The sequence below is a fragment of the Clostridium sp. YIM B02551 genome, assembly GCF_022324735.1.
Taxonomy (GTDB): Bacteria; Bacillota; Clostridia; order Clostridiales; family Clostridiaceae; genus Clostridium_T; species Clostridium_T paridis.
In genome coordinates this window covers 115,344-156,580 of the sequence record NZ_JAKGTF010000012.1, presented here as the reverse complement: position 1 = coordinate 156,580, position 41,237 = coordinate 115,344, and the positions used below count along the sequence as shown (strand labels likewise).

The 41,237-nt window shown below is 30.5% G+C and carries 40 protein-coding genes; 6 read left to right on the top strand and 34 right to left on the bottom strand.

Going from position 1 to position 41,237, the window contains the following annotated elements; genetic code table 11:
• Window positions 1-96: 96 nt before the first annotated feature.
• From L1S47_RS15420 to L1S47_RS15400, 5 genes are all read right to left on the bottom strand, one after another.
• Complete coding sequence (locus L1S47_RS15420) at window positions 97-681, bottom strand: undecaprenyl-diphosphatase (protein ID WP_238884421.1); 585 nt, start codon at window positions 679-681, stop codon at window positions 97-99.
• A gap of 15 nt (window positions 682-696) precedes the next feature.
• On the bottom strand, window positions 697-1,269 hold the full coding sequence (locus tag L1S47_RS15415) for a phosphatase PAP2 family protein (RefSeq protein WP_238884419.1): 573 nt from the start codon (window positions 1,267-1,269) through the stop codon (window positions 697-699).
• Between the two features lie 58 nt (window positions 1,270-1,327).
• On the bottom strand, window positions 1,328-1,999 hold the full coding sequence (locus L1S47_RS15410; protein WP_238884417.1) for a VTT domain-containing protein: 672 nt from the start codon (window positions 1,997-1,999) through the stop codon (window positions 1,328-1,330).
• Window positions 2,000-2,170: 171 nt separating this feature from the next.
• Window positions 2,171-2,584 (bottom strand): EamA family transporter, encoded by a 414-nt coding sequence (locus L1S47_RS15405; RefSeq protein ID WP_238884416.1) that lies wholly within the window; start codon window positions 2,582-2,584, stop codon window positions 2,171-2,173.
• A 44-nt stretch (window positions 2,585-2,628) separates the two neighbouring features.
• Window positions 2,629-4,005, bottom strand: coding sequence for an MFS transporter (locus L1S47_RS15400; protein ID WP_373689094.1), 1,377 nt, complete (start codon window positions 4,003-4,005; stop codon window positions 2,629-2,631).
• A gap of 210 nt (window positions 4,006-4,215) precedes the next feature.
• On the opposite strand from L1S47_RS15400, the gene L1S47_RS15395 reads away from it, so the two are divergent.
• The gene (locus tag L1S47_RS15395) at window positions 4,216-5,349 is read left to right on the top strand and encodes a glycosyltransferase (RefSeq protein WP_238884412.1); all 1,134 of its coding nucleotides are present in this window, start codon (window positions 4,216-4,218) and stop codon (window positions 5,347-5,349) included.
• A gap of 63 nt (window positions 5,350-5,412) precedes the next feature.
• On the opposite strand, the gene L1S47_RS15390 is transcribed toward L1S47_RS15395, so the two are convergent.
• The 7 genes from L1S47_RS15390 to L1S47_RS15360 form a co-directional block, all read right to left on the bottom strand.
• On the bottom strand, window positions 5,413-6,792 hold the full coding sequence (locus L1S47_RS15390; RefSeq protein ID WP_238884411.1) for a cell wall metabolism sensor histidine kinase WalK: 1,380 nt from the start codon (window positions 6,790-6,792) through the stop codon (window positions 5,413-5,415).
• A 2-nt stretch (window positions 6,793-6,794) separates the two neighbouring features.
• On the bottom strand, window positions 6,795-7,475 hold the full coding sequence (locus L1S47_RS15385) for a response regulator transcription factor (RefSeq protein WP_238884410.1): 681 nt from the start codon (window positions 7,473-7,475) through the stop codon (window positions 6,795-6,797).
• 69 nt (window positions 7,476-7,544) lie between these two features.
• Window positions 7,545-7,946 carry a PepSY domain-containing protein gene (locus L1S47_RS15380; protein WP_238884408.1) on the bottom strand — a complete coding sequence of 134 codons (402 nt, stop codon included), beginning with the start codon at window positions 7,944-7,946 and terminating at the stop codon, window positions 7,545-7,547.
• A 129-nt stretch (window positions 7,947-8,075) separates the two neighbouring features.
• Window positions 8,076-8,669 (bottom strand): class I SAM-dependent methyltransferase, encoded by a 594-nt coding sequence (locus tag L1S47_RS15375; protein WP_238884406.1) that lies wholly within the window; start codon window positions 8,667-8,669, stop codon window positions 8,076-8,078.
• 104 nt (window positions 8,670-8,773) lie between these two features.
• Window positions 8,774-9,187, bottom strand: coding sequence for an Rrf2 family transcriptional regulator (locus L1S47_RS15370; RefSeq protein ID WP_238884404.1), 414 nt, complete (start codon window positions 9,185-9,187; stop codon window positions 8,774-8,776).
• A gap of 155 nt (window positions 9,188-9,342) precedes the next feature.
• Window positions 9,343-10,281: a carbohydrate kinase gene (locus tag L1S47_RS15365; protein WP_238884403.1), complete on the bottom strand. Its 939-nt coding sequence runs from the start codon at window positions 10,279-10,281 to the stop codon at window positions 9,343-9,345.
• Entirely contained in the window at window positions 10,274-11,713 is a 1,440-nt protein-coding gene (locus tag L1S47_RS15360) for a sucrose-6-phosphate hydrolase (protein ID WP_238884401.1), read from the bottom strand. The genes L1S47_RS15365 and L1S47_RS15360 overlap by 8 nt, the downstream gene beginning before the upstream one ends.
• A 177-nt stretch (window positions 11,714-11,890) precedes the next feature.
• Between L1S47_RS15360 and L1S47_RS15355 the strand changes: the two genes are divergently transcribed.
• A complete protein-coding gene (locus L1S47_RS15355) occupies window positions 11,891-12,298 on the top strand; it encodes a DUF3888 domain-containing protein (RefSeq protein WP_238884399.1) in 408 nt (135 codons plus the stop codon).
• 70 nt (window positions 12,299-12,368) lie between these two features.
• On the opposite strand, the gene L1S47_RS15350 is transcribed toward L1S47_RS15355, so the two are convergent.
• Entirely contained in the window at window positions 12,369-12,866 is a 498-nt protein-coding gene (locus L1S47_RS15350) for a hypothetical protein (protein WP_238884398.1), read from the bottom strand.
• 246 nt (window positions 12,867-13,112) lie between these two features.
• On the bottom strand, window positions 13,113-13,331 hold the full coding sequence (locus L1S47_RS15345; RefSeq protein WP_238884396.1) for a hypothetical protein: 219 nt from the start codon (window positions 13,329-13,331) through the stop codon (window positions 13,113-13,115).
• A 118-nt stretch (window positions 13,332-13,449) separates the two neighbouring features.
• Between L1S47_RS15345 and L1S47_RS15340 the strand changes: the two genes are divergently transcribed.
• Window positions 13,450-15,147: a methyl-accepting chemotaxis protein gene (locus L1S47_RS15340; protein WP_238884395.1), complete on the top strand. Its 1,698-nt coding sequence runs from the start codon at window positions 13,450-13,452 to the stop codon at window positions 15,145-15,147.
• A gap of 115 nt (window positions 15,148-15,262) precedes the next feature.
• Here the strand turns inward: L1S47_RS15340 and L1S47_RS15335 are convergent, their stop codons facing one another.
• The 3 genes from L1S47_RS15335 to lgt form a co-directional block, all read right to left on the bottom strand.
• Complete coding sequence (locus L1S47_RS15335; protein WP_238884390.1) at window positions 15,263-15,574, bottom strand: hypothetical protein; 312 nt, start codon at window positions 15,572-15,574, stop codon at window positions 15,263-15,265.
• Window positions 15,575-16,092: 518 nt separating this feature from the next.
• Window positions 16,093-17,148, bottom strand: coding sequence for a YncE family protein (locus L1S47_RS15330; protein WP_238884388.1), 1,056 nt, complete (start codon window positions 17,146-17,148; stop codon window positions 16,093-16,095).
• Between the two features lie 193 nt (window positions 17,149-17,341).
• On the bottom strand, window positions 17,342-18,172 hold the full coding sequence (gene lgt, locus L1S47_RS15325; RefSeq protein WP_238884386.1) for a prolipoprotein diacylglyceryl transferase: 831 nt from the start codon (window positions 18,170-18,172) through the stop codon (window positions 17,342-17,344).
• Between the two features lie 204 nt (window positions 18,173-18,376).
• Between lgt and L1S47_RS15320 the strand changes: the two genes are divergently transcribed.
• Window positions 18,377-20,170, top strand: coding sequence for a sulfite exporter TauE/SafE family protein (locus tag L1S47_RS15320; protein ID WP_238884384.1), 1,794 nt, complete (start codon window positions 18,377-18,379; stop codon window positions 20,168-20,170).
• A gap of 138 nt (window positions 20,171-20,308) precedes the next feature.
• The gene (locus L1S47_RS15315; RefSeq protein ID WP_238884379.1) at window positions 20,309-20,683 is read left to right on the top strand and encodes a hypothetical protein; all 375 of its coding nucleotides are present in this window, start codon (window positions 20,309-20,311) and stop codon (window positions 20,681-20,683) included.
• Between the two features lie 409 nt (window positions 20,684-21,092).
• On the opposite strand, the gene L1S47_RS15310 is transcribed toward L1S47_RS15315, so the two are convergent.
• On the bottom strand, window positions 21,093-21,779 hold the full coding sequence (locus tag L1S47_RS15310; RefSeq protein ID WP_238884378.1) for a response regulator transcription factor: 687 nt from the start codon (window positions 21,777-21,779) through the stop codon (window positions 21,093-21,095).
• Between the two features lie 80 nt (window positions 21,780-21,859).
• Complete coding sequence (locus L1S47_RS15305) at window positions 21,860-22,015, bottom strand: hypothetical protein (RefSeq protein WP_238884377.1); 156 nt, start codon at window positions 22,013-22,015, stop codon at window positions 21,860-21,862.
• A 257-nt stretch (window positions 22,016-22,272) separates the two neighbouring features.
• Here L1S47_RS15305 and L1S47_RS15300 point away from each other — a divergent pair, with 257 nt between their 5' ends.
• The gene (locus L1S47_RS15300; RefSeq protein WP_238884369.1) at window positions 22,273-23,064 is read left to right on the top strand and encodes a multicopper oxidase family protein; all 792 of its coding nucleotides are present in this window, start codon (window positions 22,273-22,275) and stop codon (window positions 23,062-23,064) included.
• A 123-nt stretch (window positions 23,065-23,187) separates the two neighbouring features.
• Here L1S47_RS15300 and L1S47_RS15295 read toward each other — a convergent pair whose 3' ends face one another.
• From L1S47_RS15295 to ilvN, 15 genes are all read right to left on the bottom strand, one after another.
• Window positions 23,188-23,313, bottom strand: a complete 126-nt coding sequence (locus L1S47_RS15295; protein WP_238884367.1) for a FeoB-associated Cys-rich membrane protein — start codon at window positions 23,311-23,313, stop codon at window positions 23,188-23,190.
• Window positions 23,314-23,471: 158 nt separating this feature from the next.
• On the bottom strand, window positions 23,472-23,627 hold the full coding sequence (locus L1S47_RS15290) for a hypothetical protein (protein ID WP_238884365.1): 156 nt from the start codon (window positions 23,625-23,627) through the stop codon (window positions 23,472-23,474).
• Between the two features lie 88 nt (window positions 23,628-23,715).
• Window positions 23,716-25,542: a glutamine--fructose-6-phosphate transaminase (isomerizing) gene (gene glmS / locus L1S47_RS15285; RefSeq protein ID WP_238884364.1), complete on the bottom strand. Its 1,827-nt coding sequence runs from the start codon at window positions 25,540-25,542 to the stop codon at window positions 23,716-23,718.
• A gap of 601 nt (window positions 25,543-26,143) precedes the next feature.
• Window positions 26,144-27,304 (bottom strand): mannitol-1-phosphate 5-dehydrogenase, encoded by a 1,161-nt coding sequence (locus tag L1S47_RS15280; RefSeq protein WP_238884362.1) that lies wholly within the window; start codon window positions 27,302-27,304, stop codon window positions 26,144-26,146.
• A gap of 1 nt (window position 27,305) precedes the next feature.
• Window positions 27,306-27,749, bottom strand: a complete 444-nt coding sequence (locus L1S47_RS15275; protein ID WP_238884360.1) for a PTS sugar transporter subunit IIA — start codon at window positions 27,747-27,749, stop codon at window positions 27,306-27,308.
• Complete coding sequence (locus L1S47_RS15270; protein ID WP_238884359.1) at window positions 27,750-29,804, bottom strand: BglG family transcription antiterminator; 2,055 nt, start codon at window positions 29,802-29,804, stop codon at window positions 27,750-27,752.
• Window positions 29,805-29,842: 38 nt separating this feature from the next.
• On the bottom strand, window positions 29,843-31,246 hold the full coding sequence (locus L1S47_RS15265) for a PTS mannitol transporter subunit IICB (RefSeq protein WP_202769295.1): 1,404 nt from the start codon (window positions 31,244-31,246) through the stop codon (window positions 29,843-29,845).
• A gap of 438 nt (window positions 31,247-31,684) precedes the next feature.
• Window positions 31,685-32,692 (bottom strand): ketol-acid reductoisomerase, encoded by a 1,008-nt coding sequence (gene ilvC / locus L1S47_RS15260; RefSeq protein WP_202769298.1) that lies wholly within the window; start codon window positions 32,690-32,692, stop codon window positions 31,685-31,687.
• 19 nt (window positions 32,693-32,711) lie between these two features.
• Window positions 32,712-34,382, bottom strand: a complete 1,671-nt coding sequence (gene ilvB, locus L1S47_RS15255) for a biosynthetic-type acetolactate synthase large subunit (protein ID WP_238884358.1) — start codon at window positions 34,380-34,382, stop codon at window positions 32,712-32,714.
• Between the two features lie 40 nt (window positions 34,383-34,422).
• Complete coding sequence (gene ilvD, locus L1S47_RS15250; RefSeq protein WP_238884357.1) at window positions 34,423-36,081, bottom strand: dihydroxy-acid dehydratase; 1,659 nt, start codon at window positions 36,079-36,081, stop codon at window positions 34,423-34,425.
• Window positions 36,082-36,089: 8 nt separating this feature from the next.
• On the bottom strand, window positions 36,090-37,172 hold the full coding sequence (leuB, locus tag L1S47_RS15245; protein WP_238884356.1) for a 3-isopropylmalate dehydrogenase: 1,083 nt from the start codon (window positions 37,170-37,172) through the stop codon (window positions 36,090-36,092).
• 26 nt (window positions 37,173-37,198) lie between these two features.
• Window positions 37,199-37,687, bottom strand: a complete 489-nt coding sequence (gene leuD / locus L1S47_RS15240) for a 3-isopropylmalate dehydratase small subunit (RefSeq protein WP_238884355.1) — start codon at window positions 37,685-37,687, stop codon at window positions 37,199-37,201.
• A 13-nt stretch (window positions 37,688-37,700) separates the two neighbouring features.
• Window positions 37,701-38,963 carry a 3-isopropylmalate dehydratase large subunit gene (gene leuC, locus L1S47_RS15235; RefSeq protein ID WP_238884354.1) on the bottom strand — a complete coding sequence of 421 codons (1,263 nt, stop codon included), beginning with the start codon at window positions 38,961-38,963 and terminating at the stop codon, window positions 37,701-37,703.
• Window positions 38,964-38,978: 15 nt separating this feature from the next.
• Window positions 38,979-40,571, bottom strand: coding sequence for a citramalate synthase (cimA, locus tag L1S47_RS15230; RefSeq protein ID WP_238884353.1), 1,593 nt, complete (start codon window positions 40,569-40,571; stop codon window positions 38,979-38,981).
• A gap of 36 nt (window positions 40,572-40,607) precedes the next feature.
• Window positions 40,608-41,123: an acetolactate synthase small subunit gene (gene ilvN, locus L1S47_RS15225; RefSeq protein ID WP_238884352.1), complete on the bottom strand. Its 516-nt coding sequence runs from the start codon at window positions 41,121-41,123 to the stop codon at window positions 40,608-40,610.
• Between the last annotated feature and the right edge of the window lie 114 nt (window positions 41,124-41,237).

Sequence of the window (41,237 nt, the reverse complement as noted above, 5' to 3'; positions counted from 1 at the left end):
TTATTCTATTATACATAAAAGTACCCCATAGAATAGGCTTTTTTAAATTGTCTATTCTATAGGGTACATTTTAGAAAGTGTGTGGCTTTATATATTTTAATTATTATATGATTTTTTTGATTTAACCTTCATTAATATCCTACTTTCAATTCTTTCATATACACTTGCAACTATATCTTTTAGCTTAATGCTATAAATATAATTTGTTATGAAAACAATAATATAGGCTCCTATAATATCAAGCGGATAATGATGTCCAACATACACTCTTGAAAATCCTACAATTACAGAAAGAATAGTTAAAATTATACTCAATAATTTGTTATAATTTTTAAGCCCTAATGCTATACTCATTGTCCCAGTTGCATGGTCACTTGGAAATGATGCATCAGCTGTATGTGGGAATAGTAAATTCACTTTATTATGTACAAAAGGCCTATCAACATAATAGATACTTCCAATAATAAAGCTTAGCACTAAATTAATTAAGGTTAAAACAATTGTATTTAAAGCAACTTTCCTATATTCTGCCTTATTGTTTATCATACCTAATATAAATATTATTGCGGTTACTGCCATAAATATATATGGCATATCTTTTGAAAAGAAAATCATTATTTTATCAATAATCGTATTTTTATTTGCTAGATCATTTATTAGTCTAAAAAATTCTAAATTCATCTTTAATTATCCTTTCTATACTATGCTTTTGTACAAAATAGCAATCTTATCAACATATCCACTTTGTATCATTATAAAAATTAATTTTGAACACATTATTCCTATTAAAATTCCTGCTATAACATCTGTTGGATAATGCACAAAAAGATATAACCTTGATAAGGCTATTAAAAATGCTATCCCAACAAATATCAGTTTATACTCGCTAAAATATATAGATAATACTCCTGCTACTGCAAATGAAGATAAAGTATGCCCAGATGGGAAAGAATAAGTTAGTGGCTTTGCTATTAGATGTTCGCTGCCATTATAATTACAAGGCCTACTCCTTCTTACTATATGTTTTACTATTCCTTCTCCTATTAATGTGCTAACAATTAATGTTAGTATTACTATGCTTCCGATTAATCTATAGGGCTTATTTACTATTAAAAGTGCTGCTATCATAATCCATATGATTCCTAAGTTCCCCATACTAGTTACAATTGGCATTAATCTATCTAAATATTTATTTTTCAAATACTTTCTGATAATGTATAGACCATAATTATCGAATGTATTTATTTTTCTTAATACATTAAAATACATCTAATCACCTCTCTTACATAGTAACTGTGTATTTTCTCCTACTAAAACCTTGAAATAATTAAGTTTCTGAAATGATATCATTCTCGTTGTCATCTCCATTTTTCCTTTCTTTAATAACTGTAATTCCCGCTGGAATAAGAGAGATTATAATAATAGCTATTAAGACATATGAAAAGTGTTCTTTAATAAATGGTAAGTTTCCAAAAAAGAATCCTCCACCTAAAAATAAAGTTACCCATAACCCTCCACCTGCCATATTGTAAGGGATAAACTTTGAATAGTTCATCTTTCCTATACCTGCTACAAAAGGTGCAAAGGTTCTAATTATGGGTATAAACCTCGCTATTACTATAGCCATTGAACCATGTTCCTGATAAAACTTCTGTGCTTTTATTAAGTGAGCTTTATTTATAAATTTTAAATCTTCTTTTTCTAGTATTTTGTGTCCTATTTTTTTACCTATATGATAATTAACTAAGTCTCCAAGCACCGCAGCTAAATATATTATCATCCAAAGAATAAATATATTCATTCCTCCCATTGCTGCTATTGCTCCAGCAGCGAAAAGCATTGAATCTCCTGGCAAGAATGGTGTCACAACTACTCCTGTTTCTAAAAATATAATTAAGAATAAAATACCATAAGTCAATATTCCATATTGATTAACTATTTGACTTAGAAACTTATCAATATGTAATATTACTTCTATAAAATTTCCTAAAACACTCATATTTTCTCCTCTCATGATTAACTAACTTTAACATCGATTTATGTTTTAGATTATGGACTCTATAAATTAAAATCAGATTAAAATAACATTAGATTCTTCTTTGAATTTATGAGGCTCAATAATAAAAGCACCTAGACAATAAAGTCTAAGTGCTCTCATTTTAATAGTAACTTAAAATACCATTACAAATATTCCTGCAGTTATTAGTAAACTTGCTACTACTGTTTTCACCGTAAATTGTTCTCCTAATATTATAAAAGATAAAATCAATGTAAGTATAATACTAGATTTATCAATAAGTGCAACTTCCGATACTTTACCTATAGATATTGCCTTATAATAAAATACCCAGGATAATCCTGTAGCTAATCCAGATAAAATCAGAAAAATCCAATTTTTCTTAGATAAACTTCCCAGCCCATTTTGTGATCCCGTTGCAAATACTATCCCCCAGGCTAAAACTATAATTACAACAGTTCTAATTGCTGTTGCTAAATTCGAATCAACACCTTTTATACCTACTTTTGCAAGAATTGAAGTTAATGCTGCAAATACTGCTGATAATATGGCAAATAGTTCCCACATATTCTCCTCACTCCTATCCCATTTTTGTTTTTATAAAGAAAATCCTATAATATATCCGCTCGTTTCTTTAAAATAGATTTAACCTCCATTATATCCCGTTCATTAGTTTTGGACATTTTTATATATAATAAAGATGATGGAATTAAAAACAATTGAAAGATTATTAATGTAATTATATAATTAGTCGGTTCTCCAGTATGTGATGAAATACTAGCTAACATAACTCCTACTCCAGTATTACCAATTGTTCTGCCAAATCCATTTGCTAAATTAGCAATACTAAATGCTGCTCCCCTATATTCAGGAAGATTTACATCTGTTATTATGGCAAGCCAATTTGGTGTATTAGCTGATTGTGCCGCACTTGCTAGAAAAGATAAAACAAATATTGCTCCTATCCAAGGGTTGGTAAATACTTGCTTTATCAAATCCTCCAATATTAATATTGGATCAGTTGTATTATGAAGAACTAAATTTTTCATTGGAATTAAAAACATTACAATATAAAGTGGCATCATCAAAAATACAAATCTAGCTGTTAATAATGCCCTACCTCTACTTTTTTTTCTCTGAGCCAAATCTCCTAGGTACCCAAAATAAGTTGAAGTAAGCCCACCTATTTGAAACAATGCAAAAAGATAGCCTGCTGCTATGATTGCTGTTTTGGTAGTATACCCTTCATGTAATATCTTTGAAATATATAGTGTTGGTAGCCATATCAAGGTACCCGTTGTTATGTTCATAAAAAATGCTTGTACAAAAAGTAATATATTGCTTTTATGTGAGGCAATAGTCTTTAGATTCTCAAATTTAATACTGTAATTGTATCCCTGCCCTTTTTTAATAAGCTCTTGTAACTCTGGTTCAGCTTCCCCAAGACTTGGTTCTCTTACAAAAACATATAAAATCACTAGAAATAGTCCTATAATACTTACTATTTCAAAAGGTTTTCTCCAATCTGATGAAGCAGCAACTAATGATGCCATTACTGCCCCCAAAATTCCACCAAACCCTTGAGACATTCCCCAAAGGCTTAACATCATTCCACGAAATTTATATGGAATATAATCAGTTAAAACACTGAACCCGATTGAAGCTATACACCCTAAGCCAATTCCAGTAAAAACTTGATATATAAATAATTCTAAATAACTATTGGCACGAGATGTTAAAAATACTGAAACAACCCAGAAAATAGTTCCTATAATAATAAGTATTTTTCTATTATATTTACCTGCAAGATATCCCCAATATATAGATGAAATTGCTGTTATTAATATATTTACTCCAGATACAATTCCAAGTGAAGATACCTGTATATTTAAATCCTTTGCTATAGATGAAAAGAGGGGCGGAAATAATCCAATTATTATGTTGTCAAATGCAGCTAATGCCACAAACACAAATATAGTATAAATCATTTTAATATCTTTTGATTTCAAAAGTTCACTAACTCCTTTTAATAATAAATTCTAGCATATTTAATTCTCTGTTAATTATTGTACTACATAGCACCTATAGTAATATTTATATTTTTTATATTTAATGTAATTTTAATTTAGCTTTAACCTTTTTTTAAATTTAGATAGCTAAGATACAATTAAATATTTAAAAGCGAAAGGATTACATATATGATTAAAAATATTCTTATTCTCTCATCAGATTTTACTGGACATGGACACAAAAGTATTACTGAATCCTTATGTGAACAGCTTGATAAAAATAAGGACATTAAAACTCATATTGTTGATGGGTTTACACTAGGTGGAAATATACTTATAAATGTAGGTAAGGCCTACGGTCCAATAACTCGAAAGTCAGAAGCATTATGGGAACTAATTTGGGATATTTCCTCAAGTAAACCATCACTAATTAATGAAATAATTGAATTAAAAATAAAAGAAAATTTTATAACCTTAATAAAAGAACTTAATCCTGATTTAATATTAACATTACATCCAAACTTTAACGGTTCAATTTTAAATATATTAGAAAAAAATAATATAAAAATACCTGTGATTACACTTATTGCTGATTTAATAAGCATATCTCCCTTATGGGCAGATCCTAGGGCAAGCTACGTTATAAGCCCAACCATTGAAGCCAAAGATAAGTGTATTAATTTTGGTGTCTCTTCTGAAAATATAAAAATTTTCGGATTTCCAGTGCGTTCAAAATTTTATAATAATGTAATACCTTACACGGAAAATATAAACCTTGGAACAGACACCCCCTTAAATTGCTTATTAATGAGTGGTGGCGAAGGCTCTGGTAACATGAAGAAAATAGCTGAAACTCTACTTGATAATTTTAATTGTAGTGTAAAAATAATAGCAGGAAGAAATAAAGCTTTAAAAAATAAACTAGAATCATCTTTATGCTCCAAATATGGAAATAGAGCTGAAATATATGGATTTACAAAAGATATACATAGCTTAATGCAAACCTCTGATATTGCTTTTATTAGGGCTAGTCCTAATGTTATGATGGAAGCAATAGCTTGCAATGTTCCATTTGTATTAACTGGTGCTCTTCCTGGCCAAGAAAAGGACAACCCAGTATTTGCAGAAAAATATAATCTTGGAGTTGTATGTACTGATATACATAAAATAGAAGATATTATTAGTGACTTGATTGCAAATAATGCTGAAAAACTAATTAGCATTAGAACTTCTCAAAGAATTTTTAATAATCCTCATATTGCAGAAAACATTGTGGATTTTATTTTAAGCATAGATAATCATATAGATAAAGTTGCACTTTAAATTTTTGTGAAAGGGCTGTCGCATCAGCGTTTAACAAACGCTAATGCGACAGCCCCTTTTAATTTACACTTTAAATCTTACAGATATACTTGTTCCTTTTCCGTCTTCGCTTTCTACCTCTATATCTCCTTGATGCATTTCCACGATCCATTTTGCAATTGATAAACCTAATCCTGTTCCACCTTTATCCTTTGACCTTGATTTATCTACTGTATAAAATCTATTAAATATATTTTCAATTTCTTCTTTTGGTATTCCTATACCACTATCACTTACAGTTATCTTTACATTTCCCTCTTCTAGCTTTGAACTTATATCAATTTTTCCCTGTTTAGGTGTAAATTTAATACTATTATCAATAAAAATTCTTAACATCTGCTTTATCATTTTATAATCTGCTAATATCTTCACTTCATCATTGCTTTTGCTTTCTATTATATGATCCTCAGCTATTAATCTACTTTCCTCAACTACTTCATTAATTAACTCATTAAGAGGAAATTCTTTTTTTTCTATCTTTTGATTACCGCTATCACCTTTAGCTAAAAATAAAAGTTTTTCAACTAATGCTACCATATTATCTGTTTCAAACCTTATTGCAGCAATTGATTTTTCTAGTGCCTCTCTATCATCTTTTCCCCATCTATGTAGTAAGTTTGCATATCCTTGAATTACAGCTATAGGTGTTCTGAGCTCATGAGAAGCATCTGATACAAATTGAGTTTGTTTATTAAATGATTCTTGAAGTCTATCTATCATATTATTAAATGTATCCCCAAGCCTTTTAAGTTCATCTTCTGGGCCCTTTACATCAATACGTTCTTTCAAGTTATTAATACTTATATTATCAGCAGCTTTAGTTATATAATCTATTGGCTTTAGCATCCTTTTGCTTAACACATAACCTAATATAATCGATGCAATCATACCAATAAAATCAGCTACTGCCATAAATATAAATAAAATCTGCAAAAAGTCATACTCGCTGTCCATGTCCTTTACAATTTGTAAATAAACTACTCCATAGGTGTTATTATCTAGTCTAACATTCTCATATAATAAACGCCTATCTCCTTCCTCAACCTTCATTATTTTATCATTAATATTTCTCTCTTTATCTCTAATTCTAAACTTAAACTTATCTGTTGAATTTATTATAGTGCCATTTTCTTGTATTATCCTTATGTGAATATCTTGCTTAGAAGTAACATCTGCTAAAATATCTTTACCTGCTAAGTCCACAACTTGACTTTGATCTAATACTTTATTTAAAACTATAGTTTTAACATCCTCAACTTCTTTATTCCCCTGATTATATAGATAATATTTTACCCCATATAAAATTGCAGCATTTAGAACTAATAAAAGTAGTGAGAACATAAATGCATATATAAGTGTTAACTTAATTGAAATCTTTGCATTTCTGAGAAATTTTACTTTCATGCTTAATCACCCTTAATAACATATCCTACCCCTCTAATGGTAGTTATTAATTTTTCTTCAAAACCATCATCAATCTTACTTCTTAAATATCTTATAAACACGTCTACTACATTAGTATCTCCCATATAATCATATCCCCAAACCTTTTGAATTAGCTGTTCTCTAGTAAGCACAACATTTTTATTAACTAATAGCATTTCAAGAAGATCATATTCTTTTTTTGTAAGTTCAATTTCTTTTTCAGCTCTTCTGACCTGATGGGTTCTATTATCCATGACAACATCCTTAAGCTTAATTATGCTATCTTTATGCTCTAAAGACTTTCCTCTTTCGTATACTCTTATCCTTGCTAAGAGTTCCTCAATGGCAAATGGTTTTGTAAGATAATCATTAGCTCCTACATCCAATCCTATTACTTTATCAGATACATCACTTTTTGCTGTAAGCATTATAATAGGAATTGTTGAAAATTCTCTTATCCTCTTACAAACTTCAATCCCATTAATTATAGGAATCATTACATCTAAAAGAATTAAATCATATTCATTATCTTGAGCCTTCTTTAACCCTTCTCGGCCATCATAAACTACTTCTACCTTATATCCTTCATGTGTCAATTCCATTTCAACAAACATAGCCATCTGCTTTTCATCTTCAACTAATAGAATTTTAAAGTTTCTCATAAATTTATCCCTCCATAAGAAAATAGTGAGCAGATAGCTCACCACTCAATTATACTATATACCACTTTTTCAACCTTTACCATGTTTCTCTATTTCTACTCTGTGATTACTTTCTCCTCTATCATTTCCTCTTTTATCATGTCCTTGTAATATTACACCATATTCTGAATCTAACTTAACTTCTTTAAGTGTATTATCTTTGTCTTTAATACTAAATTTATATTCAAATACTGCATCTCTAAAATTTAACTCCTTATCTACTTTTATAACCTCGCCTGGCACCTTACCTAATGCGATTTTTTGAAGCTGAGCCTCTGAGTATTTTATGTTTCCGTTTGCTTTCGAATAAACAAAACCCACTACTGACCCTGCAATAATTACAATTCCTACTATGGTCGCTGAAGAAATAATAATTATCCTCTTCTTATATTTTTTACAAAAATCCTTAATTTTAATTAGAATATCTTTCATTATTCATTACCTCCGTATCTTTTAATCATGTTCCTTATTATTACTGTTATACTAATTTGCCTGAATTAAAAAATACTAAAGATGAGATTAAAATCAGATTAAAACTTTATGTGATTATCTTAAGCGATCTTACTTTTTAACAATAAAGATGTAGTGTAAGTCATCTGGAAACACTTTTTGTGTTATCTTAAAGCCAGCATCAATTAGTTCTTTCTCCATATCTAATGAAGAGATTCTTGGAGGCATTGGTTTACCTGTAATATGACTTTCTTTTTTTTCAATTTCAAAACATAAGAAATGTCCGCCATCCTTAAGTACACGCTTAATTTCATTCAGAGTTTTAGATAATGGATTAACTTCATGTAAAACTAATGAGGCAAGAGCAATATCAATGGAGTCATCTGTCAGCGGGATATTATCCAGTCTTCCTTCTATTAATTTTATATTTGTAATATTCTTATCCTTTGACTTAGTATCTATTACCTCTAATATTTTAGGATCCATATCTAGAGCATAAACTAAGCCATCAACCATTTGAGCTGATGGAATTGATAGGTACCCAGTTCCTGCTCCTAGATCTAAGATGTTATCATTTTTCTTAATATCTAACATCTGTAATATTTCTTCTGGAGGGAAGTTCTTCATTCTTTCAACTCCATCTAACGCTTCTATTTTCCTTTGTAAATTACCTATTCCTTTTGAATTATGCTCATGTTTATTCATTCTTCATTCTCCTTTAACTATTTTATTTTAAACTCATACATTAAAGACATTTTATGTCTGTGATTAGAGTATAAAAAGCCATTTATAAGGCTTCTTATACAGAACTACTTCCCACACTCTTTATTGCATACGGATTCTTGCACTACTTCATATAATTTCTTTTTCTGAAGATATGTCTCCAATACTTCTTCAGCTTCTGCCATTACTTTATCAATTCGGCACTCACCTTCTTCGTGAAATTCACAATTAAATAATGCTCCAGTTCCTTCTGTAGCTTTTATAACATCCATAAATGAAATATCTTCTTTCATTTTACGCAAAACATACCCACCATTAACCCCTGAAGTTGATTGTATTAAATTGGCTTTTACTAGCTGGGTTAAAATTTTTGAAAGATATGGCGCTGATATATTAAAGTGCTTTGCTAGTGTTTGTAAGTTTAAATTATCAGTTTTGTCATGCATCATCATATACGCAAGAGTATGTAGTGCATAGTTTGTAGCTTTTGTGTATTTCATACTAATCACATCCTTAAAAGGTATTACAGAGTTTATTTGTCTTTAATTATATTTGTATTAGTTTCCTTTGTCAATCCATAAAAAGTGGCAAAACTATTAAATAGCCTTGCCACCCTTTTCATCAATAATTAAATCTTTTTTTATTTTATAGTTACTTATTCCAACTCACTTAATGTCGGCATTGATGCTATTGCCCCGTAATTTGTGCACGTAATTGCTCCAACTTTATTGGCAAAAGCAACTATATCTTTCCATTCTTCAAATTTTATATTTTGTTTATCTTCAATATCAGCAACTTTTTTTAATACAGCTCCTACAAACGAATCTCCAGCGCCTGTTGAATCCACTTGTTTAATCTTAATTGATGGAATTATTGCATTTTCACCATTAACACTTAAATACGTTCCTTTTGCACCTAGCGTAATAGTTACAACTTTAGCACCTAGCTCATGTAATTTATTAACACCCGATTCTATATCTTTTTCTTGTGTTAATAAAAATAATTCTTCATCGCTTAACTTAGTGAAATCACTTTCTTTTAAAAACTTAATACTATCTTCAATAAACAAATCTAATTTATCTGGCGTTATTAATGTATCTCTATAGTTTGGATCAAATGATACATAAACATTATTGGCTTTAGCATGATTTAATAATTTGAAATATGTCTTTTTTAATTCACCTTCTAAAAATCCTGTAGCTGAACCAAAATGAATGATATCTGAATTTGTTATCTTTGATAAATCAACATTATCAAATGAATATTCTCCATCACTCCCCCTTAAGAAATCAAAGTTTCTCTCTCCGTCTTCATCAATTCCAACTAAAGCTATTGTCGTGCTACCTTTTTCTACAGTCATTTCAGTATTTATATCTAAGTCCTGCAAAAGTTCAATTAAATATTTTCCGAAGAAGTCATTTCCCACTTGTCCTAAGAAATAAGAATTACCTCCTAGCTTACAAATGCTTGCAGCCACATTTGCTGGCGCACCTCCAGCTTTCTTTTCAAATTTTTCTCCATTTTTCAAACCTTTATTATCAACACACACCATGTCAATTAAAAGTTCTCCAATACAAAAAACATTATTACTCATATTTTATACTCCTTAAATTCCATGTGCATATTTCATTTATTTTTATCTTATTATCATTTTTAATTTGAATTTCCAATGCTTCCGTCTTAGTAAAGTACATTAAGGTAGTTACTTCTAATCCATTTTGATAGTATATTTCAATAATTGAATTATCAATAAACATATGTAACTTTAATTCGTTATCAACTTTCAACTTAAACTTTCTTATTCCTTTTCCACCTAAGCACATATTATTCCTATCAAGCATACACACCTGTGCTTCTTTATCATAAGACATTAATATATATTCCTCATTAAACTTAAAGCTCACTTCAGTAAAATTACCTTCACTCATATCTAAATTTAATATTACTTCTACGCATCTCGAATCCAAATTTAATTTATAGCTGTCACATATTAAGTTCTTTTCATTTATTACTTGAGATTGTCTTAAATTCTCTACTTCCTTTAGTGGTTTTTGATATAAAACATTATTTCTATACTCTATAACTCTAGGCATAGTTAATGCGTACATCCATCCATACTCAGCAGTAGGATATTCCAATTCTTTATCTGGTAACCCGATCCAGCCAATCATTATATTTTCATTATCATGTTTAAAAACTTGTGGTGCATAAAAATCAAACCCCATATCTAATTCTTTAAATTCACAATGTTCCTTTAATTCAAGTTCTTTTAAATCTAACTTTCCAATTACGTAGCCTGATTGAAATATATTTTGATATTTAAATTCCTCACTTTCTATTCCTTGTGGAGAAAAGATGAATGCATATTTATTTTCGCTTACCTTAACCAAGTTAGGACATTCCCACATGTATCCAAACGAATTCATGTTAGTTTTCAATTCACCAATAAATGCCCATTTCATAGCATCTTTTGAATTATAAATCAAAACTTTTCCTTTTAAGTAATTATTTTGAGCCCCTAAAATCATATAATAATATTCATCCTGCATAAAAATATATGGATCTCTAAAATGTGCTGTATAACCTTCTGGTTGTTTTTCAATAATTACACCTTGCTTTTCGATGGTTCCATTTTTATGGTAGGTAGCTACACATTGATAAGATTCTCTTTCATTATTTGAGCCTTTCACGTTTCCTGTATAATATAGTTTCAATTTATCATCTTTAACCAATCCACAACCTGAGTAACAGCCATCTTTATCAAACCAATCTTCAGGCTTTAAAATAAGTTCAGGTTTTGTATAATTAACAAAATCAGTTGTTGTAACTAATCCCCAATGCTTTGTTTTATGCTCACATCCAAATGGATTCCATTGATAAAATATATGAAACTTATTATTATAATAACTTAATCCATTGGGATCATTAATTAAACCAAATGGCATTTCAATATGAAAATTATTTCTCCATATATGCTTATCTTTATCGCTATTACAATTATTCACTTTAATATTACTTTCATTCATAAATACACTTCTTTCTGATACTAATGTTCATTAAAAGATTAAATTATTAGTAAATTCATCATATCACCATTCTTTCCCACTGTAGTATCATATTGCTATTGCAGCTTCAAATCAAAGTAACAGCCACATATTTTGCTTAAACTATGCAATATTAATATATATGGAGGTGATGACTTAATGAAACGATTTAAAAATTTAATTTATTTTTTTCTTTGTTTATTTATACTTATTCAAATTCCAGCCATAAAAGCAAAGCCAGAAGTTTTAAATACTTCATATGGTGTTAAGAGTGACTCATCATTAAGTGATGATGCTCTTCGTTCCATATTATATCCTTATATTACAGACTCTTTAAGCAAATATTATGGTGGAAATGGACGGCAATTTGACTTATCTAAGGCTAAATTATCAATAACAAAGCCAAATCCTGAGCTATTCACATTTATTATTACTGTTCAAGTTATTACTTTTATTGGACCTCATAATCCTCCATATGGAATAGAAACTATCACTGTTGAAACTAGCCCATATGGCACTGAAGTTATAAAATTTCAACATGAGGATGAAAAATTACCTACTCGTTAAAAAAGCACATGCTTCTAATATTTTCATTTACTTGAATTGTTAATAGGTTTCAAGTTGTTCTAACTTTCTTTTATATATTATTTATAATATTTATAACTTTATCTGGAGGCTTTATAGGACCTCTAGAGGAATCAACATATTTCTCTTTGGTTCCGTATTGAAAATAACCGGTATTGGGGTTATTTTTAATATCTAAACTAAAAAACAGTCTATAATATTTTATTGGTGAAAAGCCATTTGAATTTTCTATATCCATTTTTTGTTCTTCATTGTATATGAACTCTACTCCTAAACACTTCTTATTATCATTGACTGTTTTGTCAATATCAACACCATCTTTTGCTACAGATATAGCATCCTTATCAATTCTATCATTAGTTAAGTTAACTATTTTTTCAAAATTTGAATCACTAGATAGAATTTCTTTCTTATTTCCATCCTTATAGACTAGTATCTTATCAGGATTACCAATTATTTTATTTGATATTTTTTTATTATTTGAATTACTACACCCAAGTAATAACATTATACTTAATACAGTGCCTATCAAAAAAATAACCTTTCTCACACCCTCACCCCCACTTTACTTCAATTAAACCATTTATTTACATATATATATATTGTAACATTTTTTTATCTCGAATAGGTAATAAGGCTCTTAGCAAAAATATAATTCCATATAAAAAAACACATCGTCTCAACCTAATGAGAATGTGTGGTTTCATTTTATCATTAATTAAATTATATAAAACTCTTATATATGAATTTAGCCAAACCTTTTTAATCATAAACAAATTTTATTGTATATTACAGATTACATATTTACCATGTTTCTACATTCAGTTGTACATTTTTCGCATATTGTAGCACATAAATCACATACTTCTTTTATACTTCCACTTCCTCTAGGCATATAACACGCAGCCATAGAGCATATTTCAGCACAATATTGAAGTGTTCTAATACAATTTGCTCTTGCTTTAACATCATCCTTGTAAAGATAATTTAACTTAACACTCCTGAGAATCTCCAACTAAATATCTATTATTCTCATATAAAATACTTTCTTTATTGCCTACATAAGTTCTTCATAATTAATTTCTATAATAACTAATATTAACCAAAAAAATATTAGTTATGGAGGTCAAAACATGAATAGTATACGCAAAAAATTTTTATCTGCATTTGGAATTATTGTATTTCTAATGTTCTTATTAGGTATAGTAAGCATATTCGAAATAAATAAAATAAATACAAATGCACAAGAAATGTATCATGATCAACTAAAAGGAATAAGTTACATTAAGGATGCTCAATATTATCTTTCCAATGTTCAACGTGCTGAAGATAATGTATTATTAGCACCAACAATCGATGAGAAAAAAGAACACTCAATGCATTTAGAAGAATATTATTCTACTGGCATTATAGGTAATTTGAATAGTTTTAAAGAAATGGCACTTGAAGATGATAGAAAGAACCTTGATAAACTTATAGATGAAATCAATACTGTAAAGAAAAATCAATTAATAATAATTGATAAGAGTATGAATTTTAAAACTGATGAAGCAACCTCCCTTTCAAAAGATAATGTTAAAAATTTTCAAAATATCGAAAAAGAAATTGACAGTATCTCTACAAATAAATTAAATGAAGCTGAACAAAAATATAATGACAATATGCTTATATATAACAAAATTATAACTATAGTAATTATCTTCACGATATCATCACTAATTTTTAGTATAATTCTTGCTTTAATTATATCTTCTTCTATAGTTAATCCTCTAAGACAAAGTATAAATTTTGCAAAAGATTTAGCTAACGGAAATCTAACAACTAGCCTCAATTTAAAAGTTAAGAATGAAATAGGTGTATTAATTGATGCTCTAAATAACACAAGAGATAAACTAAAAAATATAACATCAAACATAAAGTTATCTTCAAATGAGGTATCATTAGTTAGTGAACAACTTTCTGCTTCAATGCAAAGCACAAATGTAACTACTACAGAAATAGTTGAAAAAATGTCAAACAACAATAATAACTTACAGCAAATAGTTTCTTCTGTAGAGCAAGCTAATGTAAGTTTAAAAAATATTTCTGCAAGTTCTAAAGTCGTGTCTTCTCTTGCTCAAAATGCTGAAAGTGATGCATACGCTTTTCGAGACTATGCGTTAATAGGTAGAAAGTCTGTTGATACAACATTCGCAGCAATATCGGATATAGAGAATTCAACTAAGGAAGTTAGATTTAGTATTGATGAACTAAATATACTTTCAGTGAACATAGGTGAAATAACTTCTACAATTACTGATATAGCAAATCAGACAAATATGCTAGCCTTAAATGCTGCTATTGAATCTGCAAGAGCAGGTGAGTATGGAAAAGGTTTTTCTGTTGTAGCTGATGAAGTTAAAAAATTAGCTGAAGAAAGTGCTTCTGCTGCAAATAATATAGAAAAAATAGTTTCAGATATTATACATAAGACCAATACTGTAGTTAAAAGTATTTCAACTACAGAAGTCAAGGTTAAAGAAGGTACCTCTGTTGCACTGGATACTAAGCATCAAATTGAATTAATAATAAATAATATGAACTTGCTAACACAAAAAATTCAAGATATATCATTACAAGCAAATAAGCAAGCTGAACAAACTAACAATATCTCAAGTAATATGGTCAGTATTGTAGATAACACTCAAAAACTCTCTTCTACTTCACAAGAAATAAATAGTGATATTGAAGAACAGATGACAATGATAGAAGAAATCTCATCTACATCTGAAAACCTCTCATCAATGACTGAAAACTTAAATTCAATGGTATCTTATTTTAAAGTGAAGTAGTACTAGTTTAAGTATTAAAATCTCTTATTACTAAGTTCATACCTTATATTCTGAGAATAAAAGATAACAGAGTAATATGATTAATCATATTACTCTGTTATTTTCAGTTCCTAAATTAAATTCTATTCTGCAATTCATTAAATTCAGTTACTTCACTATTAACATCTGTTTTCTTTTTGCTATCGCAACAATTCTTCTTATTTCCACCCATCATCATAGGAATCATGAAAATCATCATTATCGGGCACAAGAACGGTACTATCCCCGATAAAAACAATCCCGTGCTAGGACTAAATTTAGTTATTAGTGGTAAAGAAAGAACTACTATTATAGGTAATCCACAGCATAGAACCATATGAAGCATATGTTTTAATGGATTATGATTATGTCCTGAATGTTTTTCTTTTCCATCATTATGACAATTCATAATATATACCTCCATGTTACTTTCATTTAAACTTTTGATTTTTACTATAACAATATTCTATCTTGTAATTATAAAGATATTATGAAGAATCCAATACTATATTTATAATTTTTTATAATATCTAATTAAAATTTTATTAGCTCACATAAGTGCCAGTTTCTTCATATTTTCTTTATATTTTTATAATATTATATATACATAAAGTTATTATAATCTCAATATAAATAACCTTATGATTATTCTCTCAAGTACGCATAATAAAAGGAAACTTAGAGCTTAACTCTAAGTTTCCTTTTATTTCCTTGATTTTAAGCAATACTATTTTAATTTATTGTAAACACGTATCTTCTTTACATATTCTTTATATCTTTAGGTTATTATAGCTACGTAGGATAATTAAACACCTTTTATTAATTACTCTTATGAATATGAATATAAATATAAATCCAAAAAAACATTAAAAAAGCTTGTGATTTTAAATCCAAGCTTTTTTAATTATTTATCTTTAAATTGTAAGTTTATTCTTTGATACTTATACCATTAGGCTCCCCATCAACTGGTATAGTTTGAATTACTTTATTAGTTGAATAATCAATAATGCTTACTGTTGATTCATACATATTTGTAACATATACGAATTTATTATCTGGACTTACTAAAACACCATGTGATCCTTTTCCTGTTTGTATTGTAGTAACAACTTTCTTTGTTGATAAATCTACTTTAGAAACTGAATTTGATGGAGTTTCTTCAGTACCTTGATTAGCCACAAAAACAAATTTGTCATCGGATGATAGGTATAGTTGCGCTGGTCCTACGCCTACTGGCACTTTTTCAACTTTATCTGTCGATAAATCAATTATCCCAATTGCATTTTCTCCATTAATAGTTACAACTAATGTTTTGCCATCCTTTGTAACCCCTGTTGTCACTGGGGTACTTCCAACCTTTATTTTTCTAATTTCTTTATTATTATTAATATCAACTATACTAACTGTGTCTTCTCCCATGTTAGCTATATATGCAAATTGACTATCGTTTGATATTCTAAATCCATGTGGGCCTTTCCCTACTGCAACATTCTTAATAAGACCATAATTTTTTGAATCAAGTATTGAAACATTATTGTCTTCATTGTTAGTTACTAACACTTTTTTACCATCATTAGTAAAAACCACATGGGCTGGGTGCTTACCTACTTCTACTTTTTTAATAAGCTTTCCTGTCTCAGTTTCATAAAAAATCACATATCCATTTTCACTCATTGAACCCTGATCTGTTTGCCCTTTTTCCATTTTAGCTGAAGATGTATACCCTACAACATTTCCATCAGGTGAAACTTGGATATTATGTGGTGCGCCTGGATCTTTTACAGATTCAGCAATTTTATATGTCGATAAATCTATCTTAGAAATACTTCCACTTTCATTTGCAGTATATAAATATGAGACCTTATTCTTCTCATTGTTATTTGTTGATTCATTATTATTTTTATTAGTCTTATTACATGCTGTAAGGATTACACTTATTATGATGAATATGCCTATTATTTTAGTATACTTTAGTTTAAACATAGATTATCTTCCTTCCTCTAATTGTATAATTTATTGCTGTTGAATTTTTTAGTTCCTCGTTATTTTATACTAATTAGTACTAAAATATCCTTTCATGTATTTCCATAAAAACTGTTAGATAAATATTAAAGAGTATTGCTATTTACCTAACAATACTCTTCAACATTTCTGAATAAAACATCAATATTAGATTTTATCCTTGAACTATATAATAAATTAAACTTGATACTGTTACCAACACTATATAAATTAGAATAAACACACATATTGACGTTTTAGTACCCTCTGTTTCGTTAATTCTATACTTTTCATTTTTTCTTAGATATAAATATGCTATTATTCCAATAATAATTAACAAAAGACTTAAGAGATGTGATATAGAAAAGGCTCCATAAATTATTGGATTATTCCTAAACAATTCTACAATTCCTCTAATTATTGAGAATCCAATAATGTAATTTATAAGAATTTGGCCTTGATATTTTTGTTTCTCACTCTTTCTCCATAAAAATATAAATAGTAAATAATCTAAAACAAACTCATACATCTGAGTGGGATGAAGAATGCTGCCATCTATATTAATTCCCCATGGCATAACTTTAGTCATTACCTTACCAAATACATCACACCCAACTCTTCCTATACCCTGAGCTAGAGCAACTGCAACTACTAAAATATCCGCTAGCTTTAAAAATGATACTCTAGTCTTAACAGAATAAATGTATCCAACAATTAATGCTACTGCTATCCCTCCATGTACGGATAATCCACCTTCATCTATACTAAATATTTCTGATGGATTGGCAAGATAATATGTAGGATTATAAAAAATTATATAAAATAATCTAGCTCCAACTATACCACCTATAACTACGCAAATTACTGCATTTAATATTGTATCCTCATTAACCCTTTTTCTTTTGCCCATCCAGGAAGAAAAAAATATCCCTGAAATTATTCCTATCGCAATCATTAAGCCAAAGAAATAAATATGAATAGGCCCTATACTAAATAATTCTTTCATTATTATTCTCCTTACATTTAATATTATCTTATGATAATACTTTCATATGTAGGTTTTATGAAGAGATATTTACCAAAATTTATAGTTCGCATTACTTTCTTATCTTCATATCATAAACATATTTATTTTATATACTTTACCCATCTATTTAGCAATTAAGTTTTAATTGTTTTGTATATCTATGAAATACATAGGAGGAAAAATATGAGTATCAGACATGAAGAAATAAAAGTTTATGATATGACATGTACATCTTGTGAAAAAAAGGTTGAAAAAGAAATAAAAAAGTTAGATGGAATAATATACACTGAGATTAGTTTTATCAATGAGTTCGCTATTATAGAATATGATGATGATCTTTGCAACTTGGATTTAATTAAAGCTGCAATAACTACAGCAGGTTATAGTACTAAAAAATCTAAAAGTTTCAAATTGCTAGGTCTCATTATAATAGCCACCATTGTAATTTTACTTGGTTTTAATACCAGTGGGTTCGATATAGAAGGTAAACTTGAAAACGCATCATACGCAGCTCTTTTTATAGTTGGTATTCTATCTTCAATTCATTGTGTTGGAATGTGTGGAGGTATTATGCTTTCTCAAAACACTATAGATATAAGTACAAATAAAAGCAGATTAAAGTCTATAAAACCTTCCATTTTATATAATGCAGGTAGAGTTGCTTCTTATACCTTGTTAGGTGGTATTTTCGGTGCAATGGGATCAATACTTTCATTTTCAATTACTACTAAAGCTATAATAGAAGTAATTGCAGGTATATTTATGATAATGATGGGCTTTAATATATCAGGTTTTAAGCTATTTAGATGGTTCAATATTAAAATTCCAAGTTTATCATGTAAAAGTAAAAACAAATTTAGGTCACCTTTCATAATTGGATTTTTGAATGGACTTATGCCTTGTGGTCCACTTCAAACAATGCAACTTTTTGCTCTAGGTACTGGTAATGCCCTTAAGGGAGCTTTAGCAATGTTTGTTTTTTCAATTGGAACAGTTCCTTTAATGGTTCTATTCGGAGCACTTTCTGGTCTACTAACTAAAGGACTTAGCAAAAAATTAATTAAATTCAGTGGTATCTTGATAATAGTCTTAGGACTTGTAATGGGAAATAGAGGTCTTACATTAGCAGGGCTAAGCATCAATCCAACAACTATACTTACTGATGGAACTACTGCTTTCTCTGATAAAGGTTCAAGTAATTCCTCTAATTCAAATGTATATAAAGCTACATTAAAAGGCGGGGTGCAAACAATAAATATGAGTGTTGGAAATCGGGGTTATACTCCAAATATATTTTATGTTCAAAAAGACATACCTGTTAAATGGATTGTTGATGCCAAACTTGTTACTTCCTGTAATAGTACTATAGTAGCTAGATCCTTAGACTTACAAAAAAAATTAGTATCTGGTGAAAACATAATTGAATTTACACCTAGCAATAAAGACATTAGTTTTAGTTGCTGGATGGGTATGCTTGGTGGAGTAATAAAAGTTGTAGATAAACTTGATACAGTTGATTTATCAAAGGTTGATTCAACGACTTCTTCAGCTACTAGTTCTGATTTTGCACCTTCTAAACAATATTCATTTAATGGTACAGATATAACAAATGTTCCTACTGGAACAATAATACAAAAGTCTACTTCTGTGGGAATTGCACAATATGCAAAGTTTAAAGGTACAGGAAATTCTTTAGAACCATTAGTAATAGTAACAGGAAATAGCTCTAGCACTAAACTTACCTTTGATTTAAATGCCTTTGATAATGCGGAAGGAGAATATAAAATTTTAGATATCCTAACTAAAGAAGAAATTACCTCTTTTACGGCAAAAAAGGGTATAAATGAAGTTACTTTTAACCCAAAAAGATCCGGAAGTTTTGAAATTAAGAAGGGTGATTTTATTCTAGGAGTAATTGAGGTTGTAGATGACATAAATTCTGTAAATCCAGAAGTAATACGTGCCACATATTTTTAAATTTCTTTAATGTTACATAAAAGGAGAATGCTTAATACAATAAGCATTCTCCTTTTTATATATCAACTTTTTGCCAAGAATGATATTATTTAATTATGCACCATATCAAGTTAATATAATGCAAAAGGGGGAAAAGAAGTGGAATTAATCAATCTAGAAAAGCTAATAACTGTCTATAAAACGGATGATAACTCGTCTTACAATTCTTGGTTCATTAATAATAAGATTAGACTAAATGCAATAACTGATATTAGAACTGAAGTTACTTCCGTAGTCGAATCTATTAAAAATAATACCTTTGGAAATGATTTTAAATGTTCACCATTAGAATTAGTTTTAAATAGAATAACTGAACAAAAACAAGTTTTAAAGGTGCTGCTCATGCTTTCTATTGGAAACCTAAGATCAGCACACCTGATATTTATGAAAACGAAGAAAATAAGAAGATTTTCGGAAAATTTCTTGAGGCCTGTTTATATGCTAATAATTCTGATGAAATTATCAAAGAAATAGTAAAACTGGAAAGTCATAAAATTAAAGGTATTGGCCCTGCAATCGCCAACATACTTTATTTTATACATCCTACCTTAATACCTCCAACTAATACTTCATTTATAAGTGGATATAACGCTGTTTTTTCTGACCATAGGAAACTGGGGTCATGGGAAGATTATTTACATATAAGAGAAATAATTATAGATATTAATAAGAAACTCAATCCACAATTATCAGAGGATTTGGGCGCTATATTTGGTTTCTTTTTTGATATAGGTTCAAGAAATATCCCATTAAGATAATTTAATATTTATTATAAATATTAAAAAAAGAGCTTTGATATTTTTTTAGTTATCAAAGCTCTTCTTTATATATTACATACGTATCAATTAATTTATATTTTCATAGTATACTGAATAGTTACATTTTAACCTTCCACACCAAATTTATAACCAACTTTTACTACAGTAATAATATATTTAGGATTTTTAGTATCCTCTTCTATCTTTTTGCGTATATTTTTTATATGTACATCTATTGTTCTATCATATCCTTCAAAATCTATTCCACCTATCTTCTCTATTAGTTGATCCCTATTTAAAACCTTTCCTTTATTAACTGCAAGTGCATATAATATATCAAATTCATTAGGCGTAAATGAAACTTCTTCGCCATATAACTTAACAGATCTTTTATCATAATCTATAACTAACTTTCCATCATCGAAGCACACATCTTCACGTTCTTCCTCTGCAAGCAATCTTCGAAATAATGCATTAACTCTAGCGGTTAATTCTCTAGGACTGAATGGTTTTACTAAATATTCATCAGCGCCAATATTTAATCCTTCAACCTTTTGGTTTATCTCTCCCTTTGCAGTAAGCATAAATATATGCACATCAGATGTTTGGCGAATAATTTTACACACTTCTTCTCCATTAATATCTGGTAACATTAAATCAAGTATTATAAGCTTAAATTCCATCATTTTAAACATTTCTATACCTTTTAAGCCCTTAGGCGTACAGTAGACCTTATATCCCTCTTTCTCTAAATAAGCTTTTAGTACCTCTGACACTTTCTCTTCATCTTCTATTATTAAAATCTGTTGCAACTTTCGTTTACCTCCAAATAAATAAAAGATAAGAGAAGTCTAAACTTCTCTTTAATTTTAATAACACTTATGCTCTTCTCTTAAGCTGCCTTACTTCTCTTTTCAATCTCAATTGTTCTATAAGTATCTTCTATTGCTGATATTTCATTATTATATTTCTCAATTATTTTTCTTGTATACTCTTTACTATAAACTTCTCTGTATTTTTTGCTTATTAAATATTTTAGTAAATTCATTTAGTTCACCTCTAAAATTATTTTTTACTATGATAAGATAATATAATAAAATTGTGTAGCAATTATGAAGAATTTTAAGAACTATATATTAAGCTAGGAATATATTATAATAAACATTTTATAGGGGATGTATCGCTATAGTCATTACGCCTGATGTAAACTGCTTATCTTTTATTTCAAAAAAAGAAGTTAAATATTTTGAATTAATCGCAGAACCAGTTATTAGGGAAATACTCCCTGGATTATTTATTAAATGTTTGGGATATAACGGAAGTACTCCTGGACCTACAATTCAGGTTTATCCTGGAGATTATGTAAATATAAGAGTATATAATAATCTTACTGAATCTACAAGTGTGCACTGGCATGGTCTTGATGTTCCGAACGAGATGGATGGGGTGCCTAATGTAGAGCCTTCACCTCAAATAGAACCCAAAGATTATTTTGATTATAGGTTCAAAGTGATAAATCCTCCTGGGACTCATATGTACCATACTCATATGAATACAAGTACGCAACAAATGATGGGACTAGGTGGTGCATTTATTATCACAAATCCATATGAAGATAAATTTCATATACAACATGATTATTTTCTTATGCTTCAAGAATTTCGTATTAATGAACTTAAGATGGGTGAAGTAAAACCCGGTATATATAATATAGATCCTATGGCTCATGAGTTTAATTTTTTTACAATTAACGGAAAGTGCTTTCCAAATACAACCCCACTTTCTACAAAGTTAGGGGATACTGTGCGTATACGATTAGGTAATATATCTATGAATTCTCATCCTATCCACATACATGGGCATCAATTTTTCGTAGTAGCTTCTGATGGTAATAGCATTCCTTACAATAATCAAATGATTAAAAACACTATAAATGTAGCTTCTGGCGAAACATGGGATATAGTCTTTAATTCAAACAATCCTGGCATATGGCCATTTCATTGCCACATTCCTCATCATATGTCTAACAATATGACTAAATCAGATGGCGGAATGTTTACAACCATTGTATATGAAGACACTACTAAGAACTTTTAATTCAAGTCACTCAAAAAATATGAACATAAGAAAGCTAGAGTCATACACAATAAATATTGTAACTCTAGCTTTCACTTATATCTGTTAAACTAAATAGTAACTGGGTTAGCTTTTATTTCTTTACTATTTTTTTATTGCTTTTGATTCTTTACATCCACCACAACCGCAAGATTTCTTTTTAAACTTATTATATATTGTAAATATTGCAAAAGCTAATATTCCTACTGTAATTAATATTTGAATAACCATTTATATCATCCCTTCTTTATTCTTATGTTTATATCCCATATTACTATAGTTTTATGAAGAAAAAATGAAGGCGTTAACTTCAATATATTTTGAAATGTTACTAAAAAACCACATACTCTCAACATCATGAGAATATGTGGTTTAATTTTATCATTTATTTAATTTACTAACTTTTCAAGATCAGCTATTATCACATTAACTTTTTCAAGCTTTCCTATAGCATAATCTTTATCTCTTAGCCATTCGATACCCATTTCTAAGCATCTTTTTTCTTCTTTGTACTCAGCTAATAATTTTACTAATTCATTATTCATAAACTCACCCCATATGAACATTTAACCCTTGAATTAACTTACCATAATTTACTCGATAAAAATTATAGTTTCTTGTGTTTAGCTAATATTATTCAACTGTTACTGATTTTGCTAAGTTTCTTGGCTTATCAACATCGCAGCCTTTTCTTACTGCTGTATAGTAAGCTAATATTTGAAGTGGAACTACTGAATATACTGGTGCAAGTATTGGCATAACTCTTGGGATATAAACTGTTTCATCTACAGTCTTCTCAATGTCTGGATGTCCTTCCATTGCTATTCCTAATACATTTGCTCCTCTAGTTTTAACTTCTCTTATATTACTTACCATCTTATCAAATATATCTTCTTGAGTTGCAAGAGCTATAACTGTGATTCCTTCTTCAATTAAAGCTATAGTTCCGTGCTTTAACTCTCCACCTGGATAAGCTTCTGAGTGGATATATGATATTTCTTTTAGTTTTAATGATCCTTCTAATGCTACTGCATAGTCTAGACCTCTACCTAAATAGTAAACATCCTTTTCCTTATATACTTTATCAACGAATGTCTTTATCTTTTCGATATCGCTTAATATTTCAGCAACACCTTCTGAAAGATCTAGTAATCCGTCTTTTATTTTGTTAATTTCAGTTTCTCTTATAGTATTCTTAACTTCAGCCATATATAAAGCTATTATATATAATGCTATTAACATAGTTATATATGCTTTTGTTGATGCAACTGCGATTTCTGGACCAGCCCATGTATAGAATACATCATCAGCTTCTCTTGAAATTGAGCTACCTACAACATTAGTTATAGCTATTATTCTAGCTCCCTTATCCTTAGCTAGTCTTAATGCTGCTAAAGTATCAGCTGTTTCTCCTGATTGGCTTATGCAGATCATTAATGTTTTATCAGTTATAAGTGGATTTCTGTATCTGAATTCAGATGCATAATCTATTTCTACTGGTATTTTAGCTAATCTTTCGATTACATATTTTCCAACAACACCTGAGTGATATGCTGTACCACATGCAATTATATAAACCTTGTCAAATCCTTCGATTTGCTCTTTAGTTAAGTGAATACCATCAATTTTAATCTTTTCACCTTTAACTATTCTTGAAGTTAAAGTATCTTTTATAGCTTTTGGTTGTTCATAAATTTCCTTTAACATGAAGTGCTCATATCCGCCTTTTTCAGCAGCATCTATATCCCATGTTACATGGAAAATTTGTTTATCAACCTTATTTTTATTTTCATCATAAATTGTTATTCCATCATTAGTCATAACAACAAATTCTTTATCTTCTAATAAATAAACGTCTCTTGTTTGACCTAATACAGCAGGAATATCTGAAGCTATAAAGCTTTCATTTTCTCCAACACCTATAACAAGTGGACTGTCTTTTCTTACAGCAACAATTTTACCTGGATCTTTTTCTGATATTACGCCTAATGCATAACTACCTTCCATCTTCTTAGTTGCTTTCATAACAGCATCTTCAAGATTTCCTTCAAAATAGTAATCTACTAAATGAGGTATAACTTCTGTATCTGTCTCTGATACAAATTTATATCCTTTAGCCATTAGCATTTCTCTTAAAACTATATAGTTCTCAATTATACCATTGTGAACTACTGCTATACTTTCATCTTCATTGCAATGAGGATGTGAGTTTACATCTGAAGGTTCTCCATGAGTTGCCCATCTTGTATGACCTATTCCTATACTGCTTGTAAAGTCACTACTTTGAACTCTTTCCTTAAGGTTTGATAGTCTACCTCTACATTTTTCTACCTTGATATCATCATTCTCTAAAACAGCTATTCCTGATGAATCATAACCTCTGTACTCAAGTTTACCTAACCCCTCAATTAAAATCGGAGTTGCTTTCTTTGGTCCTAAATATCCTACTATTCCACACATAAATAATTCTTCCTTTCATACTAACTATTTTTAACCATAATTATATGAAATATTCTATAGGTGGAAGGCTTTTTAGTAGATGAACCACTACATAAAACCTAAAAACCTCTCCGAAAATTTTATTTTTTCAGCAAGTTACCATATTAAGTTTTTTGTGCGGCTCTTCTCAGAATTTTATTATTAAAAAAGCTTGTACTTTTAAAAAGGCAAAACTCTGGGAAGCTTTAAACCCTCTGTTTAAAACCTCCTAGTACCTAGCTGGATTTGTTCTAAGAATCACTTCTTAGGTTTGCCAGCTTTTAACGGTAGTACTTATACCGTGGGGCACCCGCTGAATTTTCGATACTCCCCAACCTCGTCAAGTTAAATACTTAAATACCGATCTGATGTATTTAACCTCTAGCGCTTAATATTAAATTATTAACTAACTTCCCTCCTTCTTTTTCTATTTTTCTATAATTATGGTTTTTGTTCAAGCCTCCACAATTCAATATATTATACTATATAATATTTCATGTCAAACTATTTGTTACTTTATTAACTTTTAAATAATAATAGGGTTAAAAATCCTATTATGGATTCTTAACCCTAGTTATAAACTCTATTTTGTAAATGAAGCTTTTACTTCTTCATACTTACTTACTATAGCATCTACTAATGGGCTATCTATATCTAAGCTTGTTATATCTGCAACTGCTTTTTTAATTCCATTAGCTTTAATATTTGATTGCACTTCTTGAGATTTTTCATCTTCAGCATAATCAAATAGTAAACCTGCAGCTATACCTGTTAATATGTTTTCTCTTTCGATATTAAGCTCATAGCAAAGTCTTAATGGAGTTATTAATCTATCATTTCCAGATAACTTTCTTATTGGGTCACGTCCAACACGGAAAACTTCATCTTTTAGATATGTGTTTTCAAATCTACCTATTAATTTTTTAGAATAAGCAGTTAAAGCCTCAATATCTATTTTGTGTTTTTCGCTTAAAGCTTTTACAGCTTCAGCATGGAACCCAACTATAACGTTCTTAATTGCTTCATCTTGAATTGCTTCATGGATGTATTTGTATCCTTTTAGGTCTCCTAAATAAGCAGTGGTAGCATGTGCTCCATTTAAAAGGAATAACTTTCTTTCAAGGTATGGTCCTAGATTATCTACATATTCAGCACCATTTACATTTCCATTTACTTTAACCTTATTCTTTTCTATATCCCATTCATAGAAATCTTCTACAGCAACATCTATTGGAAGTTCTTTTTCAATATCTACATTAGGTACAATTCTATCAACTGCACTATTAGGGAATCCAACATATTTGTCTAGGTTTGCTTTAAGTTCGTCACTAGCACCTTCTAATATTCCATCTTTTAGAATATCTGTAGCCATTAATGCATTTTCACATGCAATAATATCTAATTCTTTTTTATTAGTTTCAAATCTCTTTTCTAAAAGTGTCTTTAGTAATCCACCAGTGCTCTTTAAATTGTTCGCACCTATAGAAGTAGTTATTAAATCTGCTTCTTTAACTACCGCTTCAAGACCAGCCATATCATGTAAATGAACAGCTTTTACGCCTTCTATTTTTTCTTTATTTTCAGAAGTACTTAATGTTATTACTGTGTATTTTTTATATTCATTAATTGCATTTACTAAAAAATCTGATATATCTACAAAAGTTACTTCGTAGCCTGATTTTGATAATAAATAACCAATAAAGCCTCTTCCAATATTTCCAGCTCCAAAATGAACAGCTTTCATACTACATTTCACCTTCTTCTTCTATGATTCTCATTATTTCAGCTTCAGTTTTTGCATCAATTAACTTTTGAACATTTTCTTCATATTGTACAGTTAATGCAATTTGAGAAAGGAAAGCCATATGATCGTCTCCTTTTCCTGCTATACCTATAACTATATATGCGATGTTTCCTTCACCAAAATCAACTCCGCCAGGATATTGTAATATAACTATACCTGAATCTAATATTTGTTTTTTGTATTCATTCATTCCATGTGGAATTGCTACTCCATTTCCCATGTATGTTGTAACTTCATTTTCTCTAGCTTTCATGCCTTCGATATAATTTTCATTAACATATCCTCTTGAAACTAGTAACCTTCCTGCTCTTTCTATAGCCTCAAATTTAGATTCTGAAGAGAGATTAAGCATAATATTTTCTTCAACTAAAACACCCTTATTCATTCAATTGTCCTCCTCTTTATTTACAATATTAATTAAATTATTTCTAATATCAGTTATACTACCTATTTTTAATGTTTCAACAAATTCTTTTTGCTCTATTAATGAAACACTAATTTTTCCTAAAAGTTGTAAGATGTAATTACTTTCATTTTGCCTTGCAAGTAAGACCAAAAAAGTTCCTACTTCTTCTGTTGAAAAACCAATACTTGACATACGAATTGGCTCCTCAACTCTGTATACCCCTACAAAAGGAGTAACCATTTCATCACATCTTGTATGAATTAAAGCTATTCCGCTTCCTGGAACAACTACATTACCTTTTTCTTCTCTTTTAAGTATACCATTTATAATTGCATTTTTATCACTAGTTAAATCAATCTCATATATATCTTCTACAATAAAATTTATCAAATCTGCAAAAGAATCAACTTTTGTTTTTTTCAATTGAAAATTCTTAAGAATTGTATTGGCCAATTCATATTCAGAATTTGTAACCTCATCATCATCTAAAGAACTTGGTAATTGCACAAGTTTAACTTGATTATCAAGCTTGAAGTCAAAAATAAAACTATTAACCTTCTCTATGTTTTCTTTTGTCATAAAAGGTGATACCACAATTACTCTATTCTTTATGCTTAAATTAATTGGAACGGTAGATAAAATTAAGTCAAAACTTTCCTCTTCAAGTCTTCTACTAACATCATTTATAGCTGTAATAGCCAAAGTTCCTATATCCGGGAAAAGCGCTTGTATTTTATTACATAAGATTCTTGCAGTTGCAATCCCTCCAGGGCATACTACCATAGTTTTTATTTTTCTTAAAAATGCCTGTTGCCTTTGCAATGCTACGTCTATATGCATTGTTATATAGCCAACTTCTTCTAAAGGTATTTTCAAATTATATCTAGAGAATATCAATTTACATTTATTATTGATAACCTTAAATAAATCTGTATAATGTTCCTTTATTTCACTTATAAGTGGATTTATAACAACTAGTCCCAAGTTTAACATATAAAACGTTTGTTTTAAATGTTGTGACAGATCTCTTATTAATTGGATATCATTCATTAAATCTACTTGTATTTTTTTTGATACCTCTGTCACTAATTCTAAAGCTAAATCCTCATAATTTATATCTGATTGCGTGAAATTTCCATTACTATTTAGGAAATAATTATATTCACTTAAATACAATGATAAATAAACTAACTCATCCTCAGGTAAGTTAATATTATTTTCAATTAAAGTTTCATTTATGTTTTTTAATTTTTCATATACGTCTAAAGATTGTATTTCTTTTTTTATCTTTTCTGGCAGTTCTATATTATCGCCATTTTCAGTCTTCTTAATTGATAAAAGAATTTGAATAAAAAGACTAAAATATTTTACATCATTAACCTTAATATAACTGAATTTTGATTCTTGAAATGTTTCTCTAACTAAATTTATTATTTTTGTTCCAAAAATAATCTCAAAAAATGCTTTTACTGTTTGGTCTACTTTTTCTTCATATAGTATTGGTAATAGATCTTCATATGGCTTAAGCTCAAATAGAAGTTCTACTAGCGCAATTCTTTTATTCCATTCTGACCCTTCAATACTAATACCATGACTTCTTTTTCTAATTAAGCATAAATTTTTAGTAAGTACCATATTTTCGATACTATCTAGGTCAAGACTAATGCTGCCCATAACTACATTAAATTTATGACTAAAATACGAAGCCTTAATTGGTTCTTTAGTTACAAGCAATTCACAGGCAATTATTATTTGCCTTTGTTCTTTATTAAATAACCACTGCATAGGAACTTGATTTAAAGATTCTTTTATTTCCTCAATCTTATCCTTGTTACCTGACAAAGATAAATTCATATCCTCATCATTAAAAATATTTACGCTATATTTCTTTAAGCTTTTGTTTATTGAAGAAATTTCTCTTAATATAGTTCTAGTGCTTATATTTAATTGTTTATGAAGGCCCTTTATATTAAAGGGGCCTTCATTTAAAACTTTATTCAATATAAATTGCTGTCTAGGGGTGAAATTATTCATTTATACTCACCTAGCCTATAATTTATTTTTTCTAATTATTACTTTAATTGATTTACAAATTCGTCGTATTTTGTACGATCTAAGAAATTCTTAACTGTTATGATTTTATCAGTTTTAGCTGATTTTCTAGCTCTTTCAGCTAAGTTTTCTTGTGTAAATACTACATCAGCATCTGCTGGTATAGCATCAACTGGAGTGTGTTTAACATCAATACCACTTATTCCAGCATCTTTTAATGCTTTCTTAAGTATTGATTCTCCCATAGCTGAAGATCCCATTCCAGCATCACAAGCAAATACGATTAATTTGATTCCAGCTTTTGAAACTGAAGGAACGCTTTGTCCTTTACTTTCAGCTTTCATTTCTTTAACTTTGCTTTGTGCTTCTTCTAAATCTTCTCCGCCTTCTGGATCTCTCTTAATTATAACTGCTGCTATTAAGAATGATACTACAGTACCAACAAGTACCCCTGCAAGAACTGGTAATAATCCACCCTTAGGAGACATTGCTATAAGTGATATTATACTTCCTGGTGAAGGTGCTGATACAAGTCCTGCATGAGTTATTACGAATGTTAAATCTGCAGTTATTCCACCACCGATTACAGCTAATAATAAAGCTGGTTTCATTAATACATATGGGAAATAAATTTCATGTATTCCACCTAAGAAGTGAATGATGATTGCTCCTGGTGCTGATTGTTTAGCCATTCCTTTACTATATAGCATATAAGCTAAAAGTATTCCAAGTCCTGGACCTGGGTTTGGTTCTAATAAGAAGAATATTGACTTACCAACATCATGTGCTTGTTGAATTCCTAAAGGAGATAATACTCCGTGATTAATTGCATTGTTTAAGAATAAGATTTTAGCTGGTTCAACAACTATTGCTATTAAAGGAAGTAATCCTTTATCAGTAATTGCTTGTGCAGCGCTACCTAATCCTGTTGAGATACCTGCAACGATTGGTTCGATATAAGTAAATGCGAATAATGAAAGTCCGCCACCTAGGATACCTGCTGAGAAGTTATTAACTAACATTTCAAATCCTGTTGGGATTTTTCCATCTACTAGTTTGTCAAACTTCTTGATTAACCATCCACCAAGTGGTCCCATTATCATAGCTCCCATGAACATTGGGATAGATGCTCCAACTACGATACCCATAGTTGCGATAGCACCAACTACTCCTCCTCTAGTATCGTATACTAGTTTACCACCTTGATAACCTATAAGCAATGGTAGTAAGTAAGTGATCATTGGTCCAACTAATTTAGCCCAATATGCATTTGGTGTCCAACCTGTTGGTATAAATAATGCAGTGATAAGACCCCAAGCGATGAATGCTCCAATGTTTGGTAACACCATGCTACTTAAAAAACTACCAAATCTTTGAACTTTGCCTTTAAATGTAGAATTGTTTGAAGTATTAAGATTTTCCATTATGAGACCTCCTATAAATTTTTTAAATAATAATTATTTATTACACTTATTATATTAATTTATATCGTTTTCACTTTCAATTTAAACAATTTCAATTCTGTGATACGTTTTCAATGACAATTTTAAAATTACAATAAATCCTTGAAAAAATCAAGACTTGAAGGTCTGCATGTGTACTTTATTTCCAAAATAAAAAGTTCAAAAAAAGGTTGCTTTTTGAATTTTAGTACAAAACCTATGGATCTTTTGCTTTTATTATGTTCAAATTTGATGAAAATATTATATATATATTTATATGTAGCTTTACATAAAATAAAAGACCTAATAATAGGTCTTTTATACTTAAGTATTAATTTATAAAAAAGCCTAGAGATTCTATATATCTTTTGGCGAAAGATTAGGGAGAAATTCCTATAATCTCTAGGCTAATTCAGCATTTTATTGTTCTAATTTCTTTTCATTTATCCAAGACATCATTCCTCTAAGTTCTTGTCCAACTTTTTCGATTTGATGCTCACTATTTATTCTTCTTGTTGCATTGAAGTTAGGTCTTCCTACTTGGTTTTCTAATAACCAGTTCTTTGCAAAGGTACCATCTTGAATTTCATGAAGAACCTTTTCCATTTCTTTTTTAGTTTCAGATGTTATAATTCTCTTACCTACTTGGTAATCTCCATATTCTGCTGTATCACTAATAGAGTATCTCATTAAGCTCATTCCACCTTGATACATTAAATCTACAATAAGTTTCATTTCATGTAAGCATTCAAAATAAGCATTTTCTGGTGCATATCCTGCTTCAACTAGTACTTCAAAACCAGTTTTTATAAGTTCACTAACTCCACCACATAAAACTGCTTGTTCTCCGAATAAATCTGTTTCTGTTTCATCTCTAAATGTAGTTTCTAAAACCCCAGCTCTAGCTCCCCCTATACCATTAGTATAAGCTAATGCTAAATCCTTTGCTCTTCCTGTATAATCTTGATGTATAGCAATTAAGCATGGTACTCCTGAGCCTTCAGTATAAGTTCTTCTAACCATATGTCCTGGTCCTTTTGGTGCTACCATAAATACATCTACGTTAGCTGGTGGCACTATTTGACCAAAATGAATATTAAATCCATGGGCAAATACTAAAGCCTTTCCTTCTGTTAAATTCGGAGCTACTTTTTCATTATATAGTTTAGCTTGCTTTTCATCTGGAATTAATATCATGATAACATCTGATGTTTTAACTGCTTCTGCTGTATCTAAAACTTTCAAGCCTGCTGCTTCAGCTTTTTCCCATGATTTACTTCCTTCATATAATCCAACTACTACATCTACTCCACTTTCATGAAGATTTAATGAATGTGCATGCCCCTGGCTACCATAACCGATAACTGCTACTCTTTTTCCTTTTAATAATTCAAGATTTGTGTCCTTTTCATAATACATTTTTGCCATTTTTAGTTCCCCCTCTTATTTATACATCTTCTTCATAGATTATTTGATTTATAAGTGCTCCTGGTGCTACCATAGGGAACACTTTCTTATCTTCATGTACTCTATAATCTATAACTATAGGTACAGAAGAGTTAAAAGCTTCTTTTAATGCTGGTTCTAGTTGTTCTCTTCGTTCAACTAAGAATCCTTTTCCACCGTAGGCTTCTACTAGCTTGACAAAGTTTGTTCCTCTATTAATTGAAGTATGAGAATATCTCTCTTCATAGAAAAAGTTTTGCCATTGCCTTACCATACCTAAGGCATTGTTATTTACTATTATTGTAACGACAGGTGCCTTTTGAGCATAGGAAGTTGCTAATTCGTTGCAGTTCATAGCAAAGCTACCATCTCCTGCAATATTAATAACTAATTTATCTGGATTAGCTACCTTACAGCCAATAGCGGCTCCAAGTCCAAATCCCATAGTTCCTAATCCACCAGAAGTTATAAACCTTCTTGGTTCTATATGCTTATAGAATTGAGATGCCCACATTTGATGTTGACCAACTTCTGTTGTTACAATAGCTTCCCCATCTGTAAGTTCATTGATTTTACTAAATAAGAATTCAGGTGTTAATTCATCAGTTTCTTTACTTCTGCCTCTACCCTCTTCCTTATATGCGTTCATCTTATTAATCCATTCCTTATTATCTTTTTTATTAAGCAGCGGAATTAGCTTTCTCAAGCTTTCTTTTATATCCCCAATTAAGCTTGCATCTACTTTTACATTTTTATTAATTTCCGCTGGATCTATATCCAAATGAATAATTTTAGCCCCCTCAAGATTATCATTTGAACTAATAACTCTATCACTAAATCTTGCCCCTATAGCTATTAATAGATCACATTCCCAAGCACCCAAGTTTGAAGCCTTGGTACCATGCATCCCTATCATTCCTGTATATAATGGATGAGTTACTGGAAATCCACCCATACACATAAGTGATGCCGATGTTGGAGAATCTATTTTCTCAGCAAATGCTATTAATTCTTCTGATGCCCCCGAACTTATAACTCCTCCTCCTGCATATATAAATGGCCTTGAGGATTCGTTAATTAATTTTGAAACTTCTAATAAAGCTTCTTCTGTTATATGCTTATTGCTTCTTGTAACCTTAACAGGTTCCTTCTTAATATATACACCTTTTTGTGCTGTTATATCTTTTGGGATATCTACAAGCACAGGTCCTGGTCTTCCCTCTTGTGCAATTCTAAACGCTTCTCTTATAGTGTGAGCTAAATCATCAACATTCTTTACCATAAAATTATGTTTAGTAATTGGTAGAGTAATCCCTGTTATATCAACTTCTTGGAAACTATCCTTTCCAAGTAAAGGTCTTGTAACATTACCTGTTATAGCTACCATTGGGGTTGAGTCCATATATGCTGTAGCTATTCCAGTTACTAAATTTGTTGCCCCAGGTCCTGAAGTAGCTAAACAAACCCCAACCTTTCCAGTACTTCTTGCATATCCATCTGCAGCATGAGCAGCCCCTTGCTCATGACAGGTTAAGACATGTCGTATTTTATCTTTATACTTATAAAGTGCATCATATATATTAAGAACTGCCCCTCCTGGATAACCAAAAACAGTTTCCACTTCTTGTTCTAATAAACACTCTAATAGTATCTCTGACCCATTTAGTATCATATGCCCCCTCCTTTTATACTAAGTCCTAAGCAGTACAATTTTATTTAAATATAGCTCCTTGGCTAGCTGAACTAACTAATTTTGAATATCTACCTAAATATCCATCAGTAATTTTTGGTTCTGGTTCTTTCCAATCTTTTCTTCTTGATTCAAGCTCTTCATCTGAAACCTTAATTTCAAGCTTACCTTTTTCAATATCTATAGAGATAATATCTCCGTCTTTTATTAATGCAATATTTCCACCTACTGCAGCCTCTGGAGACACATGTCCTATTGATGCCCCTCTTGTTGCACCTGAGAATCTACCATCAGTAATCAGTGCTACTGATTTATCTAGTCCCATACCTGCAATTGCTGATGTTGGAGATAACATCTCTCTCATACCTGGTCCGCCTTTTGGACCTTCATATCTTATTATTATTACATCACCACTTTGTATTTTGCCTCCCCAGATTGCTGCTATTGCATCTTCCTCTGAGTCATAAACCTTGGCTGGCCCCTCATGTCTCATCATTTCTGGAAGTACAGCTGATTTCTTAACAACTGCCCCATCTACTGCTAGGTTTCCTCTTAGAACCTGTATTCCTCCAGTTTGACTATAAGGCTTTTCTATAGGCTTTATTACATCGTAGTTAATAACATGAGCTTCCTTAATATTTTCACCTAAAGTCTTAGTTGTGACTGTAATACAATCAAGATTTAGTAAATCCTTTTTAGAAAGTTCATTCATTACTGCTTGTATTCCACCAGCAAAATATAAGTCTTCTATATGATTCTCTCCTGCTGGAGCTAACTTACATAAGTTTGGAGTTTTTGAACTTACTTCATTTATAATATCTAAATTAAGCTCAATTTTAGCTTCATTTGCAATGGCTGTTAAATGTAAGACTGAATTAGTAGAACATCCTAATGCCATGTCAACAGTAAGAGCATTCTTTATAGTTTTTTCTGTTACTATATCTCTAGGCTTAATGTCCTTTTCAACTAATTTCATTATTGCCATGCCTGCATCCTTAGCCAATCTTATTCTATCTGAGTAAACAGCTGGTATTGTTCCATTACCAGGCAATCCTAATCCCAACACCTCTGTTAAACAGTTCATTGAGTTTGCTGTAAACATACCTGAGCAAGATCCGCAAGTTGGACATGCACTACTTTCCATCTCCAATAAATCTTCCTCTGATATTTTATTAGCATTATAAGCTCCAACTGCTTCAAACATTGTCGATAATGATATTGAACTACCTCTATATTTTCCTGCAAGCATAGGTCCACCTGAAACAACTACTGCTGGTATGTTTAATCTTAAAGCTGCCATAAGCATACCTGGAACTATTTTGTCACAGTTTGGTACAAGTACAAGTCCATCAAAGGAATGTGCCTTTACCATACATTCAATTGAATCCGCTATAAGTTCTCTTGTTGGCAATGAATATTTCATTCCTTCATGTCCCATTGATATACCATCACACACTCCTATGGTAGGAAATACAACTGGTGTTCCTCCTGCTAAAAGCACTCCACTTTTAGCTCCTTGAACTATTTTATCTAGGTGAACATGACCTGGAATTATATCATTTTGCGAAGTTACAATTCCAATCATAGGTCTTTTCATCTCTTCATCTGAAAATCCTGCTGCTCTTAATAGTGATCTATGGGGAGCTTTGTCTGCTCCTATCTTTATTCTATCGCTTCTCATAAAATAAATTACTTCCCTTCTTTTATATATTTAACCACTAGTTCCCCCATTTCCTTAGTACCAACCAATTTATTACCTTCACTCATTATGTCTCCAGTTCTATATCCCTCTTCTAGAACTTTTTCTACTGCTTTTTCTATTACTGTAGCTTCATTTAATAACCCAAAGGAATACTTAAGCATCATAGCGGCTGATAATATTGTAGCAAGTGGATTTGCTATTCCTTTTCCAGCAATATCAGGTGCTGACCCGTGAATAGGTTCATACATTCCGTTTGTACTTTCTCCTAAACTAGCAGATGGTAACATTCCAATTGAACCAGTAATCATTGAGGCTTCATCTGATAATATATCTCCAAAAATATTTGAAGTTACTATAACATCAAACTGTCTTGGATTTTTAACAAGCTGCATAGCAGCATTATCAACATATTGTCTATCTAATTCTACTTCTAGATAATCCTTGTGAACTTCATCCACTACTCTTCTCCATAGTCTTGAACTTTCAAGTATATTTGCTTTATCAACTAGTGTAACTTTTTTCTTCCTTTTCATTGCAGTTTCAAATGCTATCTTTGCTATTCTTTTAATTTCTGAAGTACTATACTTTTCTGTATCTGATGCTGTTTCTTCATCTCCATTTTTAACTAGGCTTCTTTCCCCAAAATATATTCCACCAGTTAATTCTCTAACTACACAAATATCTATTCCATCCCCAATTATTGAATCTTTAAGTGGTGATGCATCTCTTAATGCTGAATGAAGCACTGCTGGTCTTAAATTGCAATAAAGTCCTAAGCCACTTCTTAATCCTAATAATGCTTGTTCTGGTCTTATCTTTGCAGTAGGATCATCCCATTTTGGACCTCCAACTGCCCCTAGTAAAACTGAATCACTATTTCTACATATCTCTAAGGTTTCTTCTGGTAGAGGTGTCCCCTTCTCATCTATAGCTATTCCTCCAGCTAATACATACTCATAGTTAAACTTATGAGAGTACTTTTCTCCTACTAGGTTTAAAACTTTTATAGTTTCATCTATAACCTCTGGTCCGATTCCATCCCCTGGTATTACTGCAATTTTATATTCCATAATTAACCCCCTATTTATTTAACACCTTAGTTTTTATTCTTTATATATTCAACTAGTCCGTTACTATTAATTATCTTTTGCATAAACTCTGGGAAAGGCTCTCCTTGGAATTCCTTACCTGAAGTTAAATTCTTTATGATTCCAGTATTAAAATCTACTTCTACTTGATCTCCAGCGTTTATGTTTTCAACTGCTTCTGGACATTCAAGTATTGGCAAACCAATGTTTATAGCATTTCTATAAAATATTCTTGCAAAAGTTTTAGCTATTACACAGCTTACCCCACTTTCCTTTATTGAAATTGGTGCATGTTCTCTTGAAGAGCCGCATCCAAAATTCTTATCTGCAACAATTATATCCCCAACTTGAACTTTACTTGCAAATGTATCATCTATATCTTCCATACAGTGAGCTGCAAGCTCCTTTGGATCTGATGTATTTAAATATCTAGCCGGTATTATTACATCTGTATCAACATTATCTCCATATCTGAAAACTTTTCCGTTAGCGTTCATATTCCTTTACCCCCTATGCTACATCTTCTGGATTTGTTATTTTACCAGTTATTGCTGAAGCTGCTGCTACAGCTGGACTTGCTAAATATACTTCTGATTGCGTATGCCCCATTCTACCAACAAAGTTTCTGTTAGTAGTTGATACACATCTTTCCTTCTTTGCTAATATACCCATATGTCCACCTAAACATGGTCCACAAGTTGGAGTAGAGAAAATCGCTCCAGCTTCTATAAAGGTTTTAACTAGTCCTTCTTCCATAGCTTGAAGATAAATCTTCTGAGATCCAGGAATGATTATTGCTCTAACATACTTAGCTACTTTCTTTCCTTTTAATATTTCAGCAGCCACTCTCAAATCTTCTATTCTTCCATTAGTACAAGATCCTATAACTACTTGATCTATTTTTACATCTCCTACTTCGTCAATTGTCTTAGTATTTTCAGGTAGATGTGGGAAAGCAACTGTAGGTCTTAAAGTACTTAAGTCAATTTCAATTACTTCATCATATTCAGCATCAGCATCTGCTTCATATACTTTATACTCTCTAGTTGAATGTTCTTTTAAATATGCTACCGTTTTATCATCTACTGGGAAAATACCATTTTTTGCTCCAGCTTCTATAGCCATATTAGCCATAGTTAGTCTTTCATCCATTGATAAATATTTAAGTCCCTCTCCAACAAACTCCATTGATTTATATAAAGCTCCATCAACACCTATCTTACCGATAATGTGTAGAATTACATCTTTACCACTAACCCATTTTGAAGGTTTATTTTTAAGCACAAACTTAATTGCAGAAGGTACCTTAAACCAACACTTTCCTGTAGCCATTCCAGCTGCCATGTCTGTTGAGCCAATTCCTGTTGAAAATGCTCCCAATGCTCCATAAGTACAAGTGTGCGAATCTGCCCCAATTACTACATCACCTGCAACAGCTAAACCTTTTTCAGGAATGATAACATGTTCTATTCCCATTTCCCCTATTTCAAAGAAATTAACTATTCCTTTATCCTGAGCAAATTCTCTTATCGTCTTAACTTGCTCAGCTGCCTTAATATCTTTATTTGGTGTAAAATGATCTGGTACAATTGCAATTTTTTCTTTATCGAAAACTTCATTAATACCTATTTTATTAAATTCTTTTACTGCTACTGGAGTCGTTATATCATTTCCTAAAACTAAATCCAGATTTACTTCAATTAATTGCCCCGCCTTTACTGATTCTAAACCTGCATGTGCTGCAAGGATTTTTTGTGTCATGGTCATCCCCATTTAAATCATTCCCCCTTAAAAATATGTTCTTACATTTCTTTCAATATCTTTTATTAGTTTATATTCAATGGAATCTACAAGGGCTATCCAGCTTGCCTCAATAATATCTCTAGATACTCCTACCGTAGTCCAATTTTCACTTCCATCTGAAGATTCAATAAGAACTCTTACCGATGCTTCTGTAGCTGTACCTTCATCAAGCACTCTAACCTTATAATCCACAAGTCTTATATACTTTAATTGAGGATAGAATACTTCTAGTGCTTTTCTTAGAGCCTTGTCCAATGCATTTACTGGCCCATCTCCTTCTGCTGCTGTCATTTCATCTCTTCCATCAACATTTACATTTATAACTGCTGTTGAAGTAAAATTTGCTTTTGAAGATGGATGCTCTCCTATTACTTTAAAATTATTCAATTGAAAGAATGGTTTGTATTTGCCTATTATCTTTCTTATTACTAGTTCTACTGTTCCTTCCGCTCCCTCAAACTGATATCCTTGGTGTTCTAATTCTTTTAGTTTATCTATAATTAATTGAACTTCCTTGCTATCCTTTGAGAAATTAGGAAATATCTTTTGGACTTCTTTTAGTATTGTACTTTTGCCACTTACTTCAGATACTAATATTCTTCTACTATTTCCTACTACTTCTGGATTTACATGCTCATAAGATTTTGGTTCTTTTACCACTGCATCTATATGCATACCACCCTTATGTGCAAAAGCTGCACTTCCAATATAAGGCGTATCATCTTTAAGTTGAATATTTGATATTTCTGAAAGCATCATAGCTGTAGATTTGAGACTTGATAACAATTCTTTTTGAATAACATCCTTATTAATCTTTAACATTAATGTAGGTATTATTGTGCTTAAGTTAGCATTTCCACACCTTTCACCAATTCCTAGGAATGTTCCTTGAATATGATTTGCTCCAGCTTCCACCCCAATAATTGAATTTGCCACAGCTACCCCAATATCGTTATGGCAATGTATTCCTATGTTATCACCTAATATTTCTTTTACTTCAGTTACAATATCAAATATTTCTTTTGGAGTTGTTCCTCCATTTGTATCACACAAGACTATTACATCTGCTCCTGCTGCTTTAGCAGTTTTCAGCGTCTCAATGGAGTATTGCTTATTGCTTTTATAACCATCAAAAAAATGTTCCCCATCAAAAATAACTTCTTTCTGATGCTTCTTTAGATATTCTATTGATTCTTTTATTAATTTAAGATTTTCATCTAAAGTTGTTTTTAAAATTTCTGTTACATGAAAATCTGAACTTTTCCCAAATATAGTTACTACTTCTGTTTTTGCTTCTAATAAATCTTGAAGATTCTTATCTTCCTCTACTGTTACTCCAATTCTTCTTGTACTGCCAAAGGCAACTAGCTTTGTTTTTTTGAGTCTTAACCCTTGAGCTCTTCTGAAAAAATCCATATCTTTAGGATTTGAACCTGGATTACCAGCTTCTACGTAATCAATTCCTAAGTCATCCAATGCCTTAACTATTTTTAGTTTATCCTCAACTGAAAATGATATGCCCTGCCCCTGAGCACCATCTCTTAAGGTTGAATCTAGAATAAATACTTTATTGCTCATGCTATTAACCTCTCTTACTTTTAATTCTTCATAAAATTATGCTTCGAAGTATTCCCCATGAGAGCTTATGTCCTTTTCCCCTCTTTCAAGAGCAGCAAGACCTGTTCTTACCATTTCCTTTATTCCATATTCCTCCATAAGCTTTATAAGTGCCACAACTTTGCTTTCATCACCAGTTAGTTCTATAGTTAAAGTTTCCATGGAAATGTCAATTACTTTGCATCTAAAGATTCTAACTATTTCATTAATAGCAGCTCTTTGAGTGGCATCAGCTTTAACTTTAATTAGGACTAATTCTCTATATACTGCGTCTTCCTGGTCAAGTTCTACCACTTGCTTTACATCTTCTAGCTTCCCCAGTTGCTTTTTTACTTGTTCTAATGTATCCCCATCTTCAAACATAGTTATTGTCATTCTTGAGAATTCTGGATTTTCAGTTCTTCCTACTGTTAGACTATCAATATTGTATCCTCTCCTTGAAAACAATCCAGCAACTCTGCTCAACACACCAGAATAATTTTTTACTACCACTGATAAGACATGCTTATCCATAAATGCCCCCCCTTTTTAATAAGTATTTTCATTATTAAAATCTATATTTGGATAAATAAAACCCACCCTTAATGATACAATCATAAGAGGTGGGAATATAAACATATCTTCCGC

Coding starts and splice junctions, on each gene's coding strand:
- L1S47_RS15330 (WP_238884388.1), bottom strand. CDS start 17,148: ATGTTTAAACTAAAGTATACTAAAATAATAGGCATATTCATCATAATA.
- cimA (WP_238884353.1), bottom strand. CDS start 40,571: ATGAGCAATAAAGTATTTATTCTAGATTCAACCTTAAGAGATGGTGCT.
- L1S47_RS15375 (WP_238884406.1), bottom strand. CDS start 8,669: ATGAATAAACATGAGCATAATTCAAAAGGAATAGGTAATTTACAAAGG.
- ilvD (WP_238884357.1), bottom strand. CDS start 36,081: ATGAGAAGCGATAGAATAAAGATAGGAGCAGACAAAGCTCCCCATAGA.
- ilvB (WP_238884358.1), bottom strand. CDS start 34,382: ATGATACTAAATGGGTCAGAGATACTATTAGAGTGTTTATTAGAACAA.
- L1S47_RS15280 (WP_238884362.1), bottom strand. CDS start 27,304: ATGAAAGCTGTTCATTTTGGAGCTGGAAATATTGGAAGAGGCTTTATT.
- L1S47_RS15370 (WP_238884404.1), bottom strand. CDS start 9,187: ATGAAATACACAAAAGCTACAAACTATGCACTACATACTCTTGCGTAT.
- glmS (WP_238884364.1), bottom strand. CDS start 25,542: ATGTGTGGAATAGTAGGATATTTAGGACCAAAGAAAGCAACTCCGATT.
- L1S47_RS15270 (WP_238884359.1), bottom strand. CDS start 29,804: ATGAATAATTTCACCCCTAGACAGCAATTTATATTGAATAAAGTTTTA.
- L1S47_RS15355 (WP_238884399.1), top strand. CDS start 11,891: ATGAAACGATTTAAAAATTTAATTTATTTTTTTCTTTGTTTATTTATA.
- leuD (WP_238884355.1), bottom strand. CDS start 37,687: ATGAACGCTAACGGAAAAGTTTTCAGATATGGAGATAATGTTGATACA.
- L1S47_RS15335 (WP_238884390.1), bottom strand. CDS start 15,574: ATGAATTGTCATAATGATGGAAAAGAAAAACATTCAGGACATAATCAT.
- L1S47_RS15380 (WP_238884408.1), bottom strand. CDS start 7,946: ATGAAAGATATTCTAATTAAAATTAAGGATTTTTGTAAAAAATATAAG.
- L1S47_RS15400 (WP_373689094.1), bottom strand. CDS start 4,005: ATGATTTATACTATATTTGTGTTTGTGGCATTAGCTGCATTTGACAAC.
- L1S47_RS15320 (WP_238884384.1), top strand. CDS start 18,377: ATGAGTATCAGACATGAAGAAATAAAAGTTTATGATATGACATGTACA.
- L1S47_RS15295 (WP_238884367.1), bottom strand. CDS start 23,313: ATGGTTATTCAAATATTAATTACAGTAGGAATATTAGCTTTTGCAATA.
- L1S47_RS15360 (WP_238884401.1), bottom strand. CDS start 11,713: ATGAATGAAAGTAATATTAAAGTGAATAATTGTAATAGCGATAAAGAT.
- L1S47_RS15420 (WP_238884421.1), bottom strand. CDS start 681: ATGAATTTAGAATTTTTTAGACTAATAAATGATCTAGCAAATAAAAAT.
- leuB (WP_238884356.1), bottom strand. CDS start 37,172: ATGGAATATAAAATTGCAGTAATACCAGGGGATGGAATCGGACCAGAG.
- ilvC (WP_202769298.1), bottom strand. CDS start 32,692: ATGGCAAAAATGTATTATGAAAAGGACACAAATCTTGAATTATTAAAA.
- ilvN (WP_238884352.1), bottom strand. CDS start 41,123: ATGGATAAGCATGTCTTATCAGTGGTAGTAAAAAATTATTCTGGTGTG.
- L1S47_RS15265 (WP_202769295.1), bottom strand. CDS start 31,246: ATGGAAAATCTTAATACTTCAAACAATTCTACATTTAAAGGCAAAGTT.
- L1S47_RS15340 (WP_238884395.1), top strand. CDS start 13,450: ATGAATAGTATACGCAAAAAATTTTTATCTGCATTTGGAATTATTGTA.
- L1S47_RS15290 (WP_238884365.1), bottom strand. CDS start 23,627: ATGAATAATGAATTAGTAAAATTATTAGCTGAGTACAAAGAAGAAAAA.
- L1S47_RS15395 (WP_238884412.1), top strand. CDS start 4,216: ATGATTAAAAATATTCTTATTCTCTCATCAGATTTTACTGGACATGGA.
- L1S47_RS15275 (WP_238884360.1), bottom strand. CDS start 27,749: ATGAATAAGGGTGTTTTAGTTGAAGAAAATATTATGCTTAATCTCTCT.
- L1S47_RS15410 (WP_238884417.1), bottom strand. CDS start 1,999: ATGAGTGTTTTAGGAAATTTTATAGAAGTAATATTACATATTGATAAG.
- L1S47_RS15365 (WP_238884403.1), bottom strand. CDS start 10,281: ATGAGTAATAATGTTTTTTGTATTGGAGAACTTTTAATTGACATGGTG.
- L1S47_RS15385 (WP_238884410.1), bottom strand. CDS start 7,475: ATGAGAAACTTTAAAATTCTATTAGTTGAAGATGAAAAGCAGATGGCT.
- L1S47_RS15305 (WP_238884377.1), bottom strand. CDS start 22,015: ATGAATTTACTAAAATATTTAATAAGCAAAAAATACAGAGAAGTTTAT.
- leuC (WP_238884354.1), bottom strand. CDS start 38,963: ATGGGGATGACCATGACACAAAAAATCCTTGCAGCACATGCAGGTTTA.
- L1S47_RS15390 (WP_238884411.1), bottom strand. CDS start 6,792: ATGAAAGTAAAATTTCTCAGAAATGCAAAGATTTCAATTAAGTTAACA.
- lgt (WP_238884386.1), bottom strand. CDS start 18,172: ATGAAAGAATTATTTAGTATAGGGCCTATTCATATTTATTTCTTTGGC.
- L1S47_RS15415 (WP_238884419.1), bottom strand. CDS start 1,269: ATGTATTTTAATGTATTAAGAAAAATAAATACATTCGATAATTATGGT.
- L1S47_RS15405 (WP_238884416.1), bottom strand. CDS start 2,584: ATGTGGGAACTATTTGCCATATTATCAGCAGTATTTGCAGCATTAACT.